The 49,103-nt window shown below is 60.1% G+C and carries 42 protein-coding genes and 1 pseudogene; 16 read left to right on the forward strand and 27 right to left on the reverse strand.

All coding sequences use genetic code 11. The features are described 5' to 3' along the window. A pseudogene (locus tag HX875_RS32600) lies at nt 1–233 on the forward strand (hypothetical protein); the annotation flags it as partial. Nucleotides 234–502: 269 nt separating this feature from the next. On the opposite strand, the gene HX875_RS04675 reads toward HX875_RS32600, so the two are convergent. The 9 genes from HX875_RS04675 to HX875_RS04715 all read right to left on the reverse strand — a co-directional run bounded on the left by HX875_RS04675 (nt 503) and on the right by HX875_RS04715 (nt 11,163). Continuing rightward, the gene (locus tag HX875_RS04675) at nt 503–1,267 is read right to left on the reverse strand and encodes an ABC transporter ATP-binding protein (RefSeq protein ID WP_003209529.1); all 765 of its coding nucleotides are present in this window, start codon (nt 1,265–1,267) and stop codon (nt 503–505) included. A 13-nt stretch (nt 1,268–1,280) separates the two neighbouring features. Then, the gene (locus HX875_RS04680) at nt 1,281–2,399 is read right to left on the reverse strand and encodes a succinylglutamate desuccinylase/aspartoacylase family protein (RefSeq protein WP_177042059.1); all 1,119 of its coding nucleotides are present in this window, start codon (nt 2,397–2,399) and stop codon (nt 1,281–1,283) included. A 9-nt stretch (nt 2,400–2,408) separates the two neighbouring features. Further along, nucleotides 2,409–3,119, reverse strand: a complete 711-nt coding sequence (locus HX875_RS04685) for an ABC transporter permease (RefSeq protein ID WP_076016567.1) — start codon at nt 3,117–3,119, stop codon at nt 2,409–2,411. Continuing rightward, nucleotides 3,116–3,844 (reverse strand): ABC transporter permease, encoded by a 729-nt coding sequence (locus HX875_RS04690; RefSeq protein WP_177042061.1) that lies wholly within the window; start codon nt 3,842–3,844, stop codon nt 3,116–3,118. The genes HX875_RS04685 and HX875_RS04690 overlap by 4 nt, the downstream gene beginning before the upstream one ends. A 57-nt stretch (nt 3,845–3,901) precedes the next feature. Then, the gene (locus tag HX875_RS04695; RefSeq protein ID WP_003213667.1) at nt 3,902–4,681 is read right to left on the reverse strand and encodes a transporter substrate-binding domain-containing protein; all 780 of its coding nucleotides are present in this window, start codon (nt 4,679–4,681) and stop codon (nt 3,902–3,904) included. Nucleotides 4,682–5,018: 337 nt separating this feature from the next. Next, complete coding sequence (locus HX875_RS04700; protein WP_177042063.1) at nt 5,019–6,653, reverse strand: ATP-dependent DNA ligase; 1,635 nt, start codon at nt 6,651–6,653, stop codon at nt 5,019–5,021. Next, nucleotides 6,650–7,654: a ligase-associated DNA damage response exonuclease gene (locus HX875_RS04705; protein ID WP_177042064.1), complete on the reverse strand. Its 1,005-nt coding sequence runs from the start codon at nt 7,652–7,654 to the stop codon at nt 6,650–6,652. The genes HX875_RS04700 and HX875_RS04705 overlap by 4 nt, the downstream gene beginning before the upstream one ends. A 194-nt stretch (nt 7,655–7,848) precedes the next feature. Continuing rightward, nucleotides 7,849–10,290, reverse strand: coding sequence for a penicillin acylase family protein (locus tag HX875_RS04710; RefSeq protein ID WP_177042065.1), 2,442 nt, complete (start codon nt 10,288–10,290; stop codon nt 7,849–7,851). A 228-nt stretch (nt 10,291–10,518) separates the two neighbouring features. Then, nucleotides 10,519–11,163, reverse strand: coding sequence for a glutathione binding-like protein (locus HX875_RS04715; RefSeq protein ID WP_177042066.1), 645 nt, complete (start codon nt 11,161–11,163; stop codon nt 10,519–10,521). Between the two features lie 96 nt (nt 11,164–11,259). Here HX875_RS04715 and HX875_RS04720 point away from each other — a divergent pair, with 96 nt between their 5' ends. After that, nucleotides 11,260–11,829: a cysteine hydrolase family protein gene (locus tag HX875_RS04720; RefSeq protein WP_177042067.1), complete on the forward strand. Its 570-nt coding sequence runs from the start codon at nt 11,260–11,262 to the stop codon at nt 11,827–11,829. Between the two features lie 99 nt (nt 11,830–11,928). On the opposite strand, the gene HX875_RS04725 is transcribed toward HX875_RS04720, so the two are convergent. The 5 genes from HX875_RS04725 to HX875_RS04745 form a co-directional block, all read right to left on the reverse strand. After that, on the reverse strand, nt 11,929–12,717 hold the full coding sequence (locus HX875_RS04725; protein WP_177042068.1) for an ABC transporter ATP-binding protein: 789 nt from the start codon (nt 12,715–12,717) through the stop codon (nt 11,929–11,931). Further along, a complete protein-coding gene (locus tag HX875_RS04730; RefSeq protein ID WP_177042069.1) occupies nt 12,714–13,772 on the reverse strand; it encodes a FecCD family ABC transporter permease in 1,059 nt (352 codons plus the stop codon). Before HX875_RS04730 ends, HX875_RS04725 begins: the two co-directional genes overlap by 4 nt. 161 nt (nt 13,773–13,933) lie before the next feature. After that, nucleotides 13,934–15,049: an ABC transporter substrate-binding protein gene (locus HX875_RS04735; protein WP_177042070.1), complete on the reverse strand. Its 1,116-nt coding sequence runs from the start codon at nt 15,047–15,049 to the stop codon at nt 13,934–13,936. Nucleotides 15,050–15,077: 28 nt separating this feature from the next. Further along, a complete protein-coding gene (locus tag HX875_RS33060) occupies nt 15,078–15,131 on the reverse strand; it encodes a hypothetical protein (protein WP_177042103.1) in 54 nt (17 codons plus the stop codon). Between the two features lie 20 nt (nt 15,132–15,151). After that, entirely contained in the window at nt 15,152–17,533 is a 2,382-nt protein-coding gene (locus tag HX875_RS04745; protein ID WP_177042072.1) for a TonB-dependent receptor, read from the reverse strand. Between the two features lie 196 nt (nt 17,534–17,729). On the opposite strand from HX875_RS04745, the gene HX875_RS04750 reads away from it, so the two are divergent. Continuing rightward, nucleotides 17,730–18,440, forward strand: coding sequence for a response regulator (locus HX875_RS04750; RefSeq protein ID WP_003213692.1), 711 nt, complete (start codon nt 17,730–17,732; stop codon nt 18,438–18,440). Next, the gene (locus tag HX875_RS04755; RefSeq protein ID WP_177042073.1) at nt 18,437–19,828 is read left to right on the forward strand and encodes an ATP-binding protein; all 1,392 of its coding nucleotides are present in this window, start codon (nt 18,437–18,439) and stop codon (nt 19,826–19,828) included. The genes HX875_RS04750 and HX875_RS04755 overlap by 4 nt, the downstream gene beginning before the upstream one ends. Nucleotides 19,829–20,086: 258 nt before the next feature. Here the strand turns inward: HX875_RS04755 and HX875_RS04760 are convergent, their stop codons facing one another. Beyond that, nucleotides 20,087–20,971 (reverse strand): LysR family transcriptional regulator, encoded by an 885-nt coding sequence (locus HX875_RS04760; RefSeq protein WP_177042074.1) that lies wholly within the window; start codon nt 20,969–20,971, stop codon nt 20,087–20,089. Nucleotides 20,972–21,092: 121 nt separating this feature from the next. On the opposite strand from HX875_RS04760, the gene HX875_RS04765 reads away from it, so the two are divergent. After that, on the forward strand, nt 21,093–22,463 hold the full coding sequence (locus tag HX875_RS04765; RefSeq protein WP_177042105.1) for an MFS transporter: 1,371 nt from the start codon (nt 21,093–21,095) through the stop codon (nt 22,461–22,463). A 122-nt stretch (nt 22,464–22,585) separates the two neighbouring features. Here the strand turns inward: HX875_RS04765 and HX875_RS04770 are convergent, their stop codons facing one another. Next, nucleotides 22,586–23,386, reverse strand: a complete 801-nt coding sequence (locus tag HX875_RS04770; protein ID WP_177042075.1) for an AraC family transcriptional regulator — start codon at nt 23,384–23,386, stop codon at nt 22,586–22,588. A 137-nt stretch (nt 23,387–23,523) separates the two neighbouring features. On the opposite strand from HX875_RS04770, the gene HX875_RS04775 reads away from it, so the two are divergent. Continuing rightward, nucleotides 23,524–24,162 (forward strand): LysE family translocator, encoded by a 639-nt coding sequence (locus HX875_RS04775; protein ID WP_177042076.1) that lies wholly within the window; start codon nt 23,524–23,526, stop codon nt 24,160–24,162. Nucleotides 24,163–24,205: 43 nt separating this feature from the next. Beyond that, nucleotides 24,206–25,300 carry a D-alanine--D-alanine ligase gene (ddlA, locus tag HX875_RS04780; protein ID WP_177042077.1) on the forward strand — a complete coding sequence of 365 codons (1,095 nt, stop codon included), beginning with the start codon at nt 24,206–24,208 and terminating at the stop codon, nt 25,298–25,300. A 13-nt stretch (nt 25,301–25,313) separates the two neighbouring features. Here ddlA and HX875_RS04785 read toward each other — a convergent pair whose 3' ends face one another. The 4 genes from HX875_RS04785 to ggt all read right to left on the reverse strand — a co-directional run bounded on the left by HX875_RS04785 (nt 25,314) and on the right by ggt (nt 28,666). Next, complete coding sequence (locus tag HX875_RS04785) at nt 25,314–25,628, reverse strand: helix-turn-helix domain-containing protein (RefSeq protein ID WP_010177068.1); 315 nt, start codon at nt 25,626–25,628, stop codon at nt 25,314–25,316. Further along, complete coding sequence (locus HX875_RS04790) at nt 25,615–25,935, reverse strand: transcriptional regulator (protein ID WP_177042078.1); 321 nt, start codon at nt 25,933–25,935, stop codon at nt 25,615–25,617. The genes HX875_RS04785 and HX875_RS04790 overlap by 14 nt, the downstream gene beginning before the upstream one ends. A 158-nt stretch (nt 25,936–26,093) precedes the next feature. Beyond that, entirely contained in the window at nt 26,094–26,816 is a 723-nt protein-coding gene (locus tag HX875_RS04795) for a polyphenol oxidase family protein (protein ID WP_177042079.1), read from the reverse strand. Nucleotides 26,817–26,839: 23 nt separating this feature from the next. Next, nucleotides 26,840–28,666: a gamma-glutamyltransferase gene (gene ggt / locus HX875_RS04800; protein ID WP_177042080.1), complete on the reverse strand. Its 1,827-nt coding sequence runs from the start codon at nt 28,664–28,666 to the stop codon at nt 26,840–26,842. A gap of 192 nt (nt 28,667–28,858) precedes the next feature. Here ggt and HX875_RS04805 point away from each other — a divergent pair, with 192 nt between their 5' ends. Further along, nucleotides 28,859–33,226 carry an AvrE-family type 3 secretion system effector gene (locus tag HX875_RS04805; RefSeq protein ID WP_177042082.1) on the forward strand — a complete coding sequence of 1,456 codons (4,368 nt, stop codon included), beginning with the start codon at nt 28,859–28,861 and terminating at the stop codon, nt 33,224–33,226. 174 nt (nt 33,227–33,400) lie between these two features. Further along, the gene (locus HX875_RS04810) at nt 33,401–34,291 is read left to right on the forward strand and encodes a bifunctional helix-turn-helix transcriptional regulator/GNAT family N-acetyltransferase (protein WP_177042107.1); all 891 of its coding nucleotides are present in this window, start codon (nt 33,401–33,403) and stop codon (nt 34,289–34,291) included. Nucleotides 34,292–34,333: 42 nt separating this feature from the next. On the opposite strand, the gene HX875_RS04815 is transcribed toward HX875_RS04810, so the two are convergent. From HX875_RS04815 to HX875_RS04825, 3 genes are all read right to left on the reverse strand, one after another. Continuing rightward, nucleotides 34,334–36,742, reverse strand: a complete 2,409-nt coding sequence (locus tag HX875_RS04815; protein WP_177042084.1) for a TonB-dependent siderophore receptor — start codon at nt 36,740–36,742, stop codon at nt 34,334–34,336. A 76-nt stretch (nt 36,743–36,818) separates the two neighbouring features. Further along, nucleotides 36,819–37,763, reverse strand: coding sequence for a FecR family protein (locus HX875_RS04820; protein ID WP_177042087.1), 945 nt, complete (start codon nt 37,761–37,763; stop codon nt 36,819–36,821). Beyond that, nucleotides 37,760–38,275: a sigma-70 family RNA polymerase sigma factor gene (locus tag HX875_RS04825; RefSeq protein WP_177042089.1), complete on the reverse strand. Its 516-nt coding sequence runs from the start codon at nt 38,273–38,275 to the stop codon at nt 37,760–37,762. Before HX875_RS04825 ends, HX875_RS04820 begins: the two co-directional genes overlap by 4 nt. 308 nt (nt 38,276–38,583) lie before the next feature. Between HX875_RS04825 and HX875_RS04830 the strand changes: the two genes are divergently transcribed. Both HX875_RS04830 and HX875_RS04835 read left to right on the forward strand, forming a co-directional pair. Next, nucleotides 38,584–38,988: a hypothetical protein gene (locus HX875_RS04830; RefSeq protein WP_177042091.1), complete on the forward strand. Its 405-nt coding sequence runs from the start codon at nt 38,584–38,586 to the stop codon at nt 38,986–38,988. A 38-nt stretch (nt 38,989–39,026) separates the two neighbouring features. After that, entirely contained in the window at nt 39,027–39,638 is a 612-nt protein-coding gene (locus HX875_RS04835; protein ID WP_177042093.1) for a hypothetical protein, read from the forward strand. A gap of 5 nt (nt 39,639–39,643) precedes the next feature. Here HX875_RS04835 and HX875_RS04840 read toward each other — a convergent pair whose 3' ends face one another. Then, nucleotides 39,644–40,198 (reverse strand): GNAT family N-acetyltransferase, encoded by a 555-nt coding sequence (locus HX875_RS04840; protein ID WP_177042095.1) that lies wholly within the window; start codon nt 40,196–40,198, stop codon nt 39,644–39,646. Nucleotides 40,199–40,525: 327 nt separating this feature from the next. Here HX875_RS04840 and HX875_RS04845 point away from each other — a divergent pair, with 327 nt between their 5' ends. Continuing rightward, nucleotides 40,526–41,236, forward strand: coding sequence for a hypothetical protein (locus tag HX875_RS04845; RefSeq protein ID WP_177042097.1), 711 nt, complete (start codon nt 40,526–40,528; stop codon nt 41,234–41,236). Nucleotides 41,237–41,963: 727 nt separating this feature from the next. On the opposite strand, the gene HX875_RS04850 is transcribed toward HX875_RS04845, so the two are convergent. The 3 genes from HX875_RS04850 to HX875_RS04860 form a co-directional block, all read right to left on the reverse strand. Continuing rightward, on the reverse strand, nt 41,964–42,545 hold the full coding sequence (locus tag HX875_RS04850) for an NADPH-dependent FMN reductase (RefSeq protein WP_065883890.1): 582 nt from the start codon (nt 42,543–42,545) through the stop codon (nt 41,964–41,966). 122 nt (nt 42,546–42,667) lie between these two features. Further along, nucleotides 42,668–43,411 carry an SDR family NAD(P)-dependent oxidoreductase gene (locus tag HX875_RS04855; protein WP_056861412.1) on the reverse strand — a complete coding sequence of 248 codons (744 nt, stop codon included), beginning with the start codon at nt 43,409–43,411 and terminating at the stop codon, nt 42,668–42,670. Between the two features lie 2 nt (nt 43,412–43,413). Beyond that, a complete protein-coding gene (locus HX875_RS04860; protein ID WP_056861411.1) occupies nt 43,414–44,271 on the reverse strand; it encodes an SDR family NAD(P)-dependent oxidoreductase in 858 nt (285 codons plus the stop codon). Between the two features lie 149 nt (nt 44,272–44,420). Between HX875_RS04860 and HX875_RS04865 the strand changes: the two genes are divergently transcribed. From HX875_RS04865 to HX875_RS04880, 4 genes are all read left to right on the forward strand, one after another. Further along, nucleotides 44,421–45,380, forward strand: coding sequence for a LysR substrate-binding domain-containing protein (locus HX875_RS04865; protein ID WP_234010441.1), 960 nt, complete (start codon nt 44,421–44,423; stop codon nt 45,378–45,380). Between the two features lie 256 nt (nt 45,381–45,636). Continuing rightward, entirely contained in the window at nt 45,637–47,280 is a 1,644-nt protein-coding gene (locus HX875_RS04870; RefSeq protein WP_056861409.1) for a GMC family oxidoreductase, read from the forward strand. Between the two features lie 324 nt (nt 47,281–47,604). Next, complete coding sequence (locus HX875_RS04875; protein WP_177042099.1) at nt 47,605–48,351, forward strand: AAA family ATPase; 747 nt, start codon at nt 47,605–47,607, stop codon at nt 48,349–48,351. 279 nt (nt 48,352–48,630) lie between these two features. Then, entirely contained in the window at nt 48,631–48,999 is a 369-nt protein-coding gene (locus tag HX875_RS04880; protein WP_177042101.1) for a hypothetical protein, read from the forward strand. Nucleotides 49,000–49,103 lie beyond the last annotated feature (104 nt).

Consider the following 49,103-nt stretch of genomic DNA (forward strand, 5'->3'; position numbering starts at 1 on the left):
CCGACCTGAGTGGTAAAAGCAAAAGCAAAAGCCGCTTTTCTGTAGGAGCTGGCTTGCCGGCGATGCAGGCAACTAGGTCTCTCAGGTACACCCAGTTGATGCCATCGCAGGCAAGCCAGCTCCCACAGTTGACCGTGCCCGCTGTAGCTTTTGATTTTGATGTTGCTTTTGCTTCACCACACTCAAGCCGGCCTGTAGGCCGCTGTGCTCTTGATCTGCTTTTGATCACTTAGGCGCCCCGTTAAACCACGCTGGCCGAACGCAGGTAGTACGGAGCGGGTAAACCGGCAGGACGCCGGTTTAGCCGCGACGGGGCAGGGATGCCCCGTCGCGGCGGCCCGCGGAGTAATGCCGGAGCTGAGGGCACACCGAGCCTTAGCGAGGTGCCGAGTGGTGGGGCAAGAGCGTTTTGCTTACTTTTGCGCTGTTCAAAAGTGAGCCGCTGTAAGAGCGGAACCCATATCAGCCATCACCTAAATAACGGATATGCCCCCCCCCAGCCCTACTTCAAATTCCCACTCAAAAACTGCTGCAACCGCTCGCTCTTCGGATTACCCAGCACATCCTCCGGCGCACCTTGTTCCTCCACCAACCCCTTGTGCAAAAACAGCACCTGGCTCGACACCTTCCGGGCAAAGCTCATCTCGTGGGTCACCATGATCATGGTCCGGCCTTCCTCAGCCAGCCCCTGAATCACCTTCAACACCTCACCCACCAATTCCGGATCCAGCGCCGAAGTCGGCTCGTCAAACAGCATCACCTCCGGCTCCATCGCCAGCGCCCGGGCAATCGCCACCCGCTGTTGCTGACCACCCGACAAAAACGCCGGGTATTGACCCGCCACCCGCGCCGGCAGCCCAACCTTGTCCAGGTAACGACGAGCCCGGTCCTCGGCGTCCTTCTTGCTGCAGCCCAAGACCCGGCGCGGTGCCATGGTGATGTTCTCCAGCACACTCATGTGGCTCCACAAGTTGAAATGCTGAAACACCATCGCCAACCGCGTACGCAGGCGCTGCAACTCAGCGTCGTCAGCCACACGCATCCCATGGCGGTCGCTGACCATACGAATCTGCTGCCCGTCCAGGGTCATGGCCCCATCATTCGGCTGTTCAAGAAAGTTGATACAACGCAAAAAGGTGCTTTTGCCCGAGCCGCTGGCGCCGATCAAGCTGATCACATCACCGGTCTTGGCCTTGAGCGAGACACCTTTGAGCACCTCATTGTCGCCATAGCTTTTATGCAGGCCTTCAACGGTCAATTTGTACATGGGGCATGCATCCTCAAGGCGAAAGTAGGTAGCCGCTGCGATAGGCTTCAAGGCCTGCGACATGGGCGATGACCATCCCGGCAGTGGCCATGCGCCGCAGCGAACGGGCGTAAAGCAGGCCGGCATTGCCGCAATGCACCGGCGTTACGCGGTCAGAAATGGGGTCGATGATTTCGGCGATCAGTTGCCCGGCTTCCACGTATTCCCCGGGCAGGGCGCTGAACACCAGCAAGCCGCCCACGGGCGTGGCCACCGGCTCGACGCCCGCCAGTGGTGTGGCGGGGTAGGGCAATTGCGGCAGCGGTGCAGGCTCGCCGCTGATCGCGCCGAAGTGAATCAGGTAATCAATGATCGCCTGGCAGTCGAGGCTGGCCAGGCCGTGGTTGACGTCGCCCTGGCCGCGCAGCTCGACGGTCACCGAAAAGCTGCCCATCGGGATCGGGAAACGCTCGCCAAACCGTTGCTGCAATTGCCACCACACCAAAGTGAAGCATTCATCGAACGATTGCCCGCCAGAGTCGGTGGCCAGCAGGCTGGCTTCCGAGCCGATATAGCGCGCCAACGGCTCCACCCGGGGCCACGCTTCGGGGGTGGTGTACAGGTGCGCCACGGCTTCGAAGTCGCAGTGCAGGTCCAGCACCATGTCGGCATCGCACGCCAGGCGTTGCAGCACCAGGCGCTGGGACTCCAATTGAGTGGCGGGTGTTTGCGCCCCAAGGGCCATGACCAGAGCGTCGCGGATCAACTCGACGTTGTGCTGCGGATCGTCTCCCAGCAGTTCTTCAACCTGATTGCCGACTTCGTCGCTCAGGTCGACAAACAGGCGATTGAAGTTCTGCCCGCTTTCCAGCTCGTAGCGGCCCAGGGGGATGTCCATCAACACCTGTTCCAGGCCGGTGGGGTTGGCGATGGGCACCAGCACGATCTCGCTGCGCAGGCGGCCGGCCGCAGCCAGTTGTGCCAGGCGCGCCTTGAGATGCCAGGCCACCAGCATGCCCGGCAACTCGTCGGCATGCAGCGACGACTGGATGTAGACCTTGCCTTCTGCCTGCTCGGGCCCGAAGTGGAAACTGTGGATCTGCCGCGCCGTGCCCGGCACCGGCGCCACGAGTGGATGAATCTGATGACGCATGAAGGCTCCTTAGTGGCTGGGCCCGAGAAAGGCCAGCCAGCGGCGCTCCGCCAGACGAAACAGACCCACCAGGGCAAAGGTCACGGTCAGGTAGATCAGCGCAGCGATACCGAATGATTGAAACGTCATGTAAGTGGCCGAGTTGGCGTCCCGGGCGACTTTCAAAATATCCGGGATGGTTGCGGTGAAGGCCACCGTGGTCGAGTGCAGCATCAGGATCACTTCATTACTGTAGTACGGCAACGAGCGGCGCAGGGCCGACGGCATGATCACGTAGGCATACAGCTTCCAGCCGCTCAGGCCGTAGGCTTTCGCCGCTTCCACTTCGCCGTGGGCCATGCTGCGGATCGCCCCGGCGAAAATCTCCGTGGTGTAGGCGCAGGTGTTGAGGGCGAAGGCGAGGAGGGTGCAGTTCATCGCATCACGAAAGAACGCATCCAGCACCGGCTGCGCACGAACCGCCGCGATGCTGTAGATCCCGGTGTAGCAAATCAGCAACTGGATATACAGCGGCGTGCCGCGAAACAGGTAGGTGTAGAACTGCACCGGCCAGCGCACCCAGCGGTTGCGCGACACCCGGGCGATGGACAGCGGGATCGATACCAGAAAGCCAATGAAGATCGACGCGCTGAGCAGCCACATGGTCATGGCCAGGCCGGTGATGTGCTGGCCGTCGCTATAAAGGAAGGGCCGCCAGTATTGCTGGATCAGTTCGATCATCGCACTGCCTCCCGTGAGCCTGCGGAGTAGCGCCGTTCGAGGCGGCGCAGGACGAAGTTGGAGGCGCTGGTGATCAACAGGTAGATAAACGCGGCGATCACCAGGAAATAGAACAGCTGATAGGTGCTCTTGCCGGCGTCCTGGGCAGCCTTGACCAGGTCGGCCAGGCCGATGATCGACACCAGGGCCGTGGCCTTGAGCATCACCATCCAGTTATTGCCGATGCCCGGCAGGGCGAAGCGCATCATCTGCGGGAAGGTCACGAAGCGAAACCGCTGGCTGCGCGAGAGCCCGTAGGCCGTGGCGGCCTCCAGTTGGCCACGGGGCACGGCGAGGATCGCGCCGCGAAAGGTCTCGGTGAAATACGCACCGTAGATAAAGCCCAGGGTGATGACCCCGGCGCTGAATGGGTCGATCTCGATGTAGTCCCATTCCATAAAGTCGGTAAAGCCGGTCAGCCAGATTTGCAGGCTGTAGAAAATCAGCAGCATCAGCACCAGGTCGGGCACGCCGCGAATCAAGGTGGTATAGATTTGCGCGGGAATCCGCAGGAACGGCAGGCTGGACAGTTTGGCGGTGGCGCCGAGCAAGCCCAGCAACACGCTGACGGCCAGGGAGAACACCGACAACTTGATGGTCATCCAGGTGCCTTGCAGCAACAGCGGGCCGAAACCCTTCAAGCTAAAGGCGCTGAGGCCCAGGGTTTGCAACAGATCTTCGAACATAAATCAGGACCTATGGCGATAAAAAAGCGCCCCTCCAGAGGAAGGGCGCCCCAGGCATTATTTGCCGCTGTACAGGTTCAGATCGCCAAAGTGTTTCTTCTGGATGGTGGCGTAGGTGCCATCATCGTGTAACGCTTTGATACCTTTATCCAACAAGGCCTTGAGGTCTTTGTTACCTTTTTTGATACCGACCGCAGTTTTGGACGGCAGCAGTGGGTCGTCGATGGCCTTGCTGACTTCATAGTCAGCACCGGCTGGCGACTTCAAAAAGCCCAGTTCGGCTTGCAGCATGTCTTGTACGGAAGCGTCCAGACGGCCGGAAGTCAGGTCAGCATAAACCTGGTCCTGGTTGGCGTAGGCCTTGGTGGTCACACCGGCCTTGTCCAGTACGGCCTTGGCGTAGGCTTCCTGGATGGTGCCTTGCTCGTAGCCAACGCTCTTGCCCTTGAGGGACTCAGGTGTGGAGTAGTTCGCGCCCTTTTTGAACACCAGGGAAGTCGGGCCGGAGAACAGCTCGTTGGAGAAGTCGATCGCCTTTTCACGGGCTTCGGTCACGGTCATCGAGGAAATCACGCCGTCGAACTTGTTGGCGTTGAGGCCTGGAATCATGCCGTCGAAGTCACTTTCGACCCATTTGCACTTGACCTTCAGCTCGGCACAGATGGCATTGCCCAGGTCGATATCGAAGCCCACCAGGCTGCCGTCGGCGGCTTTTGACTCAAACGGCGCGTAGGACGGATCGACACCAAAACGCAATTCCTTGTATTCCTTGGCCAGCGCGGAACCGGCGGCCATGCACAGAGCCAGTGCAGAAAGGGTCAGCAATGCTTTTTTCATTATGTAATCCCTGGAAACCAAGATAAGCGCTTGTGGCGCGGTTAGGACTGTTACTGAACGGTGTCAGACCCGACTCAAGTAGCAATTTCTGCACCATAGTTCCGAATGGTCGTTTTAAAAGGTGAGATTAAGAAGTTGTGCCAGTAGGAAATGCCCGAAAATGGGCATAGATAATTCTGAGCACTATTTTGAGGCGCTGGAAGATTTCAAATGGAGCACTTGTGTGGGAGCTGGCTTGCCTGCGATAGCATCATCTCGGTGTAGCTGATAGTCCGAGGCGTCTGCATCGCAGGCAAGCCAGCTCCCACATTGGTCGGTGGCGTTCCTCAGAGAAGTGTCAGGTGAGTAAATCCTGCAACGTCGCCAGGTTGTCCGCTTCCTCGACCGACTTATCCTGGCGCCACCGCAACATCCTCGGAAAACGCACGGCAATCCCGCTCTTGTGGCGCTTGGACAGGGCAATCCCCTCGAAACCCAACTCAAACACCAGGCTGGGCGTCACACTGCTCACCGGGCCGAATTTTTCCACGGTGGTCTTGCGGATAATCCCGTCGACCTTGCGCATTTCTTCATCGGTCAGCCCCGAATACGCCTTGGCGAAAGGCACCAGCGTGCGCTCGCTGCCGGGCGGGCCGTCCCACACGGCGAAGGTGTAGTCGCTGTACAGGCTGGCGCGCCGGCCATGACCGCGCTGGGCATAGATCAGCACCGCGTCGACACTGAACGGGTCGACTTTCCATTTCCACCACACGCCCATGTCCTTGGTCCGACCCACGCCGTAGAGGCCATCGCGGGCCTTGAGCATCATGCCTTCCACGCCCAGGCTGCGGGAGGCTTCACGTTGCTCTGCCAACGCTTGCCAGCTATCGGCGGTCAGCAATGGCGAGGCCCGCAGCGTGGGCTGCTCGCAATCGGCAATCACCTGCTCCAGCTGCGCCCGGCGTTCGGCCTGGGTGTGGTTGCGCCAGTCTTCACCATGGTGTTCCAGCAGGTCATAGGCCAGCACCGCGACCGGGGCGTCTTCGAGGATTTTCTTGCTCAGGGTTTTGCGGCCGATGCGCTGTTGCAGCAGGGCGAAGGGCTGTACCGATTCCTTCCACACCACGATTTCGCCGTCGATCACCGTGCCATCTGGCAGGCGGTGCTCCAGGTCGTGGAGTTCGGGGAAGCGGTCGGTGACCAGCTCTTCACCCCTGGACCAGATCCACAAGCGACCTTCGCGCTTGACCAGTTGGGCGCGGATGCCGTCCCACTTCCATTCCACTTGCCAGTCTGCGGGAGCACCGAGCAAGGCATCGAATTGCTCCACCGGTAGCGCCAGGCCATGGGCGAGAAAAAACGGATACGGCTGCCCGCCACGTTGGGCGTGTTCGTCGGACGATTCGGCGGCAATCAGCTTTAAATAGCCTTCGGCCGTCGGACGGTTGGACAGGTCGGTGTAGCCCACCAGACGCTGGGCCACGCGCTTGCTGTCCAGCCCGGCCATGGCGGCGAGGGCGCGGGTCACCAACAGTTTTGATACGCCGACCCGGAAGCTGCCGGTGATCAGCTTGATGCAGAGCATCAGGCTCGGTTGATCCAGTTGTGTCCACAAGGCGGGCAGGCGTGCGGCCAGTTCTTCGGGCGGCAGGCCACGCAGGGGCAGGAGTTTTTCTTCCAGCCACACCGCCAGGCCGTCGTCCGAGGTGTGGGGCGATTCCGGCAGCAGCAGGGAAATGGTTTCCGCCAGGTCGCCTACCGACTGATAACTCTCTTCGAACAACCACGGCTCGATGCCGGCGGCTTCGGTGGCCATGTCCCGCAGCAGTCGGGTCGGCACCAGTTGCCGGGGCCGCCCGCCGGATAAAAAGTACACCGCCCACGCCGCGTCTTCCGCGGGCGCCTGGAGAAAATAGGCCTGCAAGGCGGCGAGCTTGGCGTTGCTGGAGGTGGTGGCGTCGAGGTTGGCGTACAGCTCGGCGAAGGCTTTCATGACGCGACTTCCTCTTCGTCATCGCCGTATTCGGTGGTGAAGCCCTGGGCGTTCAGGCCCTTTTCCCGCAGGTGCCGGACCAGCACACCCACAGAACCGTGGGTGACCATCACCCGCTCGGCGCCGGTTTGCTCGATGGCCCACAACAACCCGGGCCAGTCGGCGTGGTCCGAAAGCACAAACCCGCGATCTACCCCGCGCCGCCGCCGGGTGCCGCGCAGGCGCATCCAGCCGCTGGCGAAGGCATCGCTGTAGTCGCCGAAACGGCGTATCCAGGTGCTGCCGCCGGCCGAGGGCGGGGCGATGATCAGGGCTTGGCGCAGCAGGGGATCGGTCTTTTTGAAATCACCGGCGTATAGGGTTTCGGGGATGTAGATGCCGGCTTCGCGGTACACCCGGTTAAGGGGTTCTACCGCGCCATGGCTGAGGATCGGGCCGATGCTGGCGTCGATCCCGTGGAGGATTCGTTGGGCCTTGCCAAAGGAGTAACAGAACAACACGCTGGCCTTGCCGGCGGCGATATTCGCCTGCCACCAGTCGTTGATCCCGGCAAAAATCTGCGCCTGGGGCTGCCAGCGATAGATCGGCAGGCCGAAGGTCGACTCGGTAATAAAGGTATGGCAACGCACCGGTTCGAACGGCGCGCAGGTGCCGTCGGGTTCGACTTTATAGTCGCCGGAGGCCACCCAGACTTCGCCCTGGTATTCGAGTCGCACCTGGGCGGAGCCGAGCACGTGGCCGGCGGGGTGGAAACTCAAGGTGACGCCGTGATGGAGCAGGGTTTCGCCGTACGCCAGGGTTTGCAGGTTGATGTCCTGGCCCAGGCGCGAGCGCAGGATGCCTTCGCCGGGAGCGGCGGCCAGGTAGTGCTGATTGCCGGTGCGGGCGTGATCGCCGTGGGCGTGGGTGATCACCGAGCGCTCCACCGGGCGCCAGGGGTCGATGTAGAAATCCCCGGCGGGGCAGTAGAGGCCTTCGGGCCGGGCGATAACAAGGTCCATGGGCGTGCCGTGGAGGTGGGCTTGTTAATTATGAGGCGGGGGCGGGTGGAGAAGTTCTATCGGAATGCATGCAATCAACTGTAGGAGCTGGCTTGCCGGCGATGCTGGCGACTCGGTCTTGCAGTCAGACCGAGTTGAAGCCATCGCTGGCAAGCCAGCTCCTACAAAGATTGGGTTTTTTCAGGGGTGCCGGGTTATTTGCCCGGCACCAACGTCAACCGCGTCTTCCCATAAACCCCGTCAAAGTTCTGCGGCTGCATCGGAAAGCTCAGGTATTGCGCCTTCAGCCACGGGTCGATGCCGTTGGCGTAGTTCGGGCTGGCCGGGTTGCCGGATTGGCCGATGCCGCTCTGGCCCATCATCGGTTCCGCCTGCCCGAAGTCGACGATCATCCGCAGCGCCGGTACCTGGGTTGTGTCGAAACTCTGGCCCCAGCTATATGGCGCGCTGTTCAGCGTGTTGTGATCGCCGCCTGCCGCCAGTGGCCCGCGAATGGTCTTGCCGCTGGTGTCCTTCCAGGTGTAACTGTGCAATTTGCCCCACTGCCAGGCCTTGTGATCGGCGCCCAATGCGCTGTCGCCAGCAGTAATCGCGGCGGCCAGGCTGCGGGCGAGGATCGCCGGCTTGTCGGTTTTCTGCCCGGTGCGGGCGTCATTCCAGAACGGGCTGTCTTCGCGCCCCAGCAGGTGGTCGGCCACCGCCGAGTACGACAGGTTGGCGTTGCCGATAAAGGCTTTCCAGGTGGCGCTGTTTTCCGGGCCGAGTTCGTCGAGGAAAATCTGCTTGGCGCTTTCCTGCAGGAACAACTCATAAATCGCCGCGTCGGCGGAGGTAGCTGCCAGGCGGCCATCAAAGGCCATCAGGCGGCCCAGTGCTTCCCGCGCCTTGGCCTGTTCGGCCACCGGTAATCCATCGATCGCCTGTTTCAGCGGCTGGGCCATGCCCGGCGCCTGGAACATGCTCTTGAGCTTGGCGGCAAACGTGGTGGTCTGGTCGTACTGCATGGCGATCATGCTACGGCTGTCATGCTTGCCGCTGCCCGCCAGTTGCGCGATGCGTTCGGCACGTTCCGGCGCCGCCCACGAGTTGGACAGTTGCATGCCGTAGCCGCGGGGAATGGTGCGCTGGTTGGCAGTGCCGATCCAACCCTGGGTCGGGTCCTGATCGTAAGGGTGCAGCATCGCGTCGGCGTAGCCATCCCAGTCGAAACGCCCGTCCCAGCCCGGCGATGGCACCAGGCCTTCGCCTTCACGGCGGTTCGGGAAACGCCCGGTGACTTGCCAGCCGATGCTGCTGGCGTCGGCGAAGACCATGTTCAAGGCAATTGCGCGAATTTCCCGGGTGGCGTCAGACGCTTTACTGGCGGTTTGCGCACGGGACAGGTCGAAGAACGCGTCCAGGCTCTTGTCGTCCTTGAAGTCGGCGGTCTGCAAGGCCAGGCCGTAGCCGCTGTTCAGCGACTGGGCGCTGTTGAGCAATGGCCCGTGGCGGGTTTCGTACACCGCTTCGCGAATCGGCCGCTGGCCCTTGGCGAAGTAGGTTTCGTTACGCACGATGGCCGGCAGCCATTTGCCGTTGTTCTCGTAGTACAGCGCGTTGCCCTGGCGCTTGACCTTCTCCAGGAACACATCCTGGGTATCGCCCGCGACTTGGCTCATGCTCCAGGCCACCTTGCCGTTGAACCCGGAAAGCAGGGTTGGCAAGCCGGCGATCGACACACCGGCGGCCTGGTATTTCGGCGAGCGGATCTGTACGTAGTTCCACAGCGATGGCGCCTGCATCGAGGTCGACAGGTCATTGGCCAGCAGGCTCTTGTTGCTGCGACTGCGCTGCGGGCCGATAGCCCAGTTGCTGGAACTGGACGTGCCCAGGGTGTTCAGGGTGCCGAGGTGTTCGCTGAGGCTGGTCAGCGCGGCGAGACCCGGGATCTGGCCCAGGTTGATGCCCTTGAGCTTGTCGGACTCGGCCACCGGCAACGGTTCATCCGGGTAGTTTGGGGTCAGCCAGGCGAGTTTGTCGGCGCCGACTTTTTGCGCCAGCACCAGCGACGACAACTCTTCCTGCAAGTTGGTCGACTCGCTGAAATTCAGCAGGCAGAACAGCAGCGCCGAATCTTCCGGCTTCCAGTATTCGGGCTTGTAGCCGCTCTGGGCCAGGTCTGGCGGCAGTTTGTCGCGGTAGCGGAACAGGTAGGCGTTGACCCCGCGCGCATACACTTCAAAGAAGCGCTTGAGGCGCGGCGACGAGGCGTTATACAGCTCGCCGGCGCTCTTGCGCAGGTTGACCGCCCGCATGAAACGGTCGACATCCAGCACATCCGGCCCGGACATTTCCGCCAGGCGGCCCTGGGCCAGCAGGCGCAGGGTGACCATCTGGGTGATGCGGTCGCTGGCGTGCACATAGCCCAGGGTGAACAGCGCGTCATGGAACGTGCTGCTTTCAATCAGCGGGATGCCTTGGCTGTTGCGGCGCACGGAAACGTTCTGCGCCAGGCCCTTGATGGGCTGCACGCCGGAAACCGGAGGCAGGGTGTCTTGGGTGCTCTGTAACTGGCAACCGGCCAGGCCCAAGGCACTGGCAATGGCCGCGGCAACGCCGAACCGGGGAAGAAAATGTGAGAGGGCTGGCGAGGCCATGGCAAAGCTCCTGCGGGGGGTAGCGTCAGTAAAGGCGCTACGTTAGTGAGCGCGGCGAAACGACGCAAGCGGGAGGCGATGCTTATTTGTAGATAGATTTATGGATCAGCACAAAATCCTGTGGGAGCTGGCTTGCCTGCGATGCTGGCACCTTGGTGTGTCTGATTCACCAGGGTGATGCAATCGCAGGCAAGCCAGCTCCCACAGAGCGTGAAACGCACCTTTGGGTCAGGATTTCGGTGGATTGACCTTCTGCACCAGCTCATAAGCACGCACCGTAGCAGGGCGTTGCTTGATGTGATTGAACCAGCGTTCTACGTGTGGGAAGTCTTCCAGCTTCTGGCTCTGCCACTTGTGGGAAACGATCCAAGGGTAGATCGCCATGTCGGCAATGCTGTATTCCTCGCCGGCCACAAATTTGCGGTCGGCCAGACGCCGGTCCAGCACGCCATACAGGCGGGCGGTCTCATCCACATAGCGTTTGATCGCGTAGGGGATCTTCTCCGGGGCGAACTGGCTGAAGTGATGATTCTGCCCGGCCATCGGGCCCAGGCCACCCATTTGCCAGAACAGCCATTGCAATGCTTCCTGACGACCGCGCAGGTCCTGGGGAATGAACTTGCCGGTTTTTTCCGCGAGGTACAGCAGGATCGCGCCGGATTCGAACAGGGAAATCGGTGCGCCGCCGTCCGTCGGGTTCTGATCGACGATGGCCGGGATGCGGTTGTTGGGGGCGATTTTCAGGAAGTCGGGTTTGAACTGGTCGCCCTGGCCGATGTTGATCGGGTGCACCTCGTAAGGCAGACCGGCTTCTTCCAGGAACAACGACACTTTGTGACCGTTGGGGGTGGTCCAGTAATACAGGTCGATCATGAAGCTCTCCAAGGGTGGTGACGCTTGAGCGAATGCCTGTAGGTATAGGTAATGTTAGGGTGACGAAAATTCAATGAAACATTTGGGTCTATCGATATGGAAATCCGTGCGGGCGCGGTGTTGGTGCTGATTGATCAGCAAAAAGGCATTCACCATCCCAGGCTGGGGCGGCGTAATAACCCGCAGGCGGAGGAACGTATGCTGGCGTTGCTGGGGCATTGGCGGCGGCAAGGCTGGCCGGTGATTCATGTGCAGCATTTGTCGCATTCGCCGGAGTCGGTGTTCTGGCCGGAACAGGCGGGGGTGGAGTTTCAGGACGCGTTTGTTCCCCAGGCGGGCGAGCAGTTGATCCAGAAGCGGGTGCCGGATGCGTTTTGTGGCACGGGGCTGGAAGCGAATTTGCGTGAGGTGGGGATTCAGCAAATGGTGCTGGTGGGCGTGGCCACCCATAACTCGGTGGAGGCCACGGCCCGCACTGCCGGTAACCTGGGGTTTGAGACGTGGGTTATAGAAGATGCCTGCTACACCTTCGACAAGGCCGACTTTTTCGGGCAGATGCATTCGGCCGAGACGGTGCACGCCATGTCGTTGGGCAACCTGCACGGTGAGTACGCCACCGTCATTTCCTCTGAAACCCTCCTCCCCGTAGCAGCTGTCGAGCCTTAGCGAGGCTGCGTTGGCCGCACCGCCGCTTCCAGGCCAGGCACTGCACCGCGTCGCGCCCGACGCAGCCTCGCTGAAGCTCGACAGCTGCTACGGCGGGGTTTAAGCCACGGCACCATCCACCAACACCTGCAACGTCTGCTGTGAGCACCGCTCGATGCGTACCCGCACGCCATAGACTTCGGCAAACAGCGCCGCATCCAGCACCTCATCCGCTGCACCACTGGCATACAGCCGACCCTGTCGCAGCACCGCGATATGGTCGGCGTAGCGCGCCGCCAGATTGATGTCGTGCAGCACCACCACTGCAATCAGGTTGTGCTCCCGCACCAGGTCACGTACGCAATCCATGACCTTCAACTGGTAGTTCAAGTCCAGCGCACTGGTGGGTTCATCCAGCAGCATCACCTGTGGACGGCGCGCAATCAGTTGCGCCAGGCTGACCAGTTGCCGCTGGCCGCCGGATAACGTACTCAACAGCTGGTCCGCCAGATGAGCGATGCCAATCCTTTGCAACGCATCGAACGCCTCGCGCATGCACGCGTCGCTTGAAAGCGGAATGCCATCGACGTTCGCCACCCGTAACGCGGCGATCACACTTTCCATCACGCTCAGGCTCAACCCCGGCGGAAGGTTCTGCGGCATGTAGGTCACGCGCCGGGCGCGCTCGCCAACCGACATTTTCGTCAGGTCCAGGTCACCCAGTCTTACGACGCCCTGCATCTTTTCCAGGCCGGCTATGGCCCGCAACAACGTCGACTTGCCCGCACCGTTCGGCCCGATCAGCGCGGTCAGGCTGCCATGGGCCAGGGTCGGCAAACTCAGGTCGTGCACGATCTGGCGCCGTCCATAGCTGACGTGGGCGTTCTGAATCGACAACCCGCTGCTCATAACTGTCTCCCACGCTTGAACACCAGCAACACGAAAATCGGCACGCCCACCAGTGCGGTGACGATGCCCACCGGCACAATCACGCCGGGCATGATCAGCTTGCTGGCGATGGACGACAGCGACAGCAGCAAAGCGCCGACAAGGGCGCTGGCCGGCAGCAGGAAGCGCTGGTCTTCACCCACCAGGATCCGCGCGATATGCGGACCCACCAGGCCGATAAATCCGATGGTTCCCACAAACGCCACGGCGGTGGCCGACAGCAGGCTGATGCGCAACAACGAGAAAAACCGCAGGCGTTTCACGTCGACACCAAAGCTTTGCGCACGGTCTTCGCCCATGCGCAGCAGGGTCAGGCGCGGGGCGGCGGCGAAGGAAAAGGGCATGACCACGGCGACCACAAACGCGAGGATGCCAAGCTTGTCCCAGTTGGCTCGGGTCACGCTGCCCAAGGTCCAGAACACCAGTTGTTGCAGCACGTCCTCGGTGGCCACCAGTTGCAACAGCGCGACCACCGCGTTGCAACTGAAGACCAGGGCGATGCCGAACAGCACCAGGCTTTCCACCCCGGCACCCCGCAGGCGGGACATGGCTTGCAGCAAAAATACCGAGGCGGCAGCGAACACAAACGCCGAAATGGAAATCGCCGTATTGGCCGACACCCACAGCGTCGTCACTGGAAACACAATCACCAGGGACGCGCCCAATGCCGCGGCCGAAGAAACCCCCAGAGTGAACGGACTGGCCAACGGGTTGTTCAGGATCGCCTGCATCTCGGCACCCGCCAGGGACAGCGCGCAGCCCACCAACACTGCCATCAGCGCGTAGGGCAGGCGCACGTTCCAGATAATCACCTGGTCGGTGGCGCTCAAGTGCGCCGGGTGCAGCAAACCATCGAGCAGGGCGCCAAGGCCCATGCCCGACGGGCCGCTGGCCAGGTCCACGAGGATCGCGCAAACCAGCGCGCCTCCCAGCAGGGCCAGCAGCCAGCAACGGCGCGCGAGCAGGCGGCGATAGCCCTGGCTGGCGGCGGCGAGGTCGAGGGTTTGAGTGGTCATTGGATTCGCAGCCTTGAAAACGACGAAAATCCCTGCAGGTACTCGGTCAGTGTGGGAGCTGGCTTGCCTGCGATGGCGATGGTGAATCCAACACCGCTATCGCAGGCAAGCCAGCTCCCACAGGAATCGTGTCCAGGCAGGGAATGGGTTGTGAGCCTTAGTTACTTGGCCTTGCCATCAATCCAGTAAGCACCCTGCAACGGCATGCCAAGGAACTGCTGGTTTATCGCTTCCATGGTCGCCTTGGGGTCCAGCTTGGCGAACAGTTCCGGATGCACCCACTTGGCCAGCGCTTCAATCGCCAGCAGGTTGTACGGCGAGTTGTAGAAGTCATGCCACAGGCCGTGGGAATTGCCCTCGCGAATCGCCCGAAGGTTCACAAATTCCGGGCGTGCCAGCACGCTGTCAAACGCGGCGCGTGCGTCTTCGTTGCTCACGCCCGCGCCAAGAATCAACCCAGGCTTGTGATTACCGGTGGCCACGTACACATCCGGGTCGGCCTTCAGTGCGTATTCGACACTGATGTCCCCCAGCGCCCCCGGCACCACATCGGCGGCGATGTTGCGCCCGCCCACCAGCTTGATCACTTCACCCATGCCGCTCTTGCCGGTGGTGTGCCCCGGCGCCTGCCAGGCACCGGCCAGCAATTCCAGGAACACACTCGGGCGCGGCCCGGCCGGCAAGGTGGCGACGGCGTCGGTGATCACCTTGATGTGCTGGTCATAAAAGTCGAGGAACGCCTTGGCCTGGGTTTCCCGGCCAAGGGCTTGGCCCAGGGCCGTCATGCTGGTGTGAGTGCCTTGCACCGGGTTGATGCGAAAGTCCACGAACAACACGGCGATTCCCGCCTTGGCCAACACGTCCGCCACCGGGCTGTGTTCGGTGGGGCCGTGGCCGGAAATGCTGAACACGGCGAGGTCGGGTTTCAGCGAGAGAATTTCCTCGGCGCTGACACTTTGCTCCGACGCCTGACCAATCAGCGGGATGTCTTTTACCGTCGGAAATTTCGCCACGTAGGCGTTGTAGGTGTGGGCGTCCAGCAGCTTCAAATCATTCTGCCAGCCGACAATTCGTTGGAACGGCGCGTCCTTGTCCAGCAAGGCGAAGGCGGAAATCAAACGGCCTTCGCCGAGCACCACACGTTGCACGTGGTCCGGCACGTTGACCTGGCGGCCCAGCACGTCGGTGACTTCATGGGCGGCGGCCGTTTCGGCGTGCCCCAGGATCAGCACGGCAAACAGCGCGCCCAGCTTGAGGAAGTTGCGGGGTTTCAGCATGGCGAGAACTCCAGGTGAAGGCGGCGCATCAGACATCGCTCCAGCGCCGCAAAAGGTTGTGATAGGCGCCGCTCGGTTGCAGCGTTCGCCTCGGGGGCCGGCTTAAAACTCATAGTCGACGCTGGCCGTGAGCGTGCGCCCGGCGCCCGGGATGCCGTAGAGCTGGAAGCCGTCCAGGGACGAGCCGATCTGGCTGTAGTAGAACTTGTTAAATACGTTGTTGAGGTTGAGGTTGACCGTGGTTTGTTTGGTCACCTTGTATTGCGCAGCCACGTTGTTGAGCCAGTAGCCCGGGGCCTTTTCGTGGTCGCGGGTGTAGATCGCGTAGACGCCGGACGGGCCGTTGGCGTAGCTGCTGTTGTTGTTCAAACCGCCGACGTATTTATTGTCGCTGTAGCGGCGGCGTCCTACGTACTGCGCGCCGTAGCTCAGGCTCAGGTCGTCGGTGACGGCGTAGGTGGTCCACAGGTTGGCGGTCAGGTCGGGAACGTTCTTGGCTTCCTCGCCCTTGTTGGCGCCCTTGGTCTGGGTGCTTTTGAGCGCCGAGAACCCGCTGTACACCGTCCAGCGCGGGCTGATATTGCCTTGCAGGCCAAGCTCCACGCCGTCTACGCGTTTGGCCGGGAGGGCGCGGACCGGTGCGGTTTCGCCGTCCTGGTATTCCCAGGAGTTGTCCAGTTCGGTGCGGAAGATCGCGGCGGTGACGTTCAGCAGGTCGTGGGCAATGTCCCACTTGGTGCCGATTTCGTAGGTTTTCGACTTGGCCGGGGTGTAGTTGCTGGTGCTGGCCGCGCCGTAGATCTGGTTGTTGGTGGACGCGCCCAGGGCCGACGGTTGTGCCGCTTCGCTGTAGGACACGTAGATGCTGCCGTTAGGCAAAGGCTTGTACACCGCGCCGACACGTCCGCTCACGGCTCCGTCGGTGCTGTCGACGGAAGCCTGCCCACGCTGGGTGGTCTTGGCCTGCCAGTTGTCGTAGCGCAGGGAGCCGAGCACTTGCCACTGTTCATTGAGGGTGATGGTGTCACCGAGGTAGATACCGGCGTTGTCGATCACCGAGCGCGGCTGGCCTTCGCCCTTGGTCACGGTGGTGCTGGCAAAGCTGTGGTTCGGGTCGTTCATGTCGAAGAACAGATCGCCGGCCGGCACCTCGGCGTTGCGTTTCAGGCCGCCGTAGGTCTCGTGATAGAACTCAAGCCCGCTGACCACTGCGTGTTCCAGGCCGCCGGTGTTGAGCTTGAAGGCGAAGTCGGTCTGGTTGTCGAGAATGGTGTAGCGCGTCGACTGGCCGAAGTCGCTGCCCCGCAGAATGCCGTAGGCGGTGTTACCGCTGTTGGCGTATCCCGGGTAGGCATTCACCGTGCTGCCGGGCACTTGGCTGATCGGTCCTACGCCGGTGTAGCCCAGGGTCGCACAGCGCGGGCCGGTGCAGGTTTTCTGGCCATTGGCGTTGGCGGCAAAGAAGCGTGCGGGTGAGAGCACGGCAAAGTTGTCGGTGCGCTCCCACTTGGTCTGGTTTTTCAGGGTCGCTTCGTTCCAGTCCAAATCATGTTCGAAGCGGGTGGTCAGCGAGGTGGTTTTGGTCTGCTGGGTGTACAGGTGCGAATCGCCGTACCAGTTCGAACGCTTCACGCCGGGCATGCGGTCGCCGTCGGTGCCGCGCTGGATCGGCACGCCGCCGTCCGGGGTGTTGTCGTCCTTCTGGTAAAAGGTGTCGATAAACAGGCGCGTGTCGGTGCCCAGGCCGAAGCCGAGGGAGGTCGCGATGCCCCAGCGGTCGTAGTCCACGTCGTCGCGCTCGGCCACCTGGTTGTAGTGTTTCATCAGGTTGATGCGCAGGGCGGTGGTGTCGTTCAACTGCTTGTTGAAATCGCCGGTGAGGCGGCGGTAGCTGTCGGTGCCGATGCCGGCGGAGAGCTTGTTGGCGTCTCCCAGGTGCGCCTCTTTACTCACCAGGTTGACGCTGCCGCCTACAGCCGACACGCCGGATTCGATCGAGCCGGTGCCCTTGAACACTTCCGCCTGTTGCAGGTTGAAGGTGTCGGTGCGGGTCGATTGGCCGGCATCGCGCACGCCGTCGACGGTCAGGCTCTGCTCCGAAGAAAACCCGCGAATCGAAAACAGGTCACCCCAGCCCAGGTTGCCTTCGCCGGACATGAAGGTGATGCCCGGCACGTTGCGCAACACTTCCTGCAAGGTTTGCGCGTTCTGCTCCTTGAGCACTTGCTGCGGGACAATGGTCACGCTTTGCGGGGCGTCCAGCAGTGGCTGGCTGATTTTTGCCGAGGTCACCCGGTCAACCTTGAAAGCCGAAGTGGCTTCGCCATCGATCTTGATTTCCGGCAGGCTCAGCACCGAATCCTGGGACGCCGCCACCGGCGCATCGGCCCAGGCAGTGGGTGGAAGGCTGCCGGCGGCAAGCAGGCCGAACATCGGCGCAAGGGTAGATTGGCGCGACAGAACGCGAGGGGAAGGCAATGGCATTCAGAGTGACCTAGGCTAAATTACAATTAATCTCATTTAGATTCGGTAGTCTAAAGACCGATACCGGCCGGCATGCCGTGGCTTTGTAATGGGGATGCGCGATTACCGCTTTCCACAACATTCCATTACATTTGCGTGCACGCCTGGCTGACGTTTCGGCTATCTCCTGCCTTTTGAGTTTCGGACGAATTGCCCCATGGCCAAGCAAGACCACTTGTTGATCGTCGATGACGACCCGCAAATCCGCCAGCTGTTGTGCGACTACCTGAGTGATGCCGGCTTCCAGGTGTCCACCGCTGGCGACGGCAAGGAAATGCGCCGCCGCCTGGCGCTGAATGTCATCGACCTGATCGTGCTGGACCTGATGCTGCCCGGCGAAGACGGCCTGAGTCTGTGCCGCGAATTGCGGGTGAGCTCCAACACGCCGGTGATCATGCTCACCGCCAAGGGCACGCTGATCGACCGGATCGTCGGCCTGGAAATCGGCGCCGACGATTACTTGCCCAAGCCGTTCGACCCTCGGGAGTTGCTGGTGCGGATCAAGGTGGTGCTGCGCCGGGTGCAGAGTTTTCCGGACCGGGCGCGGCTGGATGAAGCGCCGAGCATCAGCTTCGCCGGCTGGCAACTGGACACCCGGGCGCGGCAATTGCTCTCGCCCGAAGGCGTGGTGGTGAGCCTCGGCAACTCCGATTACCGGGTGTTGCGCCTGCTGTTGCAACACCCCAACCGGCCGCTGAGTCGCGACTTTTTGCTCAACCATGTGTTCGACAAGGACAGCACGCCGTTCGACCGCTCGATTGATGTGTGCGTCAGCCGCCTGCGTTCGCAATTGCCGGCCGGGCTGATCAAGACCGTGCGCAATGAGGGCTACATGCTCACCGCCGACGACGTGGCGCTGCAATCGTGAAACTGCTGCCGCGTTCGCTGTTTGGCCGGCTGGTGCTGATCCTGGTCAGCGGCATGCTCGCGGCCCAGGCGCTCACCAGCAGCATCTGGTACGACATGCGCCACGGCCAGGTGCTGGAAATCCCCAGCCGGCTGATCGCCACACGGCTGGCGGACGTGGTGCGGCTGGTGCACAGCGATCCGGCACAGGCTGATGTACTGATCAAGCTGCTCGATACACCGCGTTTTCGCCTGACGCTCAGTGATCAGGCCAGTGATGTGCCGAGCCGCATCAGCGACAGCGACCAGTCCACTGAGCGTCTGTTGAATAAAGTGCTCTCGGAGAAGACCGGCTATACGCAGAACCTGCATTTGTTGAGCCTCAAGTTGCTGGACGCCGAAGGCCAGCACGCGGGGCTTTCGACCTTGCTCGGCTCCAAACCGGTGGTGGGGCAGTTCCTTATTGACCTGCGATTGCCGGACGGGCGCTGGTTACAGGTGGAGGCCACCGAGGAGCAGGGCTGGACCAGTACCTCGCCGATGGACCTGTTGTTCGACTATGTGATGCGTATTTATTTGCTGCGGGTCGTGGTGCTGGTGATCATCGCCCTGGTGGCTGTTCGTCTAGCCATTCGCCCGCTGAATGCGTTGGCCAAGGCGGCTGAAGCGCTGGGCCGGGATATTCAACGGCCACCGCTGGCCGTCGATGGCCCCACCGAAGTACGCCGCGCCGCCCAGGCGTTCAACGCCATGCAACAACGGCTGATCGCCAATATTGCCGAACGTACGCGGTTCCTTGCGGCGATTTCCCACGACCTGCGCTCGCCCATCACACGCCTGCGCTTACGTACGGAGATGCTCGACGACAACCGCACCAAGGAGCGTTTTCGCAGCGACCTGGAAGAAATGGAGCACATGGTGTCCAGCACCCTGGATTTTGTCAGCAGCGGCGAAATCAACGAGAAACGCCAGAACATCGACATCAACGCCTTGCTGCAAAGCTTGCAGGCGGACCTTCAGGATGTGGGTGAGACGGTGACGATAGAAGGGCGGGCCAAACAGCCGCTGCCGGGGTATGCCCGCAGCCTCAAGCGTTGTGTGCAGAACCTGCTGGAAAATGCGGTGCGTTATGGGTGCGAGGTGGTGGTGAGGGTTGAGGACAAGGCCGACAGCTTGAAGATTGTGATCAGCGACCGTGGGCCAGGGATTCCCCAGGAACAGCTGGAACAGGTGATGGAGCCGTTTTACCGGGTGGAAGGCTCACGCAATGTGGAAACCGGCGGCTACGGGCTGGGGTTGAGCATCGCGCATACGATTGCCAGTGCCCATGACGGGCGGTTGAGCTTGAGCAATCGGGAGGGTGGGGGATTGGAGGTGGTGTTGCAGTTTCAGCGCAAGGCTCAAGGCTGAGTCAGGATTTTGTGGGGCAGGGAGATAATGTGGAGAGGGAGCTTGCTGTGGTGAGGGAGCTTGTTGTGGTAAGGGGGCTTGCTGTGGCGAGGGAGCTTGCTCCCGCTGGAGTGCGCAGCGCTCCCGCTTTTTTTGGGGCCGCTGCGCAGCCCAGCGGGAGCAAGCTCCCTCGCCACAGCAAGCTCCCTTGCCACAGCAAGCTCCCTCGCCACAGCAAGCCCCCTTGCCACAGCATGCTCCAAAGCCACATTGGGTGTATTACCACTGCACCTTGTTGAGGGCCTCGGCAAACGCCATCAACTTCGGCGAGTACTGCCGCGACGGCGGATACACCAGCGATATCGCCCGGCTGCGCCCGGCAAACTCCTCCAGCAAGGGCACCAGGCGCCCGGCCGCCAGATCCTCGCGCACCGCAAAATCCATCACCTGGGCAATGCCAAACCCGCCCACCGCGCCATCCACCAACGCGTCACCGATATCAAAGATCAGCCTTCCTTCGACACTCACGTCCTGCACCTTGCCATCAAGTACGAATTGCCAGTCCACCAGCCGGCTGGTGCGCAGGTTGCGTACGGTCAGGCAGTTGTGGTCCTTGAGCTCATCGACGGTTTGCGGCGTACCAAAACGCGCGAGATAAGCCGGGGCGGCCACGGTGACCCAGCGCAACGGCGGCAGTGCCCGGGCGATCAGGCGCTGGTCCTGAATCTCGCCGGTGCGCAGCAGGGCGTCAAAGCCTTCGTCGACGATGTCCACCAGGCGGTCGGTCATCACCGCTTCAATGCGCAGGTCGGGGTATTGAAGGGTCAGTTCGCCGATCACCGGCATCACCACCTTGCGGCCAAACAACGACGGGGTGCTGATCTTCAGCAAGCCGGACGGTGAACTGCGGCGGTCGAGCATCTGCCGCTCGGCTTCGGCCAGTTCCGCCAGCAGCGGCGCGCTGCGCTCATAGAGCATCTGCCCGTCCGGCGTGAGGCTGACGCTGCGGGTGTTGCGTTGCAGCAGGCGTACGCCCAACTGGTTTTCCAGCCGGGAAATGGCCCGGGACAAGCCCGATTGGGTCAGCCCCAGGTCCCCGGCAGCACGGGTGAAACTGCGGGTTTCGGCGACGCGAACCAGCAAGCGAACGGCGTTCAAATCCATGATTAAAGTCATTACTGAAAGAGTGATAAGGCTATTTATCATCTGTTGAGCATGAAAGACACTGGCGCCTCTCATTTTCTGGCAGGACGCTGTGATGTCTTTATCTCGACCCTCAGGCTGGATGTTGTCGTTGCTGGCAACCGCGCAACTGATCATCGCCCTGGACGCGACCATCGTGTTTGTCGCGCTGCCGCAGATCGGCAGCCACCTGGGTTTTTCCGCCCAGCAATTGCAGTGGGTGGTCAGCGCCTACACCGTGGCGTTCGGCGGCTTCCTGCTGTTGGGTGGCCGCGCGGCAGACTTGTTGGGCAAGCGGCGCTTGTACATCCTCGGTCAGTCGCTGTACGCGCTGTCATCCCTGGCGGCGGTGCTCGGCGCCAGCGCCTTGTTGCTGGTGCTGGCCCGGGCGGTGCAGGGCGTGGGCGGGGCGCTGTTGTTCCCGGCCACCTTGGCGCTGATCAACACCCACTACGCCGAAGGCCCGGCGCGCAACCGTGCGTTTGCGGTATGGAGCGCGGCGTCTGCGGCGGGCCTGGCCTTGGGGGCGTTGCTCGGCGGCGTGCTGACCCAGGCCTGGGGCTGGGAAGCGGTCTTCCTGGTGAATGTGCCGTTGGCCGGCGCCTGCGCCCTGGCGGCGCGCTACTGGATTCCCGTCGATGGCGAGCGGGCCCGTGGGCGCAATTTTGATATCAGCGGCGCGTTGACCGTGACGCTAGGCGGAACCTTGCTGGTGTTCGCCCTGGTGCAAGGGCCGGAGTGGGGCTGGGCGGCGCCGTCGACCCTGGGTTGCATGGCCCTGGCAGTGGCGCTGCTGGGGTTGTTCGCCTGGATCGAACACCGCGGCCGTGATCCCTTGATGCCGCTGCGGCTGTTGGGCTACCGCGAGTTGCGCATGGCCATGGTGTTGACCGCAGTGTTCATGAGCAGCTTTGGCGTGCAGTACTATTTTCTGGCGGTGTATTACCAGCAGGTCTACGGCTACAGCGTGTTGCAGGCGGGGCTGGCGTTTTTGCCGGCGACCCTGGTGTGCACCGCCGGCATCTGGCTGGCGGAACGTTCGCTGGCGCGGCTGGGTTTGCGCACCACCTTGGTCAGCGGCCAGTTGGCGGGCGCGGTGGGCATCGCCCTGGTGTGTGTGGCGTTGCCGACGGGGGCGGGGTTCTGGTCGTTGCTGCCGGGGATTTTCATCCTGAGTATCGGCCAGGGCATGACCTGGACGGCGATGTGGGTGTCGGCCGGGTTGGGCATCCGCCCGGGCGAGCAAGGTGTGGCGGCGGGCATGGCCTCCACCAGCCAGCAGATTGGCGGTGCGTTGGGGCTGGCGTTGCTGGTGTCGTTGGCGAATTCTGGCGGGTCGACGGGTGCGGCGCAGGCGGGTGGGATCGAATTGGCGCTGTGGTGGAGCGCGGCGATTGCCCTGGTGGGTGCGGTGCTGGCGTTAGCGCTTAAAGAGCGCGCTATAGAGTCGGATGCGATTTCAGCAGCGACATAAATCAACTGTGGGAGCTGGCTTGCCTGCGATGGCGGAGTGTCAGTCAGTCATTTATTCGCTGACCCACCGCTATCGCAGGCAAGCCAGCTCCCACAGGTTGATTGCATTTCAAGGCGGGATTTTCAGCGCCCGAGCATCTTCACCCAGCGCGACGGCGGCATGCCGAAGGTGCTGCGAAACTGGCGGGTCATGTGGCTCTGGTCGGTGAAGCCTGCGGTCAGTGCCGCATCCACCAGTGACTGGCCATGGCCGAGCAGGCTGCGCACCAGGTCCAGGCGGCGCATGGTCAGGTAGCGATAAGGGCTGGTGCCGAACAACAAACGAAAATCCCGCGACAACGCCCAGCGGTCACGATTGGCGTATTCCGCCATCTCGTCGAGGGTGATCGGGCGGCCCAGGGCGCTGTGGATAAATTCCCGGGCGCGCTCGGCGGCGCGGTAGTCGAAGGTCTTGCGACTGACGGTGATGCCCGACGCATTGTTCAGCGCCTGGGCCAGGTCGAACATCGCGTCCTGTTCCTGCAACGGATCGATCGGGCAATCCAGGCTTTGCAGCAACGCTTCGCTGGCGCGGTACAGCCACGGGTCGCTGGACAGCCCGCCGGGAATAAACGGCAACGGCTTGCCACCGAGCACCTGCTGGATCAGCGCCGGCTCCACATAAATCATCCGGTATTTGAAGCCTTCCTCGCTGCCGGCCCAACCGTCATGCACTTCGTCGGGATGGATCACCATGGTCCGTCCCGGCAGGCTGTGGGTCATGCCGCCGCGATAGTGAAAACTCTGCACGCCGAACAGGGTGCGGCCGATGGCGTAGGTGTCGTGGCGATGGGGGTCGAAGCCAAATCCGGCAAAGTACGCCTCTATACGCTCCAGGCCACTGGCGTGGGGCGCGCGGTGCAGCCAGTCGATATTGGTCGCCATGATGAGTTGTCGCGCAAAGAGATGGAAATACGTTAACCCAGTCTGAATCCGCTGTCTGCCGGGGTCTTGTACGATTGTGCGCGGCGGGTGCCGGGCCTATGATCCTGATTCCTGCACTGTCCTCGGCGGAATCCCACATGGAATTGTTCAATCCGGCCTACGCGGCTCCTCTGGTCTCGCTGGCCCTGCTCTGGACCGTCGCGGTCGTCACGCCCGGCCCGAACTTCTTCAACACCGCGCAACTGGCCGCCAGTTGCTCGCGTCGCCACGGCGTGGTGGCGTCCTCGGGCGTGGCCACCGGCACGGTGATCTGGGGGCTGGCAGGCGGCCTGGGGATCAAGTCGCTGTTCACCGCAGCGCCGATGCTGTACCTGGCGTTCAAGATCATCGGCGGCTGCTACCTGATTTACCTGGGGTTGAAACTGTTCCGGCGCTCGGCACCGTCCATGGCCCAGAACCTGTTGCCGGATGAGCCTCGGCGCTCACTGTTTTCCGCCTGGCGCCTGGGCTTGCTGGGCAACCTGTCCAACCCCAAGGCGGCGCTGTTCGTCGCGACGATCTTTGCGTCCACCATGCCGCAGTCACCGTCGCCGATGCTGCTGACCCTGGCGGTGATCACCATGGCGACGCTGTCGTTCAGTTGGTACTCCTGCGTGGCGCTGGTGTTTTCCAGCGAGCGGATGGCTAACGTCTACAGCCGTTCGCGCAAGTGGCTGGACCGGTTTGCCGGCGGTTGTTATGTGCTGTTCGGGGCCACGCTGGTGGCGAATCGCTGACGGCTCATGGTAAGAAGCCTTACTTTCAAACGTGAGGCCGATCATGAGCAAGCTGCGGGTAGGGATTATTTTTGGTGGCCGTTCGGCCGAGCACGAAGTGTCGCTGCAATCGGCGCGCAACATCGTCGACGCACTGGACCGTTCGCGCTTTGAGCCGATCCTGATCGGCATCGACAAGGCCGGCCACTGGCACCTCAACGACACCTCGGGGTTTTTGCTCAACGAGGAAAACCCGGCGCTGATCGCCCTCAACCAATCCAACCGCGAACTGGCCGTGGTGCCGGGCAAGGCCAGCCAGCAACTGGTGGAAACCGCCAGCCAGGCCTCGCTGGAACATGTCGATGTGATCTTCCCGATCGTCCACGGCACCCTCGGAGAAGACGGCTGCCTGCAAGGGCTGCTGCGCATGGCCGACTTGCCGTTTGTTGGCTCTGACGTGCTGGGTTCGGCGGTGTGCATGGACAAGGACATCAGCAAACGCCTGCTGCGGGATGCCGGGATTGCCGTGACGCCGTTCATCACCCTCAACCGTCGCACGGCGGCGCGTACCACCTTCGAACAGGCCCAACAGAAACTTGGATTGCCGATGTTCGTGAAGCCGGCGAACCAGGGTTCATCCGTGGGCGTGAGCAAGGTAGGCAGCGAGGCTGAATACCACGCGGCCGTTGAGCTGGCCCTGGGGTTTGATGAAAAAGTGCTGGTGGAATCGGCAGTAAAAGGCCGGGAAATCGAATGCGCCGTGTTGGGCAACGAGAACCCCATCGCCAGCGGCTGCGGCGAGATCGTGGTGCGCGACGGGTTCTATTCCTACGACAGCAAATACATCGATGACCAGGCGGCCCAGGTGGTGGTGCCGGCGGACATCAGTGTTGAACACAGCGAGCGCATTCGTGCGTTGGCCATCGAAGCGTTTGAAACCCTGGGCTGCGCCGGGCTGGCGCGGGTGGATGTGTTTCTGACGGATGAGGGTGAGGTGCTGATCAACGAGATCAACTCGTTGCCGGGTTTTACCCGCATCAGCATGTACCCCAAGTTGTGGCAGGCGGCAGGCATGAGCTACAGCGAGCTGGTAAGCCGGTTGATCGAGCTGGCGCTGGAGCGGCATGCGGGGCGTAAGGGGCTGAAGATCAGCCGGTAGCCCAGGAATGCCATCAGGCGTTACTGAGGACTTCTCGAAAAACGTCCGGCCTGATGGCTGCTATATGCAGCAATGAACGTGCTGCGCCGGACGGAGAACGGCGGCCTTGCTCCCATTCTTGAAGCGTTCGTACAGAGACTCCCAGCAATTCGGCGAACTTGGGTTGCGACAGCCCAGTTTTACTTCGGGCCTCGGCGGCTTGGGTGATTTCGACGTGATGGACCTGGCCATGACGACCTTCTTTGACATCAATAACGGCAGCCAGCAATTCCTCGCCGATGTTGCGTTTGGCGTCACGTTCCTTAAGTTGTTTCTCAGTGAGTGGCATGGTTCATTTCCTTGGCGATTTTGTAGAGGACATGCGCGGGAATATTCTCGGTGGCACCTTTGCCATAAATCAGCAGGGCAACCAGTGCACCACACGCCAATTGTGTTGTGTAGATGATCCGCACTGAGCTGCTCTTGCCTCGGCCTTCAAGACTCCAGCGTACTTTTCGGCAACCACCAGAGCCTGGAATGACAGTTCCTGAGTCGGGGTGGTTGGCGAGAAAAACCATAAAAATACCCCGTTCTTCTTCGGTCCAGTAATCGGGCCATAGCTTGCTGAATAGTGGCGACTCGATGATCGTTAACACGCAAAATTCTACGTCTTTGACGTAGCCTCTGGCAAGGAATGGCGGGGCCAGAAAATGTCAGCGGATGGAGTGGTATTCAAGAAGCGTTGTATCGCAAAAGATGACAGCCTATGGTCTCCCCAAGGCTAGTAGCTACGAGAGCTGTAGGGGGCTTCCCATCACTCTGCGCGAGCAATCCACGAATACAACAACGTCTTGCGCTCCGTACTGTCATGGGTCCTTCTGCGATAACTCGCAAACGCCGGTGAGGTGCAATACGTACACACCTCGCTCACCTCAACCTGCTCACGCTTGATCCCCGCCGCCTCCAGCAAGATCAGCGCATAACGGCTCAAATCAAACCACGCACTCAAGGCCTGCCTGGGTTCTGGCGGCTGAATCTCTGGTGCCAACAACGGCCCCGGCTGCTCGAGCGTCCACGGCGCATTCCCGTCCAGCCATAAGTGCCCCTGACTCGCCTGCAACTGCGCCACAAACTCGCCGCTCACCTCATAACAACAAGGCTTGATCGACGGCCCGATCGCAATCCGCAACTGGTTCAGCGCCACGCCCTCGGCGGTAAACCGTTGCATGGCATTCGCGATGATCCCGCCTTGCAGCCCCTTCCAGCCGCCATGAATTGCCGCAACAAGATCCCCATTTTCCGAGGCGATCAGCAGCGGCAAACAGTCGGCAGTGATCACCGCAATCGGCTGCGCATCCCGGCTGAAAACCCCGTCGGCTTCCACCGTGTTGGCCATCAGCTCCGGGCGCCATTCAATGGTCGTGGCGCTGTGCACCTGCTTGCAGATGAACACCGCGTCCGGCCGCAATGGATCGTCAATCGTACAAAACCCATGGTCGACGCCAACCAGGGCGCCGAGGTTATTTGCCTTGTGCACGCGCAGCTCTCCAGTGAGTCACATCAGTCCCCGAGGGCCTCGCCTTCACGACGCGGATCAGCCCCGCCGATCAACGATACCTTGCCCTGTGCATCACGCACCCGAACGATCGCCTGGGCGCCGCTGGTCATGTCGATTTCGCTCAGGGCGTGGCCCTTGTCCTTCAGCGCCTGCTTCAGCGGCGCACTGAATAACCCGGCTTCCAGCTCGGTAGGCCCGTTGCGGCTGCCGAAGTTGGGCAGGCCGACGGCGGCTTGCGGGTCGAGGTTCCAGTCGAGCATGGCCACCAGGGATTTGCTCACATATTCGATGATCTGCGAACCGCCCGGCGAACCCACCGTGGCCACCAGCTCGCCGCTCTGGCGATCAAACACCAGCGTCGGCGCCATGGACGAACGCGGACGCTTGCCCGGCTCGATGCGGTTGGCCACCGGCTGGCCGTTCTCTTCGGGGATGAACGAGAAGTCCGTCATCTGGTTGTTCAGCAAAAAGCCTTGGACCATCACATGGGAGCCGAATGCCGACTCCACGGTAGTGGTCATCGACACCGCGCCACCTACGTCATCCACCGCCACCACTTGCGAGGTGGAAATGCGCAGTGGCGAGCGATCCGGCGCGTAGGCCACCTGAATGCCGGCAGGCTTGCCCGGCTTGGCGACGCCCATGCTGCGCTCACCAATCAATGCGGCACGGCCGGCCAGATAATCCGGCGCCACCAGCCCGGCCACCGGCACTGGCACGTAGTCGGAATCCGCCACGTACTGCGCGCGGTCGGCATAGGCCAGGCGGTCGGCCTCGGCGATCAGGTGCACCGCTTCGGGCACCGGCTCCCGGCCAGCCGGGGAGTCGTTCTTCACTGGCTTCAATAGCGCAAGCGTCATGCGCGGGTCACGGGCTTCCAGGGCCTGCAACGTGCCGAGGATCTGCGCGATGGCGATCCCACCCGACGATGGCGGCGGCATGCCGCAGACTTTCCAGCGCTTGTAGTCGGTGCACAGGGGCGCCCGCTCAACCGCGCTGTAGCCCTTGAGGTCGGTCAGCGTCAGGCTGCCGGCGTTGCTGTTGCCTTGCACCTTGCGGGCTATTTCTTCGGCAATCGGGCCGTAGTACAGCGCGTCCGGCCCTTCCTTGGCGATGCGCTTGAACACGTTGGCCAACGCAGGATTCTTCAACAGCGTACCGGTGGCCTTGGGGCTGCCGTCGGCGTTCAGAAAGTACGCGGTCATTTCCGGCGAGCGGCTCATGTAACGGTCGGCGACGATCAGGCTGTGCAGGCGCGCCGAGATCGGGAAGCCCTGTTCGGCCAGGCGAATGGCCGGCTCGAACAGCGTCGCCCATTGCAGGTGGCCGGTCTTTTTGTGGGCCATTTCCAGGGCGCGCAACACGCCCGGCGTTGCCACCGAGCGCCCGCCAATCTGGGCCTGCGGGAACGACATCGGCGTGCCGTCGGCGTTGAGGAACAACCGCTCGGTAGCGCCCGCCGGTGCGGTTTCGCGACCGTCATAGGCCTGCACCTTTTTGCCGTCCCACAGCATGATAAACGCGCCGCCGCCGATCCCGGACGACTGCGGTTCCACCAGGGTCAGTACAGCCTGCATGGCAATCGCCGCGTCGATGGCCGAGCCGCCCTTGCGCAATATTTCGCGCCCGGCTTCGGCGGCCAGCGGGTTGGCGGCGGCGGCCATATGGCGCTCCGCGTGGCGGGTGCTCATGTCGGTGCGATAGCCCGAGCCGAGTTCCGGGGCGGGCGGCAGTTCCGGCGCGGTGGCGCTGTGGCAGGCGGCGAGGGTGAGGGCAGTGGTAATCAGTGAGAGGGCGGTAAGGCGTTGACGGTGGAAAATCGAAAACACGCGATGACTCCGTTCATTTGAGAATGATCTGTTGTCCGTGGGGTAAATGTACCTCAGTGCGCAAAAACGATCTTGGGCAAATCAGCCTGTGCGGGACAATGCTACCCGCTATCAAGACGGCTGCAGGTACAGGGAACCAATGCCTACAAATGGTCACTAGGGAGTTTTGAGCAGAAACTTCGAGAGGTTGCAATGAATTCAGTACCAGAAGGCCTGGCCGGATCGTATCGTCAGGGTGTGGAGTCGCCGATAACGTCAGTCACCGAAGGCGCTTCTCAGGAAACGCCTGTAAAACAACCGCACAAAGGGCTTTCAGGCTGGTTCTCGAAAGCTCCGTCTCCCGAGCAACTGAGCCGCTACCAATCGTTGCAACCCACTTCGATGTTGTTCACGCCGACCCTCAAAGAGGGGAAAGTACAGGCGGATGGAACCCGTGAGGGCCAGGAGATTGCGCGCCATTTGAACCAGGCGAACAAGCAGTATGTCGCCGAGGATCATGGCGGTGCGGGCAAGCATGCATTGGGCTTCAAGGATGAGCGGCACTACCGGTTTCAGATCCAGTCCACACCTGCTGCGGCGGCGGTGTTCAAAAGCAGCCGCCCCGAGGACCGGGCATCACCCCCCACGGGCAACAACCCGGGCCGGGCCCTCATGGGGATTATCAGCCAGGTACACACCACCGTTGATGACCAGCAATATCGTCTGGAGGGCGGGCGCCTGTACCGTTTCGATCCAGCCATCACCACCTGGTTGCCTGACCCCGACACTCGCGCCTTGAGCCGTATCAGCCTGACCCGTGAGGGCCAGTTGCTCAAGGTGCCCCTGGGCATGGCAGACAGCAGCGTCGAGGGCAAGACCACGGTTTCCCTGAGCGATGCCCCGGGTGGCTCCATTCTGCACGCGGCAGGGACGAGGTTACGTGCGCTGGACGAGGCCGGTAACCCGCTGCAACTTACGCGTATCGGGTTGTCCGGCAATACCCTCCATGCAACCAATGCCCATGGCGAATTGTTGCAGGCCGATCTGCAACAGGCGCAGGGCGGCGTGCTGACGATGACCGTGCAACCGGTTGAGTCGTTGGAGCGGGCATTGAAGGGGGCGGTCAACGTCGAGGGATTTTTCCATGACGATGCGGGGCAGCTCAACACGCTGGTTCGGGATTCGCGCCAGCAACTGCACAGCGCACCCTTGGCCGGCAAGGACTCACTGAGCCCGCAATGGAACCTGAGTGATGTGCTGGTCAAGGGCATCGAAAAAGGGTTGCCGCAGCCGAGCTTGCAGGCATTGGCCGGGGCGGTCGATCTCGGGCAGCGCGGAAAGGTTGCACTGGATGAGGGCAATCTGCTGGTCTGGGACAGGGCGACGCAACGCTGGGAGCGCGATCCGCAGGTGGGCCTCCGGGGGCTGGAGCGAGGGCTGGATGGCCGTGGTTATGTGCTGCAGGATGGGCAGTTGAAGGCGGTGGCGACCCAGCAAGCCCGGGAACCGATCCATGAAGGCGCGAGCCACGACTTGTCAGCGGTACCCAAACCTCGTACGCAAGTCACCCTTGACGAGGTCTTGGCAGGAAACAACCAGCAGAAAGTCACGGCGTTTGCCGTGGCTGACGCCAGGACGTATGTGACGGCCAATCAAGACCATCAGCTTCAGGTCAACCTGGGCGGTGTTTCCCGCCAGTTGACCCTGACCCCGCCCATCGCCGTGCAGGTGTTGGCACTGGATCAAGACGCAAACCTCTACGCCCGAAGCAAAGACGGCGAGCTGTTCACCTTGAAGCGCGAGGATTGGCAGGAGCGCCCCGAGGCTGCCTTGAGCTGGAGCAAGGTCGAGCTGCCGAGGGGGCAGCGGCTGGACTCTCTGCGCATGGGCGCCGACAAGCACCTGGTGGGGGAGTGGGATAAGCGCTTCTTTCGCCTGGAGACATCCGCCGAGGGCACGATGACGTGGGGGCCGGTGCCATCGGCATCGTCCGCCCCTGGTCAGTCATTAACCGAGACCCTGGCAGGCGCCCAAATGCGCACCCAGTTTCCCGGTGGCGCACTGTCCGCCACCAGTAACGTGCTGGGTCAGACCACTGAAGGTGTTCCGCTCAAGCGCGGTTTTTTCGCAGGGGTGAACGCGCACTTTCATCCGTTGGACAGCCTCAAGGAAATGGGCAAGGGCATTCAGCATCACTTCACCGGTCGCCAGGGCCTGGAAAGCGTCTACACCGAAAACAAACACCTGCACGAGCAACTCAAGGCGCTTTCCCAGGCCAGGCCGGTTCCCGGCGATATTCAGTCGCGCCTGGAAACCCTGAGCCAGTCGGGGCCGCGCGAGGCGTTGGCCAAGGCCATCAGTGAAGCACTGGCCAAGGTGGAAAAAGACAGCAAGTCTGCGGCGCAACGCCTGGGGGATGCGCATGGGATAACGTTTGATCCGAAGCCCGGCTTGAGTCGGGCGAACATTCAATCTGAGTCGACGCTGCATCAACTGTACGAGGCGTTCAAACGGCTGTCGCCCTCCACACAGAAAGAGACCGCGGCGTTGCTGGCCAATTTCGAGGGGCAGGCCCTGTCGCTTGCGGCATGGGACCCAGGCCGCAAGCGCGACCTCAGTCATCCCTCGGCGATGATCGAAGGCGACCTGATTCACCAGGCCAGCACCCTTAAGCAACTGACGGATTTGACGGTTGAGCTGGAGCGAGCCTCCGGTATGAGCTCGAGTGCCCTGGAAAGAATCAAGCAGTCCCTCGAATCCGTGATGAAGGACTATGAGCAAAGCCTGGTGCACAAGCTGTCCGGTCAGAACGTCGCCAGCTATGACCAGGCCGAGACGCTCTACAAAAACTTCAAGCTGCTGGCGAAGGACCTCGGAACCCCCGGATCGGCCCTGCATTGGCACCTCTCGCGGTTGTTGGGGCTGCCTGCCGATGGGAGCCTCAAGGAGGCGATGACGCAAGAGATCCAGCAGATGGGGAGCGGCCAGACGTTGTCACCAAGCCGCACCAAGGGCAAAAACCTGGGGGCCATGGTGACCGGAATAAAACCGGTGGCGCCGCTGGAGTTTTTTGTCGGCGTGTCCAAGTCCCATTCCAACGGTGTCAGCATCAGTCGTACCGACAAAGGCGCCAAGTTAGAAATCAGCATGGATGACACCCGTCGGTTGGCCGCCTCGGTGGCCTCCGGGTTGACCCTTGGCAAAGGCCCAGAAGTCGTGGGCCACGGCCTGCGGGTAGCGGCGGAAATGACCGCGGCGCTGGCCAATACCAAAGGGTCGAGTATCGGTTTCGACGTGAAAGAAGCTGACTTTCCCAAGATGATGTCGATCCTGATGGGAGAGCAGGGCAACGTCTTTGACCTGCTGCAGTTGGGTGAGGCTCACGCCGTGGGTGAGAGCTCGAAAACCAACGTTGACCTCAGCCTGGATGCGCTTGCGCAATTGCGTTTGCTCTACCACCCGCAGGAAGATGTTCCCGAGGTGGCCTCGGTGCTTCGAGCCGGCGTGGGGCTGGTGGGTAACCTCAATCTGGCCCACTTTGACCAAAGCCAGTCAACCAGTCGTAGCGCCGCGGGTACAAGCCAGGGTGGCGCAACCAATGCACAACTCCTGCGCCAGGGCGGTGTGGGTGTCAACCTCGGCCCGCTGAATGCGGTGGGGCTGGGCATGCCGGGAGGCCCTGGCCATGGCGCAGCAGTGTTCGCACTGCCGGAGGTGTCGGTCATGGTGAAGTTTGATCGCGGGCAATCCCGGGGTTTCAGCTTTTCCTTCAAGCGGCCAGAGCCTGTGGCTCAGTCAGCGATCGACAGCCTTGTCAGTGACCTTTCTCGCTACGCTCCCGGATTCAAAGGCGACCTTGGCGCCCTGAAGCTGGAGGGCAAACCGGTGGCAGAACAACTGGCCACGCTGCAACGGTTTCTGGAAACGCATCCCGCGACCGCAACGAAACCCGAGGCTTACCACACACTCAACGACTCACTGGATAAGCTCGTTCACCAGCAGAATCTGGTAGAGAAGGGGCTTCGCCAATTGGTGTCGGTGACGGCGTCTGCCACTTACGTCGGTTTGCGTGATGATGGACAGCATGCCTGGTTGAACGATGTTGCACCGGCCAACAAAGCTGACATTGTGCAGTGGCTCAAGGATGACCCACAGTTTGCCCAGGTGCTGGACCAGTTGCAGAACGGCGAAGGGACCTCGGTGGGCATCGGCCTGGAACTCAAGCCGGATGTGGTGCGCGCCGTCGAGCGCAAAATCCTCGACGGTGAAAGCCCGGAGTCGCTGATCAAAGAGGCCTTGGGCAAGCGTGAAAACCTGCGCATCAAAACCATGAGCCTCAGTTATACCGCGAGCCAGTCCCATGCGATGTCGATACCCTCAATGACCAATATCGGCTTTTCGAGCAACGCCGCACTGAGCCATACCCATAAACGCGTCAATGCCGAACTGGAGTACGGTGCCGACGCGGACAAACCCCTGAGAATGAAGTTGAACGATACGCTGGGCAGCCCGCCGCCCGCTGAGTTGACCCTTGATCTGGCGGATCAGCGAGTCCGGACACCTCGCCCTCCAATGCCCTGACCAGATCATTCCCACGCTCTGCGTGGGAATGCAACCAGGGATGCTCCGCGTCCCTGGTTGCACTGAATTTGGTTGTGCGGTACAACTATCTGCCTCTTCGTTCGGGTAAAAAGGTGTCCCGTGAACCGTTCTACGCCAGACCTTATTGATCAGATCCGCTGCGCCACGCGCCTGATGGTGCGAGAGCTGGGCTTCATGCAGCCGAAGTTGGCGGCCAGCAGCTACCCGCCTTCCTCCGTTCACACCCTGGTTGAAATCGGCGAGCGCGGCGCGCTGACGGCGGCGGAACTGGTCACGTTGCTGGGGCTGGAAAAGTCGTCCGTGAGCCGCATGGTGCGCAAGCTGATCGAGGCGGGCGAACTGGAAGAGTTTGCCCACGAGGACGATGCCCGCTCGAAAAAACTGCGGCTCACCGCGCGAGGCCGCAAGACGTTGGGCGACATCGAGACGTTTGCCCGGCGGCAGGTGGGCGAGGCGATTGCCGACCTGTCCAGCGAACAGCAACAGGCTGTCAGCCGTGGCCTGGACCAATACGCCGGCGCCTTGCAAACCCAGCGCACCGGCACCCGGCAACCCCGGCACTACCGCATTGCCCGTGGCTACCGCCCGGGCGTGATCGGACGTATCGCGCAGATGCACGCCGAGTACTACGCCCAGCACGCTAACTTTGGCCAGCCGTTTGAAAGCCTGGTGGCGGCGGACATGGCCGAGTTGATGGGGCGCTTATCCAACCCGCGTAACGAAGTGTGGACGGTGCTGGACGGGGCACAGATCGTCGGCTCGATCGCCATTGATGGCGAGGGCGAAAACGGCGAGGCGATCCTGCGCTGCTTCATCCTCGACCCGTCGGCCCATGGCCAGGGCTTGGGCAAGCAGTTGTTGAAAGAGGCAGTGGATTTCTGTGATGAACACCGTTTTCCGGCGGTGCGGTTGTGGACATTCAAGGGCCTGGACGTGGCGCGCAAGCTGTATGAAAACGCGGGCTTTGTGCTGGCGTCCGAGCAGGAAGGGCAGCAGTGGGGCAAGGCGGTGGTGGAGCAGTGTTTTGTGCGGCGTGGTATTTGACGCAACAGCGCCCCACGTCACGGGGCGCTGCGGTTTGGCCGGTTAGAAGTCCCAGCGCGTGGTGAGCATCACATTGCGCGGGGTGCCGTAATAGGCCGTGTTATAGAAACCGATGTTGGTGTAGTAGAACTTGTCGAACAGGTTGTTGACGTTCAACGTCGCGGAAAGATGTTCGCTGACCTGATACTTGGCCATCGCGTCCACCACCCAATACGCTTCCTGCGAGAACTCTTCGTTTTGCGCCTTGGGCCGGTTGTATACCACTTGCCAGCTTCTGCTCTGCCAGCGTGCGCCGCCGCCGACGGTCAGGCGGTCCAGCGGGCCCTTGAGTTTGTACGAGGTGAAGAAGCTGAGCTGGTCCTCCGGCTCCCAGGTCGACGCCTTGTCGCCATTTTCATCCCGCAGGATCTTGTGGGTGTAGCCGGCCTGGGCCTGCCAACCCGGCGCCAGCTCGCCGGACATCTCGGCCTCGAAGCCCTTGGTCTTGGCCTTGATGCCTTTCTCGGCGTACCCGAGGGACGGGTTGGTCGGCGCAGCGTTGTATTCGGCGTCCGGCTCCGCGCGGTTGGTTTCATGCACTTCGAAGTAGGCCATGCTGGTGTTGAGCCGGCCCTCGAAGAACTCGCCCTTGAGGCCGGTCTCGTAGTTCTTGCCTTCATCCGGTTCCAGCAATTTGTTGTTGCGGTCGCGGCTGTAGCTCGACGGCATGAAGATGTCGGTGTAGCTGGCGTACGCGGTGAAGTTGTCGTTCAGGTCGTAGGTGACCCCGGCGTAGGGCACCAGCTTGCCGGTTTCGGTGGAGTCGTCATCGCCGCGCAATTTGTAGTTGGCCACGCGGCTGCCGAGGAACAGGTTCAAGTCATCCGTGAGGTTGAAACGTGCCGCCATATAGCCTGCGGATTGCCGGGTGGTGGCATCGATGGTCCGCGTCGGCGCACCCCAGTCCGGCTCTGGAACGTTGCCGTCGAAGTTCCAGAAATCGATCTGGTTGTTGCCCACAAAAGTGGGGTCGCCGTAGTCTTTTCCGGTCCAGTGGGAGTTGGAGGCCGACGCGCCAATCACCAGTTCATGGGTACGGCCCAGCAGGCTGAACGGGCCGCTGGCGTAGATATCACCCGAGTCGGCGCGGGTGTTGCCGGTGAATTTGTTGGCGTACAGGGACGACAAGCCGGTGGCGGCGTACGGGCCACTCATGATCGAGCCCAGGGGCGCGTCGTAGCCCATGAGTTGGTGGGTGTATTGGCCCTTGATCACCCAGCCATTGTCGAAGTTGTGTTCCAGGGTGGAGAACGCGCTGCGGGAATACTGCTCCCAACGGCTCCACTTGGCGCCGTTGTTGTAAGAGCGTTTCACGTCGATGCGGTTGCCGCTGCGGTCGAACAGCGCCCGGCTGCCGGACCAGCCCGAGCCCTGCGGGTCGCTGTCCAGGTAATCGAAGCCGACGGTGAGCAGGGTGTCGTCGGTCAGGTCGGCTTCCAGCGTGCCGAAGTACACATTGGTGCTGCGCTGGTAGTGGTCCATGAAGGAGTGCTTGTCCTGGTACGCCGCCACCGCCCGTCCGCGCACGTTGCCGCTGTCGGTCAGCGGGCCACTCACGTCGATCTGGGAGCGATAGTTGTCCCAACTGCCGGCGCCCAGTTCGACACTGGCCTTGAAGTCTCGCGTGGGCTTTTTGCGGATCAGGTTGATCGTCGCGCCAGGGGCGCCGGCGCCGGTCAGCAGGCCGGTGGCGCCCTTGAGGATTTCCACGCGGTCATAGATCGCCATGTCGCTGAGGGTCTGGCTGGACGAGTAGGCGGAGTTGCGCAGGGTCGGGATGCCGTCGTACTGGAAGTTCTCCACCGAGAAGCCGCGGGCGTAGTAATTGTTGCGCTCGCTGTCGAAGGTCGACACGGTGATGCCTGGCGTATGGCGCATCACGTCGTCGATCGAGGTGAGCGCGAAGTCATCCATATGCTGGCGCGTGATCACGGTGATCGACTGCGGGGTTTCCCGTGGCGTCAGCACCATGCGCGTGGCGGTGGCGATGGTGCCCGGGGTGTAGGAACCAGTGCCTTCAGTGATAGTGCCCAACTGGTTGGCGCTGATCTCGGTTGCACCCAGCGACAGCGTGCCGCTGGCCACCGGCAGGCTTTCCAGCTGGTAGCCATCGGCGTTGCCGGTTGCAGCGAAGCCGGTGCCGGCCAGCACCTGGGCGAACCCGTCTGTCACGCTGTAGCTGCCGCGTACACCGGGGCTGTTCAACCCGGCCACCTGTTGCGACAGGAACGAAATCGGCACGCCGGCGGCCTGGGCATAACGGGTCAGCACGTCACCGAGTGGGCCAGGGGCGACGTCGAACGTCTGTACCTGCTGTTGCGCATACGCCAGGCCCGGCACCGCCAGCGGCAGGCAGCCAAGCAACAGTCGACTGGCCAGCAACAGGCCGCCGCGAGTGGGGGTTGAAGACATGTGATCGGTGCTCCTTTGGATGTTGGCCAAGGGAAGGACGCGGCAAAACCGAAAACACGCAGCGCTGCGCAAAAAATTATTCGGCAGGTACTTTCAAGCGCACGCGAGTGAGCCACGGGGTGTAGGTGCTGACTTCAATCGGCAGGGTGCGCGAGAGCAGGCGCAGCGCACGGTCGCTGTCGTCAGTCGGCAGCATCACCGTCACGCGCATGCCTTGCAGCGCCTTGCGATCAAACATCAAAACGCCCGGGCGATGCCGCGCCAGGCGCTCAAGCACATCCGCCAGAGGCTCGTCGTTGGCCAGCAATTGATGGGCCGCCCAGGCTTGCTGCTGGGCCTGCACATCGACACTTTTCGGCGTGCCCGGGCCGCTTGCATCCAGGCGCACCTGCTCGCCCGGGCCGAGGGTGATCGTGTGCCCGGCGCTGTCGATGCGGGTCGAGGATTCGAGCATCTTGACCACGGTGGCGGTGTCGCTGAGCTCGACGATAAAGCGCGTGCCCAGGGCGCGAATGCTGCCTTGGGGGGTGTCGACATAAAACGGGCGCTGGGCGTCCTTGGCCACTGTCACCAGCATCTCACCGTGCAGCAGTTGCACGCGGCGCTGGCTGGCGTCCAGGTGCAGGTTCACGGCGGAGTTGCCTTCCAGTTGCAGATCACTGCCGTCGGCCAGCAGCGTCTGGTGCCATTCGCTTCGGCCGGTGCTCAGATCGGCGAACAGATAGCCGCGCTGCTCGTACTGATACGCCGGCACGCCCGCCATCAGCAGTGCCAGGGCCAGGCACTTGACCAGCGTTGCCCCATGGCGAGGCTGCCGGGCGCGACGTAACGCAGCGCGGGCCGGCGCTTGTTTGAGCGGCTGCAAGTGGCCCTGAAGGCGGGCAATGGCTTGCGGGTGCTGTGGGTCGGCGGCCAGCCAGGCATGAAACGCCTGTTCGTTGGCGGCATTGCCTTCGTGATCCAGCCGCACCAGCCATTCGGCGGCCTGGCGCAACACGGATTGGGGCAGAGGCTGACTCATGGCTGTGCGCACGCATCGCACGCCAGCAAGGCTTCCACCAGATCGTTCTGCACCGTGCGCACCGAAACGCCCAGGCGCTGGGCAATCTGCGCTTGGTCCAGGCCTTCGAGGTAACGCAGGATGAAGGTGTCGCGGATCCGCTTGTTCATGCGTGCCAAGGCCCGGTCAATCGCCTCAAGCATTTGCGCGGCTTGCAGGATCTGCTCCGGTGAAGGCGCCTGTTCCAGGTACGCGGCGCAGCGTTCCAGCTCTTCGCGGTAGGCCTGTTCCAGGCGACGGCGGCGGCCATTGTCCATCAGCAAGCGGCGCGCGATGGTGGCCAGATAAGCCCGTGGTTCACCCGGCGCCACGTAAGTGCCCGATGCCAGCAAGCGTACGAAAGTGTCCTGCGCCACGTCGGCTGCCTGATGGGAGCACTGCACACGGCGCCGCAACCAGGTCAACAACCAGCCGTGGTAGCCGCGGTACAGCGCATCGAGCGTGGGAGCGTCGGTGGGCGAAGCCAGCTTCATGAGATAAGTTCGTAAGTGAGAATTAATCCCATTCTAGTGGTTTAAAACTTCGGGCTGCAATAGACGGCACACCAACGGTTGAGAGAGACTTTCCCAGGGTAGTGGCATTAAGCTATCTGCCGCATATCCTTTCTGACATTTAATCGGGTTTGAATTTATCTATGGGTCGTTCCTTTGCTTGGGTCATTCCGCTGTGCCTGGTGGCTGCTGTTGGAGCGGGGTGTTCTTCTCATAAAGGCCCGCCGCCGGCCAAACCCAAGCCGGTGGTACTGACGGCGGACGACCACCATGCGAAGGTGATTTTCAGAATGCTCAGCACTGAATCACAGGTGCATTTCAGCGTTGGCCCGGCGGGAAACCTGAGCAGCGTGGGGAGTGTTTACAACGATGCCCAAGAGCAACAAATGCCGGCGTTTGCCCGCGGGTTGTACAAGGGGCTGGCCCGCGGGCTCTATCAGGTGCGGCCGTTCCGGGAGACGTTGGTGCCGGCGGATCAGGTGACCGTGGTAGAAGGCGTTGCGAACTGGCGCAATGATCGCGGCACGTCCTATACCCTGGAAAAGTGCGGGCCGTTGTCCCGCAGTTTCCTGCCGAAGGCTAACAAAACCTATCTGGTGGAGTTTGATTTGCAAGGATTCTCGGTGTGCAGCGAGAAGCTTTATGACGTGACAGTGGAAGGGCAAAGGGACCTGGTTTTACCGGTAGCGATTTAATGGATTGACACCTTCCCATCCCGTTTTCTGGAGTTTTGATGCGCACTTTACCGCTGGTTTTCGTCCTTGCTGCACTGCTGCTCAGTGGCTGCAGCATCCCGTACCAAACCCCTGAAGCTCGCGCCCAGATACAGCAAGACCTGGGCGTTTCCGGCAGTGACATCATCGACATCTCTTACACCAACTTCTGCAAACTGAAGTACGGCGATGAAGCGATCTGCCATGCCGAGCAAGGCTTGGCGGTGCTGACCCGCAAAGGCTTGATTCTGAGCAAGTACCAAAGCAGCCGTTACGTGCCGGCCTACACCCTGAAAACCGCCGAAGTGCTGTGCGGCCATACCGCCACCTCGCGGGAGGCGGCGGAAGCGTTGAACATGTTTACCGCGGACTCCAACTTCGTGTTGTTGCCGCTCAATGCCGACAAGCAATGGAATGGCGCGATGCACCGGGAGATGGTGGATTACTTGCTGGCGGATGGTCAGCCATTGTTGATTGGTGCGGGCGCGAAGGCGGTGAGGCCGAGCGGCAAGAAGAAGTACGGCGGAGGGATGATCCCGGGGACAAAGATTCCGTACTTCACGGAGTTTGAGTATTCGGAGTTGGTGAATCCTTGTCCGGGTGCACCAAGTGATGCGGCCCACAGCGACTGAGTTGTTTAAATATCGTTGGGGTTGATCAGGGCGGTCAGTACATGGTCCGCCCAAACCCCGTTGATCTTCAGATACGCCCGCGCTTCACCCTCCCGTTCAAACCCCAGCCGCGCCAGCAGGCGCGCACTGCGCTCATTCTCCGAACGGTAGTTGGCCATGATTCGGTGCAGCTGCATTGCGTTGAACACATGAGCAATGCCCGCCGTCAGCGCTTCCTGCATCAGGCCCAGGCCTTGGGCGGATTCAGCCAGCGCGTAACCCAGGTGACAGGCCTGGAACGCACCACGCACGATGTTGCTGAAGTTGCAGGCGCCGATGATTGTGCCGTGGCTGAATATCAGCAGGTGCAACGCTTCGCCGCTGGCGGTTTTGTCGGCCATGTTTTCGAGGCGTTCGGTGATGGCTGTCAGTTCGAAAAAGGTGTCGTCACGCGACGGTTCCCAAGGCTGGAGGAAGTCGCGATTCTCCAGCAGGTACGCTTGCAGGGCACGTGCGTGGGAAGGGTGGGCGGGGAGCAGTAAAAGCCGGTCGGTGTGGATGCCGGTGGCGGGGAATGTCATGCGTCACCTCAATGTGGTGGGGCAGTGTACTTTTCTTCAGGCATAAAAAAACGGCCTACCTTTCGGTAAGCCGTTTTTAGTACTTGGTGGTACACAGTCATTTGAACTGGATGGTTATCTATATGAAGTTAAAGGTATTTTATTGTATGTGGTTGTTGGGGCATACACACAGGCATACACGCTGAACTATGCTGGCCGCGATCTCCTGAGGATTGCAGGACTAAAAGCTGGTAATACGATGACGATCTAGCAGCCAACCTGTGCGGGTTAAAAATGAGAAGCTCCGAAAAGGCCAACACTGAGCCCACGCTACTTCATAACCGGCGAATGATAGATGCCACCGCTAGCTGGATATCCCGATTAGACGATTACCCTGGATGGAAAGAGTGGAATCGTCAAAGGTTAGTCCGTGCGCTCTATGATGATTTGTCGTCGGAGGCAGACCGTGATGCGGCCCAGATGTTTGTCTTTTCAGACCCCATAAGTCGACAGCACGCGGTCGTCTACCGATACCTAAGCCTGCAGCAGACGGTCAGTACGCTGAAAGATTGTGAGTACTACTTTCGTAGATTCCCGTTCCATGGGTTGCCTGTCACCCACTCCGATCATGTCACCTATATCTGCGAGATGTACTTCGGACGCTTCTACGAATTTAGGGAGCGATTAAAAAAATATCTCAACGTTCTATCGGATGCGGTCACGGCACATCGAATCGACATAGGACGATTCATCAAGCTGTTCGATAAGGAGTTCGAGGATGAGATTAAGGCCCGTCACTCTGTACACCATCATGAACGGTTCGAAGACCGCGCTATCGATCGCATATACCTAGCCCATGTGGTTTCCCTTGGTCGTTCAGATGACGGCTGGAAGAGGGAGCGCCAAGAGGCCTACCGTACCGTCACGAGAGAATGGGCGGCTCGTGTGCGAATGCGGGCTGCCAAATTAGATCAATTCATGGAAGGTGTTGCTCAGCTCACATTAAGCAGTTGTGAATTTCTCGAAGCCCCGTCAGACAAAGCCACCGAAGCCTCTTGAGCTGGCCTGCGAATCGAGCGCGAACTCTTGGGGGAGATTTCAAACGTGCGGGGGACCCTGAGGGAATTCTGCTGACACGGGGCATGAAACCCGCGGGATCGAGTTAGTGGGAGGCGTGGGAAGTTACTGAAATTTCAATCGTTGAAATTGAAAGGATTTTGAAGAAAAGAGGGCATCGTTACCGTACTGGTAAGGATGCCCTCGGATCGCCTAAACGGTAGGGCAAATGCACAGGTGAACTGGAGTTCACCAGGTTCATCTGTTCACTAAGCTGGGAGGCTACCCGCTAACACGATTCCGCGGGTTCTATGCCCCGTACCTAGAAGAATTCTTCAGGGTCCCCACCATCGAACCAAAGCCAAGAGCATGACCCACCTCGCTCGCTGAAGGTGCAATACCATAGGGGCTAGGGGGCTACCCTAATAAAACCGTGTTACCGGTGTTACGCGTGTTACATAAGTATATAACTATATGATTTTCATGAGTTTACATCGCGTTACACAGCAGGGGCTAGTTTGCCGATATGCGTGTTACATGGCGAAGAGGTGTTACATCAATTAATGCCTTGGCAGGAGCTGTTTGTGATGATTGCAGCGGGTGCCACCGACCTAGGGGCTCCGTCTAGAAGGGCCGCTAACGGCCATTAGCGGACACTAAGGCCGTACGTGAAACCTGAGACGACTCATACAACGCCTTAGATCAGCCAAAGCAGAGAGTTTCTAGCACCCTAGATTAAACCCGTTGACTTGGCGGTATTGATTTCGACCCATGCAGCAAAGGCGTCAATGAATTTTTTCAAGAACTGAGTAGTTCCGTCGTCATTCAAATTTCCGCCTGGCCCCAGTAGCCTTGTCGCCCCACCGATATACGCTTCCGGCTGCTGCAAAAGTGGCATGTCCAGAAATACCATAGACTGACGTAAATGATGGTTAGCACCGAAGCCGCCGCTGGCACCGGGCGATACGCTTACGATAGCTGCGGGTTTGCCTGCCCACACAGACTCGCCGTAAGGGCGAGAACCAATATCAATGGCGTTCTTCAATACACCAGGAACTGACCTGTTGTATTCGGGAGTGAAAAACAGTACTCCATCTTTCGACGCCATATTTTGGCGAAAACGAGTCCAGGCTTCAGGGGCACTCTTACCGTTTTCTTCCAAGTCTTGGTTAAACAGATTCAGTTCATTGATCTCGACTATTTCTAATAAAAGGCTCGGTGGCGCAAGCGCGATTACTTCTTGAGCAAATAGGCGGTTCAACGACTCTTTGCGCAGGCTGCCGACAATGACGGCAATCTTTTTAGGCGACATGATGGGACCTTGATTTAAGTGGCTTTAAAGGGGGTAATCAATTTGAAAAGAACAAAAAAACGGACGTCGAACGGTGGCCGAACGATGAGGACTGCCCCACCGCCTGGTCATGTGGGTCTGCCCTATACTTTGGCGGCGCCGTTGACAACCAGGTGATGACCGGAAATCCAAGCTGCATCGTCACTTGCCAGGAAAAGCACGGCGCCTTCGACATCGGCGACAGAGCCCAAGCGCGCAAATGGCGACAACTGTGCCAATGCCTGATAGTCATTTTCCTGAAGGTTTGCGATGACACCGGCGTCACGTAGCGGCCCCGGTACCACACCGTTCACCGTGACGTTACGCTTGCCCATTTCCTGCGCGAGACATTCAACGTAAAGCCGGCCGGCGGCTTTGCTTCCGGCATACGCGGTGAAGCCTGCGTTCGGTACGATCGTCGTAGTGGACGAAATCACGATGATGCGTCCACCATCGGTAACATGGCGCGCACTTTCGCGAAGCGTATAGAAGGTGCCAAACACATTGGTTTTGGTGACAGCCTCGAACATCGCGTTATCGATTTCCGTGATCGGTGTGTCGATAAGCTCCCGCCCGGCATTGGCCACGACAATATCGATGCGCCCAAATCGAGCCAGCACTGCTGCGAATATGGCTTTGACAGCGTCCGGGTCGCTGATGTCTCCCCCGATGGCCATTGCTTGAGCGCCCTCAGCAACGAGAGCCTCGACATTTCGGTCGGCTGCGGCAGCGTCAGTGTTGTACGTCAACGCAACGGAAGCCCCCTCTCTGGCAAAACGACGTGCCAGGGATAATCCGAGCCCGCGCGATGCGCCGGTAATCAGTACAACTTTGTTGGTCATTCGCATGATCAGATTCCGTTGATGCTGCGTTCTGTAGAGGTTGCGTTGCCCTGCCACTGGACAAGTTCCTGCTCGACTTTGGCCATTTTTGCACGCATTCCGCCCATCGCATCGGCACCCAAGGCCGCGTGTACGGGTGGATGATCCGCCTCCATCAGGTTGATAATCGCCAAAGCCCCTTTTCCTGGAACATTCGGCTGCTTACCTTGCAGACCACCTATAGCTACACGGAACTTACCGACGGGTGTGCCTTCATAGTCATCGATTTTTTGCTCGACGTAAGCCAGTGAGCGACCCGCAAATTGGGTCTCGAATACACCGATGGTCAACACAGTCGTGGCGATGTTAAAGGGTGCAAGTTCACCTGCCAGTGCTTCCCCCAGGATGTCAGTAGCGCCCTTAGCGGCCGAGTACACGCCCATGCCCGGGTAGCCAATGAAGCCACCGATTGCGGAGAATTGAATGATGTGCCCGCTGCGCTGCTTGCGCATCGCAGGGGTTACAGCGCGAATGATGTTCAGGCCGCCAAAGAAATTCAGATCGAATACACGCCGCGCTTCTCGATCCGTCATTTCTTCAACTGCACCCACTGTGCCAGCACCCGCACAGTTGGCGACAATGTCGATACGTCCAAAGTGATCCAGCACCTGGGCCACACCCGTTTTGACCGCCACATCGTCTGTCACGTCTACCAAAACGCCCATGCCCTGCGCAGCATGTTTACCGTTATAGAAATCCACTTCTTCTTGCTTGCGAAAGGTGGCTGCGACTAGCGCACCTTTTTCCAGCAGTTGATGCACTAACTCGCGCCCCAATCCCGATGAGGCACCAGTAACGAGGACGACTTTGCCATTTATTGATTTCATTCTCTGCTCCGGGGTTTGGCTATTCACCGGATGTTAGGTATTGGGCCTCCCCCCAACAAGCCGGTTTGGCCAGATTCAACTTCCCGCTCATTGGACGCTCCTTCCCAGCGAAACATTGCCAAATAACTACATAGTTCTAGACGGTACCCTTGGAACTCTTCAAGATTAAAAATTGCCTTCCTATGATTGGGCCATACGTGAATCGGCTGGACCTGAACGATCTGTTTATTTTTGTCAATGTGGTCGATCGCGGTGGGTTTACTGCCGCAGTTGCAAGTACCGGTATGCCCAAGTCAACGCTTAGCCACCGCATGCAACAATTGGAGGGCGAATTAGGTGTGCGTTTGCTCAGCCGAACGTCGCGTCGCTTCGGTATGACCGAGGCAGGAGAAGAGTTTTACCAGCACGCGCTGGCCGCGCTGCGAGAAGCGGAGATGGCAGAAATGTCAGTGCGTCAGCGGTTGTTGGAGCCCGTCGGGACCATCCGGTGTACCGCTGGAGTCGCGACCATGAATTTCGCCATGGCGGGCATGATCGCTGACTTCCTTCGTGTCTATCCCAAGATCAATATGGTCGCTCATGCAGCCGATCGAACCATCGATATTGTTGGCGAAAATTACGACGTCGCCATCCGGGCGCATGAGGCTCCATTGCCGGACTCCGATCTTGTCCAGCGCATGCTCGGGGTCGCTCCCTGGTTTCTGTTCGCCGGATCAAGCTATCTGGCCGAACATGGCGCACCGGCCACGCCAGCGGAGCTAAGCAGCCACGCCTCGATTTTCTTTGCGCGAGCTAATGCCCCCATGAACTGGCGGTTGCGCCATGTCACTTTATCGATCGAAGAAATTGCTGTGCCCATCATGCCGCGGCTGCAAAGCGAGGACATGCTCAGCCTGCAACATGCAGCTATCAGCGGGCTTGGGATTGTGGCCCTGCCGAGTTACATCGCGCGGGCGGCCGTTGCGCGTGGTGAGCTTCATCGAGTTCTGCCCGAATGGATAGCTGGCGATGCCAGGATCACTGCACTGGTACCTTCCCGCAAAGGATTACTGCCGTCAGTACGTGTTTTCTTGGATCACTTGGCTTCGGAGTTTCCCAAGATCCTCTAGCTGTAAAGCCATCCTTAATACGCTGGGCAAATCGTTGCAGCGGCTTCTCCGTGAATACAGCACATTTTTTTACCGAATACAGCAACTACGGCGGCACTACCGAGCGGGTAGGCGCCGAAGATAGGGGGAGTTCTCGACGTCCATTCCACCGGACACAGATTCCAGAAACCCCGTCTTGCTGGGTCAGGTACGCGTTCCTACCATGGTTTCTTGCCTCTCATCCTCGACGGCACTAACGATACCTGATCTGGAATCTATGACTTTGACAATCACACGACGCGGCGCGATAGCTTTGGGAGCACAGGCAGTGCTGGTTGCAATGACGGCAGGCGCTGCTACGTTTGCCTCTAGTGCAACGCGCAGCTCCAGTAAAACTAAAGAGACCCCTCGGACTGGCAAGCAGTTTGACGTGGTGATCGTCGGTGGTGGATCTGCCGGTGCCGTCCTTGCAGCACGTCTCAGTGCCGACCCGCTGCGCAGTGTGCTGCTGCTCGACGCAGGTCCCGACTTTGCGCCCGACCGGTATCCAGCAGTGCTGACGAACGCCGACCTAGTTGCCGCCTCTCCCGAATACGACTGGCATTACCATAGTGACGACTCAGCTCGGATAGGTCACGACATAGCCATCCCACGCGGCCGAGTGATCGGTGGTAGCTCCGCGGTCAATGCTGCTGTGGCGATGCGTGCGCGTCCTGCCGACTTTGCGCGCTGGGCCGGACGCGGAATCGAAGGTTGGGCTTGGCCGGAAGTGCTGTCCGCCTACCGAGCGATGGAAAACACGCCAACTGGCGAAGATGCATGGCATGGCCGTACCGGCCCATTTCCAGTGCGTCAGCGCACTGCTGCGCAGAATACTATCTCAATGCGTGCTTTCGTGGCGGCTGCCGAGTCAGTTGGACTGCCGCTCGTGGATGACTTCAACGGCGCGCGCCAGCACGGCGTAGGTCCCTACCCGTTGAATGTCATCAACGGCACCCGAATCAATACCGGCATGGCTTACCTGAGTGCAGACGTGCGGGCTCGCGCCAACCTCACTATCCGCGGCCACGCTGAAGCCGACCGCGTCCTGATAGAACGAGAACGCGCCATAGGTGTATTGCTAGTAGACGGCGAGATAGTTCCAGCCGGCGAAGTAATCTTGTCGGCCGGTGCCATAGGCAGCCCCGCTATCCTGCTACGCTCCGGTATCGGCCCACAAGGCCATCTTCGCGAGATGGGAATCGCCACCGTCGCTGATCTACCGGTAGGTGAACGGTTGCAAGAACATCCGTTTTTCTTCAACGTCTACGCGCTGAAGACCTCCGCAATTGCTATGACCCCAGCCGGCGGCGCCATCGCCTGGACTCGTTCGCAACACGCCGCACCGGACGATCTGGACTTACATATCTCCGGTACACACCTGATCGACCCAAAGGCAAGCCCTACCGGCGGTGCGATAGTGCTGGCATGCGCCGTCACATTACCTAAATCCAACGGTAGCGTACGCTTGACCAGCCGTGACCCCCGAGTTGCGCCGAACATTCGGTACAACTTTTTTGAACAGGAAAATGACTTGGATCGCATGGTCGAAGCTGTAGAACTGTCTCGCAAGATTGGCCGCAGTGCACCGTTTGCTGACTTGGTTGACCATGAAATGACACCGGGTAGCAGCGTACTTGAAGGCAAGGCTTTGCGACAAAACATCGTAAACAATGTCGCCGGCTATCAGCACCCCACGTCGAGCGTGCCGATGGGCGCGGACGGTGACAAGGCCGCCGTAGTCAACAATTGGGGCGCGGTGCGAGGTATCGCGGCACTGCGTGTTGTGGATGCCTCTATCATCCCGGATATCCCATCGGTGGCGACAAATCTTACTACTATCATGCTAGCCGAACGCATTGGTGCCCACCTGACTCGATAATTTCCCCGAACGCAGCGTAAAACTGGAGCATCAATGATTGGATCGCTAAAGCCGAACTCTGCAATAAGAACCATAATCTGAAATTGAATAAAATATACGGAGACCGTTGAGCAAACGCCGTCAATAGACGATAAATTGCAAATTAGAAGTTTGGCCGAAACAGCGCCGCAACTGCGGCGCGAGCCAAGAATGGTTTATTTTTATGTCGGACATATCTAGTGCTTATAAAAAAGAGCCAAACTACAGAAAGACTATTTATAATTACCCTAAGTATCACACATATAACTATAACCATTAAATAAGATAAATAAAGCCAGGAAGTTAATGCCTTACATTAAGAGAATTGAAATCTTAGAGAACTATAGAGAAGAGAATAATTTCCCCTTCTATTTGCCTTCAATTCAATCAATTAGCAAAATCGAGCTTCATCCCGTGATAAATTTTTTCGTTGGAGAAAACGGTAGCGGTAAGTCAACCCTCTTAGAGGCTATTGCAGTTTCATGTGGCTTTAATCATGAGGGAGGCAGTAAGAATTTCAAGTTTTCTTCCAGCGATGAAAAATCCCTACTGTCCAAGGCATTGCGCTTGTCACGCACAGCAAAGCGACCTCGAGATGGCTATTTTTATCGCGCAGAAAGTTTTTATAATGTAATTACAGAGATGAATAAGTTGGATTGCGGACCTGGCGGGCCAGCTATTAAGGACTCATACGGGGGAAACGATCTTCATACGAGGTCTCATGGGGAGGCTTTTATGGATCTGATTTTACATCGATTCGGAGGAAACGGATTGTATTTACTAGACGAGCCTGAATCTGCGCTATCTCCCCAACGCCAATTATCTCTGCTGGTACGTATAGCGGAACTCGCAAAACAAAATTCGCAGTTCATAATTGCAACTCACTCACCAATTTTAATTGCTTACCCGGGCGCCAGAATTTGGGAGTTTACCAATGGTGGATTGGTAGAGAAGGAATATTCAGAAACTGAAAACTACCTAATTATGAAAAGTTACTTTGCTAACCCTGAAAGCTTTATGAGCAAACTATTTGATGAAAAGCATGATTTTTAGTTAGTTCAGGCACTGAAGAACATCGATGGCTAGAGCGTTTATCAAGATCGCTGGCGCAAAAAAATGAATTGTTGCCGATCGCGGCTTAATAAGTACGACGGCATTATTGCCTTGTTTAGCGTAGATCGAGATGCCGCCGATTTTGAGGAGAATGGCCACTTCTTGCCGAAAGCGGTAGCCTGGTACGGCAGGTTTCGGCTAGAAGCGCACTCGACAGTTAGCCGCTGATGTCTCTACGCTGATCGATCTGGTGAAAGCACACCACTAAAAGGAGCAGTCATGTTGGTAGTTGCCGTTGATCGAGATAGCGTTCATGCGGGAGATGATCTGGAAAGTCATGCAATATCGATCACATTCGATCAATCAGCAACACTGCGCACCTTGATCGAAGTGATACAAGATATGGACTACCTACCTCGTATCAGTGGAGGCAAGGCCACTTGGGTTGTTTATTCATCTGGCAAACCATTAGGTGTTTTAGCCCAGCAATGGCCAGAACCTAAATTGGTCGTGCGCCCCGAGAGCATCGTGGATCAATATTTCGGAAATATCGAGCCTCGCCTACTTTTCAGATATGGGTGTCAGGCAGATCCAGATGAGGTCTTTTCGGATGCCCAGGCCGGAAATGAACTGCCATCACGATTTTAGGATGGGCAGGAGGCATTGCTTTAAATCAATGCGAGATTACTGCTGTGGGTCGAGAGCCGCCTCCCGTGAACGACTGCTTTTGGCCCAGAGTGTGTCAAAACCCT

It is taken from the genome of Pseudomonas yamanorum (assembly GCF_013386765.1).
Classification (GTDB): Bacteria; Pseudomonadota; Gammaproteobacteria; order Pseudomonadales; family Pseudomonadaceae; genus Aquipseudomonas; species Aquipseudomonas yamanorum_A.

What these genes read in the sequence shown, in the direction of transcription:
- HX875_RS04675 (WP_003209529.1), bottom strand. Translation starts at nt 1,267, where the DNA reads ATGTACAAATTGACCGTTGAAGGCCTGCATAAAAGCTATGGCGACAAT.
- HX875_RS04680 (WP_177042059.1), bottom strand. Translation starts at nt 2,399, where the DNA reads ATGCGTCATCAGATTCATCCACTCGTGGCGCCGGTGCCGGGCACGGCG.
- HX875_RS04685 (WP_076016567.1), bottom strand. Translation starts at nt 3,119, where the DNA reads ATGATCGAACTGATCCAGCAATACTGGCGGCCCTTCCTTTATAGCGAC.
- HX875_RS04690 (WP_177042061.1), bottom strand. Translation starts at nt 3,844, where the DNA reads ATGTTCGAAGATCTGTTGCAAACCCTGGGCCTCAGCGCCTTTAGCTTG.
- HX875_RS04695 (WP_003213667.1), bottom strand. Translation starts at nt 4,681, where the DNA reads ATGAAAAAAGCATTGCTGACCCTTTCTGCACTGGCTCTGTGCATGGCC.
- HX875_RS04700 (WP_177042063.1), bottom strand. Translation starts at nt 6,653, where the DNA reads ATGAAAGCCTTCGCCGAGCTGTACGCCAACCTCGACGCCACCACCTCC.
- HX875_RS04705 (WP_177042064.1), bottom strand. Translation starts at nt 7,654, where the DNA reads ATGGACCTTGTTATCGCCCGGCCCGAAGGCCTCTACTGCCCCGCCGGG.
- HX875_RS04710 (WP_177042065.1), bottom strand. Translation starts at nt 10,290, where the DNA reads ATGGCCTCGCCAGCCCTCTCACATTTTCTTCCCCGGTTCGGCGTTGCC.
- HX875_RS04715 (WP_177042066.1), bottom strand. Translation starts at nt 11,163, where the DNA reads ATGATCGACCTGTATTACTGGACCACCCCCAACGGTCACAAAGTGTCG.
- HX875_RS04720 (WP_177042067.1), top strand. Translation starts at nt 11,260, where the DNA reads ATGGAAATCCGTGCGGGCGCGGTGTTGGTGCTGATTGATCAGCAAAAA.
- HX875_RS04725 (WP_177042068.1), bottom strand. Translation starts at nt 12,717, where the DNA reads ATGAGCAGCGGGTTGTCGATTCAGAACGCCCACGTCAGCTATGGACGG.
- HX875_RS04730 (WP_177042069.1), bottom strand. Translation starts at nt 13,772, where the DNA reads ATGACCACTCAAACCCTCGACCTCGCCGCCGCCAGCCAGGGCTATCGC.
- HX875_RS04735 (WP_177042070.1), bottom strand. Translation starts at nt 15,049, where the DNA reads ATGCTGAAACCCCGCAACTTCCTCAAGCTGGGCGCGCTGTTTGCCGTG.
- HX875_RS04745 (WP_177042072.1), bottom strand. Translation starts at nt 17,533, where the DNA reads ATGCCATTGCCTTCCCCTCGCGTTCTGTCGCGCCAATCTACCCTTGCG.
- HX875_RS04750 (WP_003213692.1), top strand. Translation starts at nt 17,730, where the DNA reads ATGGCCAAGCAAGACCACTTGTTGATCGTCGATGACGACCCGCAAATC.
- HX875_RS04760 (WP_177042074.1), bottom strand. Translation starts at nt 20,971, where the DNA reads ATGGATTTGAACGCCGTTCGCTTGCTGGTTCGCGTCGCCGAAACCCGC.
- HX875_RS04765 (WP_177042105.1), top strand. Translation starts at nt 21,093, where the DNA reads ATGTTGTCGTTGCTGGCAACCGCGCAACTGATCATCGCCCTGGACGCG.
- HX875_RS04770 (WP_177042075.1), bottom strand. Translation starts at nt 23,386, where the DNA reads ATGGCGACCAATATCGACTGGCTGCACCGCGCGCCCCACGCCAGTGGC.
- HX875_RS04775 (WP_177042076.1), top strand. Translation starts at nt 23,524, where the DNA reads ATGGAATTGTTCAATCCGGCCTACGCGGCTCCTCTGGTCTCGCTGGCC.
- ddlA (WP_177042077.1), top strand. Translation starts at nt 24,206, where the DNA reads ATGAGCAAGCTGCGGGTAGGGATTATTTTTGGTGGCCGTTCGGCCGAG.
- HX875_RS04785 (WP_010177068.1), bottom strand. Translation starts at nt 25,628, where the DNA reads ATGCCACTCACTGAGAAACAACTTAAGGAACGTGACGCCAAACGCAAC.
- HX875_RS04805 (WP_177042082.1), top strand. Translation starts at nt 28,859, where the DNA reads ATGAATTCAGTACCAGAAGGCCTGGCCGGATCGTATCGTCAGGGTGTG.
- HX875_RS04810 (WP_177042107.1), top strand. Translation starts at nt 33,401, where the DNA reads ATGGTGCGAGAGCTGGGCTTCATGCAGCCGAAGTTGGCGGCCAGCAGC.
- HX875_RS04815 (WP_177042084.1), bottom strand. Translation starts at nt 36,742, where the DNA reads ATGTCTTCAACCCCCACTCGCGGCGGCCTGTTGCTGGCCAGTCGACTG.
- HX875_RS04820 (WP_177042087.1), bottom strand. Translation starts at nt 37,763, where the DNA reads ATGAGTCAGCCTCTGCCCCAATCCGTGTTGCGCCAGGCCGCCGAATGG.
- HX875_RS04825 (WP_177042089.1), bottom strand. Translation starts at nt 38,275, where the DNA reads ATGAAGCTGGCTTCGCCCACCGACGCTCCCACGCTCGATGCGCTGTAC.
- HX875_RS04830 (WP_177042091.1), top strand. Translation starts at nt 38,584, where the DNA reads ATGCTCAGCACTGAATCACAGGTGCATTTCAGCGTTGGCCCGGCGGGA.
- HX875_RS04835 (WP_177042093.1), top strand. Translation starts at nt 39,027, where the DNA reads ATGCGCACTTTACCGCTGGTTTTCGTCCTTGCTGCACTGCTGCTCAGT.
- HX875_RS04840 (WP_177042095.1), bottom strand. Translation starts at nt 40,198, where the DNA reads ATGACATTCCCCGCCACCGGCATCCACACCGACCGGCTTTTACTGCTC.
- HX875_RS04845 (WP_177042097.1), top strand. Translation starts at nt 40,526, where the DNA reads ATGATAGATGCCACCGCTAGCTGGATATCCCGATTAGACGATTACCCT.
- HX875_RS04850 (WP_065883890.1), bottom strand. Translation starts at nt 42,545, where the DNA reads ATGTCGCCTAAAAAGATTGCCGTCATTGTCGGCAGCCTGCGCAAAGAG.
- HX875_RS04855 (WP_056861412.1), bottom strand. Translation starts at nt 43,411, where the DNA reads ATGCGAATGACCAACAAAGTTGTACTGATTACCGGCGCATCGCGCGGG.
- HX875_RS04860 (WP_056861411.1), bottom strand. Translation starts at nt 44,271, where the DNA reads ATGAAATCAATAAATGGCAAAGTCGTCCTCGTTACTGGTGCCTCATCG.
- HX875_RS04870 (WP_056861409.1), top strand. Translation starts at nt 45,637, where the DNA reads ATGACTTTGACAATCACACGACGCGGCGCGATAGCTTTGGGAGCACAG.
- HX875_RS04875 (WP_177042099.1), top strand. Translation starts at nt 47,605, where the DNA reads ATGCCTTACATTAAGAGAATTGAAATCTTAGAGAACTATAGAGAAGAG.
- HX875_RS04880 (WP_177042101.1), top strand. Translation starts at nt 48,631, where the DNA reads ATGTTGGTAGTTGCCGTTGATCGAGATAGCGTTCATGCGGGAGATGAT.